This window comes from Sphingobacterium faecium, from assembly GCF_003054045.1.
Lineage (GTDB): Bacteria > Bacteroidota > Bacteroidia > Sphingobacteriales > Sphingobacteriaceae > Sphingobacterium > Sphingobacterium faecium.
This window is the reverse complement of sequence record NZ_QBKH01000003.1, coordinates 692,057-749,727: the sequence shown is the minus strand read 5'-3', so window position 1 is coordinate 749,727 and position 57,671 is coordinate 692,057. Positions and strand designations below refer to the sequence as shown.

The 57,671-nt window shown below is 37.0% G+C and carries 46 protein-coding genes (1 of these 46 cut by a window edge); 35 read left to right on the top strand and 11 right to left on the bottom strand.

The genetic code is table 11. From position 1 onward, the window contains the following. A protein-coding gene (locus C8N37_RS11305; protein ID WP_108158978.1) for a mechanosensitive ion channel family protein crosses the window boundary here: on the top strand, positions 1–1,067 show its 3' portion. Its footprint begins 256 nt before the window's first position; only the last 1,067 of its 1,323 coding nucleotides appear in the window; its start codon lies off the left edge, out of view; the stop codon is at positions 1,065–1,067. Positions 1,068–1,256: 189 nt separating this feature from the next. Here the strand turns inward: C8N37_RS11305 and glmM are convergent, their stop codons facing one another. Continuing rightward, on the bottom strand, positions 1,257–2,639 hold the full coding sequence (glmM, locus tag C8N37_RS11300) for a phosphoglucosamine mutase (protein WP_108158977.1): 1,383 nt from the start codon (positions 2,637–2,639) through the stop codon (positions 1,257–1,259). Between the two features lie 203 nt (positions 2,640–2,842). Between glmM and C8N37_RS11295 the strand changes: the two genes are divergently transcribed. Both C8N37_RS11295 and C8N37_RS11290 read left to right on the top strand, forming a co-directional pair. Beyond that, positions 2,843–3,427 carry a phosphatase PAP2 family protein gene (locus C8N37_RS11295; RefSeq protein ID WP_094772572.1) on the top strand — a complete coding sequence of 195 codons (585 nt, stop codon included), beginning with the start codon at positions 2,843–2,845 and terminating at the stop codon, positions 3,425–3,427. After that, positions 3,424–4,245: a ZIP family metal transporter gene (locus C8N37_RS11290; RefSeq protein ID WP_108158976.1), complete on the top strand. Its 822-nt coding sequence runs from the start codon at positions 3,424–3,426 to the stop codon at positions 4,243–4,245. Before C8N37_RS11295 ends, C8N37_RS11290 begins: the two co-directional genes overlap by 4 nt. Here the strand turns inward: C8N37_RS11290 and C8N37_RS11285 are convergent. Continuing rightward, positions 4,242–4,718, bottom strand: a complete 477-nt coding sequence (locus C8N37_RS11285; protein WP_094772502.1) for a MarR family winged helix-turn-helix transcriptional regulator — start codon at positions 4,716–4,718, stop codon at positions 4,242–4,244. The two genes, C8N37_RS11290 and C8N37_RS11285, sit on opposite strands and share 4 nt — an antisense overlap. Before the next feature lie 106 nt (positions 4,719–4,824). Between C8N37_RS11285 and C8N37_RS11280 the strand changes: the two genes are divergently transcribed. The 4 genes from C8N37_RS11280 to C8N37_RS11265 all read left to right on the top strand — a co-directional run bounded on the left by C8N37_RS11280 (position 4,825) and on the right by C8N37_RS11265 (position 9,046). Then, positions 4,825–5,064, top strand: coding sequence for a FeoA family protein (locus C8N37_RS11280; protein WP_094772501.1), 240 nt, complete (start codon positions 4,825–4,827; stop codon positions 5,062–5,064). Then, positions 5,065–7,164: a ferrous iron transport protein B gene (gene feoB, locus C8N37_RS11275; RefSeq protein ID WP_094772500.1), complete on the top strand. Its 2,100-nt coding sequence runs from the start codon at positions 5,065–5,067 to the stop codon at positions 7,162–7,164. Positions 7,165–7,171: 7 nt separating this feature from the next. Next, positions 7,172–7,339, top strand: coding sequence for a FeoB-associated Cys-rich membrane protein (locus C8N37_RS11270; protein WP_108158975.1), 168 nt, complete (start codon positions 7,172–7,174; stop codon positions 7,337–7,339). A gap of 279 nt (positions 7,340–7,618) precedes the next feature. Further along, positions 7,619–9,046, top strand: coding sequence for an amino acid permease (locus C8N37_RS11265; RefSeq protein WP_108158974.1), 1,428 nt, complete (start codon positions 7,619–7,621; stop codon positions 9,044–9,046). Between the two features lie 181 nt (positions 9,047–9,227). Here the strand turns inward: C8N37_RS11265 and C8N37_RS11260 are convergent, their stop codons facing one another. Next, the gene (locus C8N37_RS11260) at positions 9,228–10,085 is read right to left on the bottom strand and encodes an aminotransferase class IV (RefSeq protein ID WP_108158973.1); all 858 of its coding nucleotides are present in this window, start codon (positions 10,083–10,085) and stop codon (positions 9,228–9,230) included. Positions 10,086–10,100: 15 nt separating this feature from the next. Next, positions 10,101–11,144, bottom strand: coding sequence for an RluA family pseudouridine synthase (locus tag C8N37_RS11255; RefSeq protein WP_108158972.1), 1,044 nt, complete (start codon positions 11,142–11,144; stop codon positions 10,101–10,103). A 55-nt stretch (positions 11,145–11,199) separates the two neighbouring features. Here C8N37_RS11255 and C8N37_RS11250 point away from each other — a divergent pair, with 55 nt between their 5' ends. The 6 genes from C8N37_RS11250 to ppk1 all read left to right on the top strand — a co-directional run bounded on the left by C8N37_RS11250 (position 11,200) and on the right by ppk1 (position 22,171). Further along, positions 11,200–12,105, top strand: coding sequence for a 1-aminocyclopropane-1-carboxylate deaminase/D-cysteine desulfhydrase (locus tag C8N37_RS11250; protein WP_108158971.1), 906 nt, complete (start codon positions 11,200–11,202; stop codon positions 12,103–12,105). An 87-nt stretch (positions 12,106–12,192) separates the two neighbouring features. Beyond that, on the top strand, positions 12,193–12,756 hold the full coding sequence (locus C8N37_RS11245) for an NADPH-dependent FMN reductase (protein ID WP_108158970.1): 564 nt from the start codon (positions 12,193–12,195) through the stop codon (positions 12,754–12,756). 73 nt (positions 12,757–12,829) lie between these two features. Next, the gene (locus C8N37_RS11240) at positions 12,830–13,408 is read left to right on the top strand and encodes a DJ-1/PfpI family protein (protein WP_108158969.1); all 579 of its coding nucleotides are present in this window, start codon (positions 12,830–12,832) and stop codon (positions 13,406–13,408) included. Between the two features lie 14 nt (positions 13,409–13,422). Continuing rightward, positions 13,423–13,800 carry a hypothetical protein gene (locus tag C8N37_RS11235; protein WP_108158968.1) on the top strand — a complete coding sequence of 126 codons (378 nt, stop codon included), beginning with the start codon at positions 13,423–13,425 and terminating at the stop codon, positions 13,798–13,800. A 222-nt stretch (positions 13,801–14,022) separates the two neighbouring features. Further along, positions 14,023–19,971: an alpha-2-macroglobulin family protein gene (locus C8N37_RS11230; protein ID WP_108158967.1), complete on the top strand. Its 5,949-nt coding sequence runs from the start codon at positions 14,023–14,025 to the stop codon at positions 19,969–19,971. Positions 19,972–20,101: 130 nt separating this feature from the next. Next, the gene (gene ppk1 / locus C8N37_RS11225) at positions 20,102–22,171 is read left to right on the top strand and encodes a polyphosphate kinase 1 (protein ID WP_108158966.1); all 2,070 of its coding nucleotides are present in this window, start codon (positions 20,102–20,104) and stop codon (positions 22,169–22,171) included. A 52-nt stretch (positions 22,172–22,223) separates the two neighbouring features. Here ppk1 and guaB read toward each other — a convergent pair whose 3' ends face one another. Further along, positions 22,224–23,699, bottom strand: coding sequence for an IMP dehydrogenase (gene guaB / locus C8N37_RS11220; RefSeq protein ID WP_108158965.1), 1,476 nt, complete (start codon positions 23,697–23,699; stop codon positions 22,224–22,226). 669 nt (positions 23,700–24,368) lie between these two features. Here guaB and C8N37_RS11215 point away from each other — a divergent pair. From C8N37_RS11215 to rodA, 13 genes are all read left to right on the top strand, one after another. Then, positions 24,369–24,842: a hypothetical protein gene (locus C8N37_RS11215; RefSeq protein WP_045753874.1), complete on the top strand. Its 474-nt coding sequence runs from the start codon at positions 24,369–24,371 to the stop codon at positions 24,840–24,842. Positions 24,843–25,080: 238 nt separating this feature from the next. Continuing rightward, positions 25,081–28,047 (top strand): protein translocase subunit SecDF, encoded by a 2,967-nt coding sequence (gene secDF / locus C8N37_RS11210; protein ID WP_108158964.1) that lies wholly within the window; start codon positions 25,081–25,083, stop codon positions 28,045–28,047. 142 nt (positions 28,048–28,189) lie between these two features. Then, positions 28,190–28,630, top strand: a complete 441-nt coding sequence (locus tag C8N37_RS11205; protein ID WP_108158963.1) for a MarR family winged helix-turn-helix transcriptional regulator — start codon at positions 28,190–28,192, stop codon at positions 28,628–28,630. A 1-nt stretch (position 28,631) separates the two neighbouring features. Next, the gene (locus C8N37_RS11200) at positions 28,632–29,636 is read left to right on the top strand and encodes an NAD(P)/FAD-dependent oxidoreductase (RefSeq protein ID WP_108158962.1); all 1,005 of its coding nucleotides are present in this window, start codon (positions 28,632–28,634) and stop codon (positions 29,634–29,636) included. A gap of 2 nt (positions 29,637–29,638) precedes the next feature. Next, entirely contained in the window at positions 29,639–29,968 is a 330-nt protein-coding gene (locus tag C8N37_RS11195; RefSeq protein ID WP_108158961.1) for a 2Fe-2S iron-sulfur cluster-binding protein, read from the top strand. A gap of 266 nt (positions 29,969–30,234) precedes the next feature. Next, the gene (locus C8N37_RS11190) at positions 30,235–31,554 is read left to right on the top strand and encodes an NAD(P)/FAD-dependent oxidoreductase (RefSeq protein ID WP_108158960.1); all 1,320 of its coding nucleotides are present in this window, start codon (positions 30,235–30,237) and stop codon (positions 31,552–31,554) included. A 1-nt stretch (position 31,555) separates the two neighbouring features. Next, the gene (locus C8N37_RS11185; protein ID WP_108158959.1) at positions 31,556–33,211 is read left to right on the top strand and encodes a DNA polymerase/3'-5' exonuclease PolX; all 1,656 of its coding nucleotides are present in this window, start codon (positions 31,556–31,558) and stop codon (positions 33,209–33,211) included. Positions 33,212–33,296: 85 nt separating this feature from the next. Next, a complete protein-coding gene (locus C8N37_RS11180) occupies positions 33,297–34,955 on the top strand; it encodes a M1 family metallopeptidase (RefSeq protein WP_211322236.1) in 1,659 nt (552 codons plus the stop codon). Between the two features lie 170 nt (positions 34,956–35,125). Continuing rightward, positions 35,126–36,151, top strand: coding sequence for a rod shape-determining protein (locus C8N37_RS11175; RefSeq protein ID WP_021191193.1), 1,026 nt, complete (start codon positions 35,126–35,128; stop codon positions 36,149–36,151). An 88-nt stretch (positions 36,152–36,239) separates the two neighbouring features. Beyond that, the gene (mreC, locus tag C8N37_RS11170) at positions 36,240–37,082 is read left to right on the top strand and encodes a rod shape-determining protein MreC (protein ID WP_108158958.1); all 843 of its coding nucleotides are present in this window, start codon (positions 36,240–36,242) and stop codon (positions 37,080–37,082) included. Further along, the gene (locus C8N37_RS11165) at positions 37,075–37,590 is read left to right on the top strand and encodes a rod shape-determining protein MreD (protein ID WP_108158957.1); all 516 of its coding nucleotides are present in this window, start codon (positions 37,075–37,077) and stop codon (positions 37,588–37,590) included. Before mreC ends, C8N37_RS11165 begins: the two co-directional genes overlap by 8 nt. A 33-nt stretch (positions 37,591–37,623) precedes the next feature. Next, entirely contained in the window at positions 37,624–39,600 is a 1,977-nt protein-coding gene (gene mrdA / locus C8N37_RS11160) for a penicillin-binding protein 2 (RefSeq protein WP_108158956.1), read from the top strand. Next, positions 39,593–40,858 carry a rod shape-determining protein RodA gene (gene rodA / locus C8N37_RS11155; protein ID WP_108158955.1) on the top strand — a complete coding sequence of 422 codons (1,266 nt, stop codon included), beginning with the start codon at positions 39,593–39,595 and terminating at the stop codon, positions 40,856–40,858. Before mrdA ends, rodA begins: the two co-directional genes overlap by 8 nt. 21 nt (positions 40,859–40,879) lie before the next feature. Here the strand turns inward: rodA and C8N37_RS11150 are convergent, their stop codons facing one another. From C8N37_RS11150 to C8N37_RS11135, 4 genes are read right to left on the bottom strand one after another with little or no spacing between them, the layout of a single operon-like run. Then, positions 40,880–41,734 carry a nucleoside phosphorylase gene (locus C8N37_RS11150; protein WP_108158954.1) on the bottom strand — a complete coding sequence of 285 codons (855 nt, stop codon included), beginning with the start codon at positions 41,732–41,734 and terminating at the stop codon, positions 40,880–40,882. Next, on the bottom strand, positions 41,731–42,348 hold the full coding sequence (locus tag C8N37_RS11145) for an IMPACT family protein (protein ID WP_108158953.1): 618 nt from the start codon (positions 42,346–42,348) through the stop codon (positions 41,731–41,733). Before C8N37_RS11145 ends, C8N37_RS11150 begins: the two co-directional genes overlap by 4 nt. Further along, positions 42,345–43,208, bottom strand: coding sequence for an EamA family transporter (locus C8N37_RS11140; RefSeq protein ID WP_108158952.1), 864 nt, complete (start codon positions 43,206–43,208; stop codon positions 42,345–42,347). Before C8N37_RS11140 ends, C8N37_RS11145 begins: the two co-directional genes overlap by 4 nt. Next, positions 43,205–43,693, bottom strand: a complete 489-nt coding sequence (locus C8N37_RS11135) for a thermonuclease family protein (protein ID WP_108158951.1) — start codon at positions 43,691–43,693, stop codon at positions 43,205–43,207. Before C8N37_RS11135 ends, C8N37_RS11140 begins: the two co-directional genes overlap by 4 nt. A 549-nt stretch (positions 43,694–44,242) precedes the next feature. Here C8N37_RS11135 and C8N37_RS11130 point away from each other — a divergent pair. The 5 genes from C8N37_RS11130 (at position 44,243) to C8N37_RS11110 (ending at position 49,568) form a co-directional block, all read left to right on the top strand. Further along, on the top strand, positions 44,243–45,067 hold the full coding sequence (locus tag C8N37_RS11130) for a prephenate dehydratase (protein ID WP_108158950.1): 825 nt from the start codon (positions 44,243–44,245) through the stop codon (positions 45,065–45,067). A gap of 125 nt (positions 45,068–45,192) precedes the next feature. Continuing rightward, positions 45,193–46,299, top strand: coding sequence for a chorismate mutase (locus tag C8N37_RS11125; RefSeq protein WP_108158949.1), 1,107 nt, complete (start codon positions 45,193–45,195; stop codon positions 46,297–46,299). Continuing rightward, a complete protein-coding gene (aroA, locus tag C8N37_RS11120; RefSeq protein WP_108158948.1) occupies positions 46,299–47,546 on the top strand; it encodes a 3-phosphoshikimate 1-carboxyvinyltransferase in 1,248 nt (415 codons plus the stop codon). The genes C8N37_RS11125 and aroA overlap by 1 nt, the downstream gene beginning before the upstream one ends. Positions 47,547–47,614: 68 nt before the next feature. Further along, entirely contained in the window at positions 47,615–48,718 is a 1,104-nt protein-coding gene (aroC, locus tag C8N37_RS11115) for a chorismate synthase (RefSeq protein ID WP_108158947.1), read from the top strand. Further along, positions 48,708–49,568: an ROK family protein gene (locus C8N37_RS11110; RefSeq protein ID WP_108158946.1), complete on the top strand. Its 861-nt coding sequence runs from the start codon at positions 48,708–48,710 to the stop codon at positions 49,566–49,568. Before aroC ends, C8N37_RS11110 begins: the two co-directional genes overlap by 11 nt. A gap of 20 nt (positions 49,569–49,588) precedes the next feature. Here C8N37_RS11110 and C8N37_RS11105 read toward each other — a convergent pair whose 3' ends face one another. Further along, on the bottom strand, positions 49,589–52,003 hold the full coding sequence (locus C8N37_RS11105; protein WP_108158945.1) for an alpha-ketoacid dehydrogenase subunit alpha/beta: 2,415 nt from the start codon (positions 52,001–52,003) through the stop codon (positions 49,589–49,591). A gap of 212 nt (positions 52,004–52,215) precedes the next feature. On the opposite strand from C8N37_RS11105, the gene C8N37_RS11100 reads away from it, so the two are divergent. The 4 genes from C8N37_RS11100 to C8N37_RS11085 all read left to right on the top strand — a co-directional run bounded on the left by C8N37_RS11100 (position 52,216) and on the right by C8N37_RS11085 (position 55,494). Continuing rightward, the gene (locus tag C8N37_RS11100) at positions 52,216–53,394 is read left to right on the top strand and encodes a DEAD/DEAH box helicase (RefSeq protein ID WP_146171061.1); all 1,179 of its coding nucleotides are present in this window, start codon (positions 52,216–52,218) and stop codon (positions 53,392–53,394) included. 86 nt (positions 53,395–53,480) lie between these two features. After that, positions 53,481–54,227 (top strand): hypothetical protein, encoded by a 747-nt coding sequence (locus tag C8N37_RS11095; RefSeq protein WP_108158943.1) that lies wholly within the window; start codon positions 53,481–53,483, stop codon positions 54,225–54,227. Between the two features lie 2 nt (positions 54,228–54,229). After that, complete coding sequence (locus tag C8N37_RS11090) at positions 54,230–55,030, top strand: 3-keto-disaccharide hydrolase (RefSeq protein ID WP_108158942.1); 801 nt, start codon at positions 54,230–54,232, stop codon at positions 55,028–55,030. Positions 55,031–55,041: 11 nt separating this feature from the next. Then, a complete protein-coding gene (locus tag C8N37_RS11085; RefSeq protein WP_108158941.1) occupies positions 55,042–55,494 on the top strand; it encodes an NUDIX domain-containing protein in 453 nt (150 codons plus the stop codon). A 1,665-nt stretch (positions 55,495–57,159) separates the two neighbouring features. Here the strand turns inward: C8N37_RS11085 and rlmH are convergent. Continuing rightward, positions 57,160–57,633, bottom strand: coding sequence for a 23S rRNA (pseudouridine(1915)-N(3))-methyltransferase RlmH (gene rlmH, locus C8N37_RS11075; RefSeq protein WP_108158939.1), 474 nt, complete (start codon positions 57,631–57,633; stop codon positions 57,160–57,162). Positions 57,634–57,671 lie beyond the last annotated feature (38 nt).

Genomic DNA, 57,671 nt, shown 5'->3' with positions numbered 1-57,671 from the left:
TACAGGTTCATTTAAGCCGTTTTATTCTTGTGGTAATCTCACAACAATTGCTACCTTTTATATTTATGGGATTCCCTTCATTCACCGCTATTCTGACAAAGTTTCTAGGAATATTGATGATTTTCACTGTATACGGCATATTAAATGCACTTCTTAAGACTTCAAGGGATATATTACGTTCTTCTAAAGCATTTGTAGACAAGCCTGTTGACAGTTATCTTCAAGTGTTACAGATATTCTTAATATTTGTCGTTGGAACCCTCATTGTATCCGTAGTTACGGGAAACTCACCTTGGTCATTTCTCGTCTCGTTAGGCGCTGCATCGGCCATTTTGATGTTGGTATTCAAAGATACCATACTCGGATTCGTCGCCAGCATCCAAGTTTCAGCGAATGATTCTGTACGCGTAGGAGATTGGATTGAAATGCCAAAATATGGTGTTGATGGCGATATTTTACAAATAAATCTAAACAATGTAAGAATTCAAAATTGGGATAAAACCATTGTCACCATCCCCACTTACACCTTACTCAGCGATTCTTTCAAAAACTACAGGGGTATGCAAGAAAGTGGCGGTCGGAGGATCAAGAGATCTATCAACATCAAAATATCAACGATTCGTTATCTCAGCAATGAAGAAATCCAAGAGCTTAAAAAAATTGCACTTTTGGCTCCTTATATAGAAAAAAGGGAAAAAGAAATAAAAGAGTACAACACACAAAACAAAGTAGATCCCACAGTATTAGTAAATGGTAGAAGGATGACCAATATTGGATTATTCAGAGCGTACATTAAAGCGTATGCCGTGCAAAATCCACATATTCATCAGCAGTTGACATTATTGGTTCGTCAATTAGCTCCAAATGAGCATGGACTTCCATTAGAACTCTATATGTTTACAAAAGGAACACAATGGTCATTTTTTGAGGATACCATGTCCGATATTTTCGATCATCTATTTGCCGCAATTAAGTATTTTGACCTAGAGATTTTTGAACTGCCTGCATCAGATGATCTTCGCATACATCTAAATAATAAAGCGGTCACATCAACTTTAGCGCAATAGTATTAGTGGAGTATAGGATTCATTCATCAATTCTATTTACTGCTGATGGAGGATGAGCTGCTCGGATGGATATCTGCAGATTGTATTAAGAACATGCTCATCACATATTGCATTCCTTTTGGATTTATAAAACATCATATACAAAAAAACCTGTTTAGATAAACAGGTTTTTTTGAATTTGTTAAATTTCTATTTAATGATTTCTTCGATCTCTGCTATTATTTTTTGTGCGATTGATTCTGCTGCCTCTGCTGTTGGACCTTCAGAATAAATGCGAATAATAGGCTCAGTATTGGATTTACGCAAGTGTACCCATTCGTTCTCAAAATCGATTTTTAATCCATCAATTGTGGAGTGCTCTTCATGCTTATATTTATCTTCCATCTTCGCTAAAAGATCATCAATATCCAATTCTGGAGTTAATGTAATCTTATTTTTAGACATGAAATACTGTGGCAATTCAGCTCGGTATTCGGACACTTTTTTACCCAATTTTGCTAAGTGTGTTAAAAAGATCGCTACACCTACAAGTGAATCGCGTCCATAATGCGATGCTGGATAGATCACACCACCATTACCTTCTCCACCAATAACGGCTTGTACTTCTTTCATCTTAGTCACGACATTTACCTCGCCAACAGCAGCAGCAAAATATTGTCCACCATGTTTCACAGTGACATCACGCAACGCTCTTGTTGAAGATAAATTAGAAACTGTATTTCCTTTTGTATGTTGTAAAATATAATCCGATACAGCTACCAACGTATATTCTTCTCCAAATAAATCACCATCTTCCATCATAAATACCAAACGATCTACGTCTGGATCCACAGCAATACCCAGATCGGCACCATTTTCCAATACCGCTTTAGAAAGGTCCGTAAGATTTTCTTTCAATGGCTCTGGATTATGTTGAAATTTTCCATCAGGCTCACAATGTATTTTGTAAATAGTCTCCACACCCAATGCTTCCAATAAAGCAGGAATAAACAATCCACCAGTGCTATTAACGGCATCTACCGCAATTTTAAAATTTGCATTTTTCACAGCCTCTGCATCCACCAAATCCAATGCTAATACGTCATCAATATGTTTTTGCATATAGCTCGTATCTTTGGTAACTTGACCAAGCTCTTCAAATTCTGAAAAATCAAAGTCCAAGCTTTCACCTAAAGCTAATACTTCCTTTCCTTCTTCATCATTGATAAATTCTCCTTTTGCATTTAACAGTTTTAAAGCATTCCACTGACCAGGATTATGTGAAGCCGTTAAGATGATCCCTCCTCCTGCATTTTCTTTAGGCACAGCAATCTCTACTGTAGGAGTTGTCGATAGACCCAAATCAATCACATCTACACCAATACTCTGTAAGGTACCGATAACCAAATTACTGACCATTTCACCAGAAACTCGTGCATCACGACCGACAACAATTTTGTTGATTCCAGTTTGATTCACGATGATTTTACCATACGCTGCGGTGAATTTCACGATATCGATAGGGGTCAACCCTTCTCCAGAACGACCACCAATGGTACCTCTAATACCAGATATTGATTTAATTAAAGTCATGTTAAATTACGTTTATTCTGTAAAAATAAAACAATAGTCCTAATATTTATAATAAAGCGTTTCCTTTTCTAAAATAATTATGTTACTTTTGTTGCAACATTGTTTCTTTTACATATATATCGGCATCAAATTGAAATTATTTATACATTTGAATTCAGATCGCGAAGAACTGTTTCAAATAATTTCAATTTTAATACATGAACATGATTGACCAAATAGTACATATAGATCAAGAAATTTTTTTAGCCATCAATCAAGGATTAAGTAATCCGGTATTCGACTGGCTACTTCCTATTTTGAGAAATCCATATACTTGGGCACCTTTATACTTGTTTTTGGTGATTTTCTTCATTAAGACCTACGGTAAGACAGGCATCCTCATTGTGGTCATGACATTGGCTACCTTTGGAGCTTCAGATGCCGTATCTTCACATTTGATCAAAAAATCAATTAAACGTGTGAGGCCTTGCAATGATATTGTATTTAAACAAGAGGTCAACATCCGTGTGAGATGTGGTTCAGGTTTTAGTTTCACTTCTTCTCATGCGACCAATCATTTTGCTTTAGCCTTTTTCTGGATCGTACTGTTCAGAAGAAAATGGAAGCATGCGATGTGGCTATGTATCACATGGGCGACATTAATTTCCATATCACAGATTTACGTGGGTGTTCATTATCCATTTGATATTTTATGTGGCGCCATTTTAGGGATATTGATCGGTTTAGCAACTGGATATATCTTTAAAAAAATAAAACCAGAATTTTTTAATCCCGTAATAGCCAAATGAGCGCAATCATCTTAGTCAGTATTCTATTTTTCTCCGCATTAGCTAGTGGTTTGGCGGTCTTCTTTGTCAAAAGAAATAACACGAATTTACTTAAATTAATTCTATCTTTTAGTGGGGCTTACCTATTTGCGATCACCGTTCTGCATCTGATCCCTCACGTCTATCAAACCAGAACAACAGATGCTGAAATTTTAGGAATATACGTCTTAGGAGGTTTTTTGTTCCAACTTATCTTAGAGCAATTCTCTCAAGGAATTGAGCATGGTCATTTGCATCATGAAGAAGGACATCATCATGCTTTCCCAATGGGAATTATGATCAGTTTATGTTTACATGCGTTCTTAGAAGGGATGCCATTGGCGGCGACGCATCAAACAGAATTGGTGTTTGGTATTGCGATCCATCATATTCCAGCAGCATTTGCGTTGGGAAGTTTACTCATCAGTACACATCTTTCTAAAAGAAGTATTACGACGCTTTTAATTGTTTTTGCCGCGATGACTCCATTGGGATTCTCCTTCAGCAAAGCGATCAGTACGGGGGAAATAGGAAATATTCAACAGTATTTTGATAAAATCATGGCTGTCGTTATTGGTATATTTTTACACATATCAACTACGATATTATTTGAATCAGGATCTGCAGATCATCATAAGTTCAATAAGAAAAAAATGATCGCCGTTTTTGTTGGTGTCGCAATAGCGCTGATGAACTTTCTATTTGATGGACATGATCACAGCCATTCTTCTAGCGATCATCCACAAGAAATCAACCATGATCATGACCACAGCCATGATCATGACGACCACCTTCACTAAATAGCTTTAACTTCAGGATCTAAACTTCCTCTAAATTTATCTAAAAGTTCGTTCAATTGGATACATTCCGATTCTGAAAGGTGGTTCGGCAATATATCATTCAAAAGCATATCTTGTTCCAATTCTTCCAAGACGTTGAGTCCAGCATCTGTAATCAACAGATTGACAGCACGCTTATCTTCATTGGACTTACAGCGATCGACCAAACCTTTGATGACTAATCGGTCTATTAACCTGGAAATATCAGGCGTATTGGTCAACATTCTTGATTTAATCAAGTTATTAGTAACGGGATTCGGAAATTGCCCTCGCAATATCCGCAGTACATTAAATTGACGTAATGTAATTTGCTTCTGTTCTGCTCTCTTCTCTAAAACCGCAGTTACCCAATTACTTGTGTACAATAGGTTAACAGTGGCACGTTGCCACTCCGTACTAAATTTATTCACTTGTATGGCTTCATCAATTTTCATATTCTAAATATATCACATATTTATCATAAATGTATAAGAATTATATTAGAATCATTCTAAATCAGATTAAATTCTTATATTTGAAAATTACATATTAACAGAAATAATGCGCGATAAATCTAGTTTAGACAAGCTAAAAAAGGGACAAAGAGCTATAATAGTTGATTTGAATTCGAATGACATTCCTGCGAAATTTTATGAAATGGGATTCCTCCCGGGCACCGAAATAGAAGTCAAACATATTGCTCCATTAAATGGCCCAATCTGTCTAAATATAATTGCTAGTAACTCATTGATTGCTATCAGAAAATCTGAAGCCAAGGTAATCATTATCGATCCAAAATAAATGAACAATCCTATTATTGCACTTTTGGGGAATCCAAATGTGGGTAAAACATCCCTGTTTAATCGTATTACGAAACTCAATCAAAAAGTTGGAAACTATCCTGGTATTACTGTTGAAAAACGTGAAGGATCGTTAACCGCTAACAATAAAACCTACAAAATTATTGATCTACCGGGTACTTACACCTTATTTCCTAACTCATTGGATGAAGAGGTAGTATTCAATATCCTTGTCGATCAAAAAAATAAATTCAAGCCAAACTTGATCGTAGTCGTTGGAGAGCCCTCCAATTTAAAAAGATCGATCATTCTTTACCAACAAGCCCGAGAACTTGGCTTACCGGCCATCTTTGTCATCAACATGATCGATGAGGCAAAGACCAAAGGAATTCAGATTGATATTCCTAAACTTGAGGTATTGTTAAAAACTAAAGTTTATCAGACCAATGCCCGTACCGGCGCAGGAATCGACAAGCTGATCGCTGCTTTTGATGCTGTACCACCACTGTACATTGGCAACTTTGATATTCCAGCTGATTATGCTTTAGCTGTAGGCGAAGCGAAAAAGTTATTTCCACTGGAAAATGAGTACAGCACATGGCAATACTTGGCCAAAGGCAATGTGGAGTTTCTCTCGGATGAAAAGAATGCCGCATTAGAAGATATTAGAAAAAATCATAAGCTTACGCCACAGATACTTCAAAAACAAGAATCGGTACAACGAAATAAAAACCTGGAGCAGGCTTTGAGTACCATTGTTTCCAAAGATATAGATTCAAAAAGCGTGACCAATGGCATTGACAAAATTCTATTACACCCAATTTTAGGTTACCTGATTTTCTTTGGCGTCTTATTTTTGATCTTCCAAGGTATCTATAACTGGTCAGGTCCAGCGATGGATTTCATTGATACCCAGTTTGCGGATTTGGCGGCATACGTACAAAGTACATTACCTGCAGGACCTCTTCCTGATTTGTTATCCAATGGTATTATTAAGGGTATCGGTGGGATCGTTATTTTTGTTCCTCAAATTGTCATCCTCTACATCTTTATCTCCTTAATGGAAGAAACAGGTTATATGAGCCGTGTCGTATTCTTGATGGATCGTTGGTTAAGACCTTTTGGATTAAACGGGAAATCTGTCATTCCATTGATTTCTGGTGTTGCTTGTGCAGTACCAGCAGTCATGTCTGCACGTAATATTGAAAATAGCAAAGAACGCTTGGTAACGATGCTTGTCACTCCATTTATGACCTGTTCGGCACGACTACCCATCTATATTGTGATCATTGGATTAGTAATCCCTGATACCAAATTTTTAGGTTTCAATATTCAGGGGATGATTCTTTTTGCACTTTATATCTTAGGTATTTTGGCAGCCTTAGGATCAGCATGGCTGCTCAATAAAATCATTAAAACGAAACATAAGTCATTTTTAATTTTTGAATTACCAACTTATAAATTCCCCGATTGGAAAAATTTATTTCTGAATGTTTGGGACAAATCATCAAGTTTTGTTTTCGGTGCCGGTAAAATAATCTTAGCCATTTCGGTGATTTTATGGGCGCTCGGAAGTTTTGGTCCTGGTGATAAATTTAATAATGCGGAAGAGATCGTAAAGCAAAATAACCCTACCCTATCCGATGAAGATCTAGATCATGAGATTTCTTCTTATAAAGTGGAACACTCCTATTTAGGTTATCTGGGCATGGTAATTGAGCCTATTGTAGAACCATTGGGCTATGATTGGAAAATGGGAATTGGTTTGATATCTTCCTTTGCGGCTCGGGAGGTATTTGTTGGAACCATGGCTACAGTCTATAGTATCGGTGATGATGCAGACATTGAAGATGACGCTTCTAAAAGAACCATATTAAGTAAAATGAAAGCTGAGGTAAATAGAAATACAGGCTTGCCTGCTTATAATCTTGCATCAGGTGTTTCTTTGCTATTATTTTACGCTTTCGCAATGCAATGTATGAGTACAATTGCGATTGTAAAAAAAGAAACTGCATCGTGGAAATGGACATTGATTCAAGTAGGATTTATGACAGGCTTAGCTTATATAGCAGCTTTAATCGCCTATCAGGCATTAAAATAAAGATATTATGACAAATTTAATTATTCAATATATCATCGTTGGAGCAATTATTATTGCGGCAGTAATCTATTTTTCAAAAACCATGAGTGCTTCATTCAAAGGAAAGAAAAGTTGTGGAAAAGGTTGTGGTTGCGATATGAAGCAATCCGATATTCCAGAAAAGAATAATTCATAAAGTCAATATTTTCAGCACTTTATCGAGTGCAATATGATATTTATCCATTATCAAAAACCGTTGTACATATAACATGTCCAACGGTTTTTGCTTTCGGTATTAAATCTAGAAAACACCTATTTATATAGGTGTAAATACTAAATATAGAATCTAACATGGAGAAAATTGATCTGATCATCGGTTAACATCTATACTTCATGTCTTATTATTTCTAGATAAATACTATATTAGCTTTATCTAAATATTAGCCCGTATATTCACCTTATAAAAAACAAATAAGTGGATCAAACTCCAAAAGAAAATAACGAATTAAAAAGAGGTCTCCAAAATCGACACATTCAACTGATCGCATTAGGCGGTGCTATTGGAACGGGACTTTTCCTAGGTATTGGCAAAGCAGCTATACTCGCCGGTCCTTCTGTCATCTTAGGTTACGCATTGGCAGGTATAATCGCATTTTTCATTATGCGTCAACTTGGTGAAATGGTTGTTGAAGAACCTGTATCTGGAAGTTTCAGCTTTTTTGCCAATAAATACCTCGGTTCATTTGCAGGGTATGCTTCTGGTTGGAATTATTGGGTATTGTATATTTTGGTCAGCATGGCTGAATTAACCGCTATAGGCGTATATATCCAGTTTTGGTGGCCTGAAATACCACTCTGGACTTCTAGCCTATTCTTCTTCTTTATTATCAATGCACTCAACCTCGCATCTGTCAAGGTCTATGGAGAAGCCGAATTTTGGTTTTCTATCGTCAAAGTAATTGCAATTATTGCGATGATTGTATTCGGATCTTATCTACTGATCAGTGGTACAGGAAGCCCGCAATCGTCGATCAGTAACTTGTATAATGATGGTGGCTTTTTTCCAAAAGGATGGTTGTCACAAAATAGCAATGGTACCTATGAGGGACTATTGTCAGCAATAGCATTGATTATGTTTTCATTTGGAGGTTTAGAATTAGTCGGTATAACCGCTGCAGAGGCTGAAAATCCAGAGAAGAATATTCCAAAGGCGACCAATCAGGTGATCTATAGGATTTTGATCTTTTATGTCGGAGCACTGATTATCTTATTTTCACTATCTCCATGGCAACAGATTACTGCCGATACAAGCCCGTTTGTGACGGTATTTGACTCATTAAAAAGTTTTCAATTTTCCATATTTGGAAGAACGGTATATGCGACAAGTTTAATTGCCAATGTATTGAATTTAATTGTATTAACGGCTGCATTATCGGTTTATAATAGTAGTGTTTACAGCAATAGTAGAATGCTTTATGGTTTAGCAAGTCAAGGAAATGCACCAAAATTTTTACGTAAATTGAGTAAAAATCATGTTCCTGTCAATGCGATTCTCGTCTCCGCTTTATTTGCTGCCATCTGCGTGGTTATCAATAAAATTATGCCGCAAGATGCGCTGGAAATTTTAATGTCTTTAGTAGTATCCTCCTTAATTATCAATTGGGTGATGATTACCATCACGCATTTTTACTTTAAGAAAGATAAAATACAACGCAGTATCAAGACCAAATTTCCATCCTTCCTATTTCCGGTTAGCAATTACATCTGCATCCTATTTTTAATTGCAGTACTCGTGATTATGTGGATCACCGGTATGAAAGTCCCGGTAGAATTGATCCCCATCTGGATGGTTCTTCTATATATTTCTTATCTTTTGGTCAACAGAAATAAATCTAAAAAATAAAAAAGAAGCGTTCTATTTTTAGGAACGCTTCTTTTGTTTTGTTAGAGCTTGTTAGGTACTGCCCGGTAGATGCTATCACGATCGTAAAATCAAATACCTGTATACCCCTAAAACCATTAAGCTCCTAAAATAGCTTATACTTTAGGAGCTTAACAATTAAGACAACAGCTGTTATGTGCCGCTATTCAGCATCATTATAATTCCAGCTTTGCAATTTGTTTTGCAATATTCTGGAGATCTTATTGAAATATCTTTTTTGTTTATATCCCATCACCCACTGTACCCCCTGAACGGCATTCGTCAAGAAGATCTCTTCAGCTTCCTTCATGATCTGTGGGCTTATTTGAGCTTCTACCACTTCTATACCCTCATCTATCGCCATATCGATCACAACCCGTCTCATCACCCCTTCAATACATCCTTCAGATAGAGCAGGCGTATAGAGCGTCTTTTCATAATGTACAAATATATTTGAACTCAATGCTTCACACAGAAATCCTTCTTGGTTCAACAACAGTACATCGTCAAAACCCATCTTTTTCTTGTGGATACCTGCTAAAACATAAATTTGAGAATTTAGGGATTTAATTTTCGATAAATCACTAAATGGTTTTTTATATTCCGTATATAAATCTACGATCAAACCTACTTTCTTATCCTTTAGATTGGGTTCAGGTCTGGACACTTGAAAGACATAGGATGGTTTATTCGAGTTGGGACTGTATAGACCGCCACCATTCCGAAACACGGTCAGGCGTATACGAACAAGCTGACCGACCATATTATTTTTACGTATCAGTTCTTCAACTTTTGACCGAAAGAAAAATTCATCAAACAGATTGGCATCTTCAAGATGCAAAGCCGTCATTCCTTTTTGTAATCTTTCCACATGAAAGTTCAAGAACCTAATTTCACCATCTTTAAACAGCATCGTTTCAAACAAGCCATCGCCATAACGTACTGCTCTATTTTCGATAGAGAAAATTTCTTGTTCTTCTGGTACTATGTTACCGTTAAAATTGATATATGTTGTTGGCATCTAAGTATACGATTATTATTCCTCAGTTGGTTTTGATAAAGCTGCGTAATTGCGCCATTTCTCTAATCCTAAACGAAAATCTTCTGGCAATGGTACTTCAAATTTAACATTTTCTTTTGTAGTTGGATGTATAAATCCAATTACCTGTGCATGAAGGGCTTGACGAGGAAGAATTTTAAAACAATTGTCGACAAACTGCTTATATTTTGTAAAAACTGTTCCTTTAATAATTTTGTCTCCTCCATACATCGCATCATTAAATAAAGGATGTCCAATCGACTGCATATGCGCACGGATCTGGTGTGTTCTTCCAGTCTCCAATTGACACTCGATCAATGTCACATATCCTAAACGCTCCAATACCCGATAATGAGTCACCGACCAGCGTCCGTTGGCTTCACTATCATACATCGCCATGATACGTCTATCTTTTTGATGACGTCCTATATAGCCCGTAATAGTACCATCTTCTTTGATATCTCCCCACACTAACGCGATATATTTTCGGGTGATGCTGTGATCAAAAAATTGTTTCGCTAGGTGCGTCATCGATTTTTCATTCTTAGCGATCACCAGTAACCCTGAAGTATCTTTATCAATCCGATGCACTAAACCCGGGCGATCCGAATTGCCGGGCAACTGTGGTAATTGTTGAATATGATGCGTTAAAGCATTGACCAATGTTCCAGTATAATTATTAAAACCAGGGTGAACCACCATACCTGACTCTTTATTGACGATCAAAACATCGTTATCTTCATGAATAATATCCAATGGAATATCTTCCGGATAAACTTCAGTATCTCTTGGGGGATCGGGCAAGACTACAGTGATCACATCAAGAGGTCTCACTTTATAACTTGCCTTTACAGGCTTTTCGTTTACTAATACGGACTCCGCTTCAATAGCCGCCTGAATTTTATTTCGAGATGCATTCTCTACTCTATTCATCAGAAATTTATCAATGCGCAGTAACGCTTGTCCTTTATCTACCTCTATACGCAAATGCTCAAATAACTCTTGATCATCTTGCTCTTGTAACTCTAAATTTTCAGCCATCGTACAAAAATAACCTAATTCATACAAATTCTACTAACTTTGTACATAATAGTGTATGATATCTTTTAATTTTTATAGTCCCGAGCAGAAAATAAGCCTCCCAGACTGGCAAAAAAAGTCTGTACATGTCAGCATAAAGCGCGATGATTTGATTCATCCCTTTATATCGGGTAATAAATGGCGAAAATTAAAATTTAATATTCAGGCTGCTTTAGCACAAAATAAAAATCATTTGGTCACCTTTGGAGGTGCATGGTCTAATCATATTTTGGCCACTGCATGTGCCGGTGCCACCTTTGGTTTAAAAACAACAGCTTTCCTACGTGCCGATATTGGAATAAATAATCCAGTCCTTGCCATGTGTAGATTATTCGGAATGGAACTGATCTACACCGATCGCTCCGCTTATAAAAATAAATCGGCGCTTTTCGAGACCCATTTTCATCAAAACCCGGACGCTTATTTTATTGATGAGGGCGGCCATGGTCCCCTTGGTTCACAGGGATGCGAAGAAATTGTCTCTTCCCTCCTCGATACTTACGATCATATCTTCTGTGCTTGCGGAACAGGAACAACACTTGCTGGCATCCAACATGCCGTCTCCACATCAGGCTTGGCAACACAAGTTCATGGTATTCCGGTTTTAAAGGGCGGAGATTTTATTCAAGATGAAATTCAAAAAATACATCCCAATGCCTCCCCTGTAACCTTACATACCGATTATCATTTTGGTGGATATGCAAAAACTAAACCTGAGCTGATACAATTTATTGAACAATTTGTCTCGCGTACTGGAATCATGATTGAACCAACTTACACCGGTAAACTATTTTTCGCTCTGGATGATCTAATCGCACAAGATTACTTTAAGACAAATGCCCGCATACTGGTGATCCACACAGGAGGTTTGACCGGTTTCTTAGGAATGTATGAGCGCTTTAATCTTTATCTAGGTCAATAAATACATCATTACTGACGTTTAAAACATTAGGTTGACAATTTCCTAAAAATAATACTGTACGTTTGAACATCAAAATTTAACTATACCATGAAAATATTAGCATTTGCTGCTAGTAATAGCAAAAATTCCATTAACAAAACATTTGTTACTTCAGTTTCTAAATACTATAAAGAAGCAGATGACGTCATCGATATTTTAGATTTAAATGATTTCGAGATGCCCTTATATTCGATCGATAGGGAAATCGAATCTGGGATTCCACAGCTCGCACTTGATTTTGCTGCTAAAATTGATGAAGCCGATTTCTTACTGATATCGATAGCAGAATACAATGGTTCTTATAATGTGGGCTACAAAAATATCATTGATTGGGTTTCACGAATTTCAGGGCGTAAGACATTCAACGGCAAACCTGTTTTTTTACTCGCGACTAGTCCTGGGCCGATGGGTGGATCGACTGTATTGGCAACAGCAGTAAATAGAATTGCATGGGATGGAGCCGAAGTACTGGATTCATTTTCATTACCACAGTTTGGAAGTAACTTTGAAGCCGGTAAAGGCGTCACGAATATCGAGTATAGAAGTAAATTGGAGGCTAAAGTACGAGCAACCAAACGCGCGCTTAAAGAGAAAGCAACTCCATTAGGTTAATCAAAACTTAACAGAAAAAGTCATAGCCATCTGTGACTTTTTTTGTAACTTGGAAGTATTAAAATATAAATTTATGGCGAAGAAAATATTATTACTTGTCGGTGATTTCGTAGAAGACTACGAAGCGATGGTTCCTTTTCAGGCGATGGGTGCTGTGGGTATTGATGTCGATGCCGTTGCGCCAGATCGCAAAAAAGGAGATGTAGTACCTACTGCTGTCCATGATTTCACAGGAGATCAAACCTATAAAGAATTGCGTGGGCACAATTTTGCAATCAATAAAGATTTTGATGGTATACAATTGGAAGAATATGATGGTCTATATATCGCTGGAGGCCGTTCTGCAGAGTATATCCGTTTGAATAAACGCGTCTTAGAAATAACGAAGTATTTCTTTGATCACAATAAACCCGTGGCTGCAATCTGTCATGGTATCCAAGTATTGACGGCTGCCAAAGTACTTGAAGGCCGTACACTGACAGCCTACGTGGCAGTAGGACCGGATATTGAACTGGCTGGAGGGACATGGAAAAATATCCCTGCCGATCAAGCGATCGTTGATGGCAATTTGGTTACCTCACCCGCTTGGCCAGGTCACCAAGCTATTCTGAAAGAGTTTTACAAACTATTAGGAATTACTATATCACTATAATTACACTTAGTTTAATGAAAAAAAATAAAAGGGTATGGTTAATCATCATACCCATTCTAGCGATTTTAGCATTCATGCTCAAGGATTCCTTTACACAAAAAAGTATTGAAGATCTTCCTGGTGATTTTAAGGAAGTTGCATTTGTCAGAAATGAGCAAAATAAAGGCGGCATCATTCGCATATATGCGATTTCTGTCGGTAACCCAGCGCAAGCAGACTATCAAGCATGTATTGATCTGCTTCCCGTTAACGATTATGGAAGTTTCACAACGGCTTACTTTTTTGACAAAAATGCTCCCTATCCGACTTCCCTTACGGTAGAAGCTCCTCACTATGATGGAAAGCAGTTTCAAGCCATTCAGATCTCCAAAAAATCAGGAACAAATAAATAATAAAAAACACTTGAATTTTAATTGATAGGACTTCGTAAAGAAGCTGAAAGTTAGGAAAATGGCTCCTCATCAGAACAAATGATGAAATAACGATTAGAAATATAGAATCAAGAATAACTTGACTTGATATCCATGCAATTGTATTGTATATCTAAGTAAATTTATCTAAGTTTAAAGAGAATACAGATCGTATTCTCTTTTTTATTTTCTATAGGCTTTATCATGAGACAAATACTTATTTTCATCACTTCATTACTGTGTATATCACACTCATACGCACAAAAGAAAAATAATCTTTCTCCCCTGTGGAAACAGATCGACAGTTTGGCTGACAATCAATTTTGGAAAGAAATATCCCCCATCCTTACCAAAATAGAAGCAGAAGCAGTGAAAAAAAATTGGTATGATGAGCAAGTAAAAGCTTTCTTATATCGCCAAAAGATAAACATACAAACTTCTGATGATTCGGATATCAAGTTAAAAGTCATTCAAGAATTTGATATCAAAATAAAACAGCTTAAAAATAAAACAGCAAAAGCTATTTTAACGATTCAACAAGCACGTAATTATAGTGATTATTTCATTAATAATTATTATAGCATTAATCAACGCACGGAAGTACAAGGAGGTACGAAAGAAGATTTTACTTTTTGGACAAGCAGACAATTTGAAGACAAAATCAAATCTTTGTATAAAAATGCCTTAATAGAAAAAGACATGCTTTTGCAGGAACCAAAAGATAAATGGATGAAACTCATCGAGTCGCCAAATCCCTCCTACCTGCCTACGCTATATGATATTGCAGTCTATGATTATATCGATCTGCTACAAGAAAATCAACCCTATCAAATTTCTTTGGCTAGAAACAAGCCCGATCGAAATACCCAGATGGTGGATAGCTTATATCAAGACTTAGCCAACATCCATGAAGGGAAAAATACGGATGCTTATTTATTTAATAAATACCAATTGTTGCGTAGACAAAACGCCCAAGATTCTTCCAGATTACAGGTTCTTGAAAATTGGATCGCCACATATAAGCATACTGCACTCCAAGAAATCATGCTTGTAGATTACATCAACATCTATAAAAACAAGGCAAATATTGCTGCAGTAGATCAGCAACAACACATCGATATCTTATTAAAAAAAATAGAAACGTACTTGCCCCTTGCCGACAGTGTAAACACCAAAAATTATCTGAATTCAATTCGTGAAAATACATTTAAACCTTCTATTTTACTCGAATCTAAAACCTCTAATATTGCCAATAAAGAGGCGTTGATGAAGGTCACACATCAAAATTCCCGTAAAATTTTCTATAAAATAATACGTCCAAAAAATATGTTGGATCAAGGTCAATCTGAAATCCGAAGATCCAATGATAGTACACTATGGGACAACATCCATACGTTTACTAAAAATAATATAGTCGTAAAAGAAGGTGTTTTTGAACTTCATGATTTTAAAGATCAGGTCAGTCACGAAACAATCTTGCTTCTTCCGGCACTAGAGGCTGGTTCTTATACCATAGTATATGCTTCTACTCCCCTTGAAAACAGCTATAGTACCCAAGACTGTTACGGTTATCTAAAGGTCGATTACAGTAAATATGCGATGCTCCAAGATGATCAAGTCGTGCTCATTGTTGATCGCGAGACAGGTGCTAAGCAAGCCAATGCCTCCCTAAAGTTTTACAATCTACGCCAAGATAAATTTGATGTACAAGCAAGTGAAACCACAGACAAGGATGGTATTTTTAACAATAAAAACCAAAACAGAAACTTATTTCTAAGGATTAATGATGAACCGGTGTTCATTCCTTTCCATTCGTATTATTATCCGACAGTGGAGACAAAAGAAGACACACGTTACGATGCTAAAGTATTCACCGACCGATCCATCTATAGACCTGGTCAGATTGTCTATTTCAAAACGATTGTGTACAAGAATTACGAAAAGACGAAATACGCTACTATGCCGAGTAAACGTGTCGTAGTAGGGCTTTATGACACCAACAATCAACGTATCGAAGAAAAAACATTAGTGACCAATGATTTTGGCTCAGTAGCGGGCTCATTTGTCTTAAATACAGGTAATATCACCGGTCAATATGATATCAGAATTACAGGCGATGGGATCAATCAAAACTATAACTTTAACGTCGAAGAGTATAAACGTCCAAAATTTGAAGTTACTTTTGACGAGTTTAAAGATAAAAAATCGTTAGGGGATTCCATATCCATCACAGGAAAAGCGAAAACTTTTAGCGGAGTTCCGGTAGCCCATGCAACAGTTGCTTATTCCATCAACAAAATAGAAAATAGAATGAGACCTTACGATGTCTACGATAGAATTATAAACCGTACACTGAGTGAGATCATCCAGGTAGATACCATAAGAACGGATAAGGAAGGCAATTTTAAGATTAATTTTAAAAGTGACATTCCTTCAGATTTTGATCGCAAATTGAGGTATACGCAATCGTTCCATATCGAGGCTTCCATTATGGATGCTAATGGTGAAACCAATGAGAGTACAACGCGTTTAACGATCGGAAATATTCCCTTTACACTTTTGATAGATGCTCCAGAACAAAGTAACGCGGGTAATCTGGATTCGATCACCATCAGTGCACTCAATCTATCTGGACAAAAAGTTCCAGCAACGGGTAAATTGATACTGAAAAAAAGAATTGAAAATCCACGTCTTATCGTATCACCATCGTTTTTTATCACGCATGATTTTAGTTACTACAATAGCATACCTGAGAACGAATTTCTAGCAAAATTTCCATATGAACCTTATGGTGGCGAATATAAGAAAGAAGAAAGCTATACCGTTGTTTATGAAACGGAATTTGATCTTTCCCGATCCAATCAGATCAAACTACCCAATACCGCTAATTTTGTTGGAAAGTATAAATTGGAAGCGATCTCAATTGTCGCGGAAGATACTATCCGTAGCGAGCGTTTTATGGAAATCATCAACAATAAACTACAGTCAGATGAAAAATCACCTTTGATGGTTACCACGGACAAGGTCAATTATCAAATCTCAGATCTGGCTAAAATAATGCTTAAAACGGATTTTGATTTCCTTCACCTGAACATGACCTCATCCGAAGATGAAAAAATAGATTTTAAAGTCATTTCAAAAACGAAAACAACAATTGAGATAACGATCCCTAAAACCAACAAGAATAGCCTAGTCTTGAATTTCACAGGACTTAAAAATGGTCAGCTCTTCACCAAATCGGTTGTATTGCCTGTACAACAAGATATCCCTTCGTTGACAGTGGAAACAAAGACTTTTAGAAATAAATTATATCCGGGACAAAAAGAGACCTGGGAATTGGTGATTAAAGGAAAAAAAGGAGAACAGATTGCCTCGGAACTTTTGGTCAATATGTATGATGCATCCCTGGATAAACTTAAAGATGTGACAAGCAATGATTTTTCATTTTATCTTAACCCCAATTCTTATCCATCCTATCGAGGCTGGTCATATTACAATAATCTGAGTAGAAGTAGTTTTATCAGAAGTTATAACGATTTGAATTTCAATACGACATTGGATTACGATCGATTTAAGAATTTTGGTTTCCATATTAATAATTATGATTTTGACCGGACGAGAAGAAAGTCTTCTCCTGGATCGATCATGATCAGGGGGGCTGCTGTGGTTAACCATAAAAATCTTTTACAGGGTAAAGTAGCTGGTTTATCTAACCAAAATAGTGATATGGCGATCACGCAGAGGGCTGACCAATCTGCTGATGCAGCATCTCCTCCACTGGAAGAAATAGTAGTAGCAGGCGGACAACAGCAGATCGGTACAAATAAAGACGAGAATCCAATTCAGGTTCGAAAAAATCTACAGGAGACTGTGTTTTTCTTACCTCAACTTCGTACAGATAAAGATGGGCATGCTGTATTCAGCTTTGATTCTCCGGAAAGTTTAACACGCTGGAAGTTTATGGCAATTGCACATAGTAAAGAACTGGCTATCGGCACCTACACAGATTTTGTCGAAACACAAAAAGACCTCATGATTGTACCCAATATGCCAAGGTTCTTTAGAGAAGCGGATCAAATGACAATCAAAGCTCAAGTCAATAACTTGTCTGCTCATGACTTGAAAACATCCGTTTCACTGGAAATGTTTGATGCCATTACCATGAGTCCATTAGCCGTGAAAATCCCCGTAAAACAAATTATGGTCGCTTCTAAAGGGAGTGAAAATACCAGTTGGGAGATTACGATTCCTAAACAGGTAGAAGCGATCACCTATCGCATTGTGGCACAAGGGGGAAATTTTTCTGATGGTGAAGAGTCGACAATTCCGGTTTTAAAAAACAGCATGTTGGTCACAGAAACTCTACCTATTGCTGTCAGAGAAGGTCAGTCGAAGTCATTTGAAATGAAAAATTTACAGCAGACCTCTGCCACTGCCGAGCCGTACCGCTATACGCTGGAATTAACAAGCAATCCCATTTATCAAGCCTTATTTGCTTTACCATATGTCAATGAATACCCATATGAATCATCAGAATCCATTTTTAGTAAATTCTATCTCAACTCATTTTCTGCTCATTTGGTCAATCAACATCCTAAAATAAAGCTTGTCTTTGATCGATGGAAAGATCAGCAGCAACTGCAATCAAAATTGCGCATCAATGAAGAATTGAAAGCGATCTTGATCCAAGAAACACCTTGGTTACAAGAGGCGATTAATGAAGAAGAAACCATGAAAAATATAGCGCTTCTGTTGGATCAAAGTACGCTTAAAAACAGCTTAACCGCAGACATGACCAAACTTGCTGCATGGCAATCGACACGTGGTGGTTTTTCATGGTATCCTGGAGGCAATGAAAGTTTCCACATGTCAACCTATATTCTTACTGGGATCAACAAACTGCAAGCTAAAGGGATCATTGCTGAATTTGATTTAACAAATACCGTTAAACCAATTTTGACAAAAGGTATCGCATTTTTAGACAATGAGATTTTATATCATTGGTCTCGATACCAACAAGACAATAAGCTGAAACCAAGTATTGATCAAGGGATAGAATATTTATTGGTCAGAAGTAGCTATCCAGCTGTTGAGAAAAATACACCATTAGAAGCTGCTATTGCCTATTTTCTAAAAGAGATGGATAAGGACAAGCTCAGCTATAGTATAGCTACTCAAGCCAAAGTAGCCCTCATATTAAATCGCTACAATTTAAAAGAATCAGCCGCATTGGTCATCAAACAATTGCAACAAAAGTCGGTTGAATCGGTTGAAAAAGGAATGTACTGGAATCAAAATCAAGCTGGTTGGTCTTGGTATGAGGCTCCGATCGAAACACAAGCCCTGTTGATACAAGCGTTTGACGAAGTAAGCCAAGATAAAAAAGCCATTGAAAACATGAAGATCTGGCTCATCAAAAATAAGCAAGTACGTCACTGGAATTCAACCAAAGCAACAGTTGCTGCTGTTGATGCCTTAATCAATTATGGTGAAAACTGGCTGGATGCTCCAGAAGGATTGACGATAAAAGTAGCTGGCAAACCATTGGATGATGCTCAAATATCGAAACAAATCGGTTCTGGCTATAGGAAAGAAAGTTGGATGAAAAAAGAGATTAAACCAGCTCTTGGTCAAGTTGAGATTTCAAAAACAAGTCCTGGAATTGCATTAGGAGGTTTGTATTATCAATATTTTGAACAATTAGATCAGATACCATCGGCATCGTCAACCATTACTTTACAAAAAGAGTTGTACCTCAAAAAAATGGTACAATTGAAAGAAGTACTTGTCCCTATAACAGCTTCCACGCCGATTCAACTGGGCGATTTGGTCAAAGTTCGGATTTCGATAAAAACCGATAGAAATCTATCATTCATACATCTAAAAGATATGCGCGCATCCGGATTTGAACCCACCAATGTAACTTCGACCTATACCTATAAGCAAGGTTTTGGTTATTATGAAAGTACAAAGGATGCCGCAACCAATTTCTTTATCGACTATTTGCCACAGGGAAGCTACGTATTTGAATATGAATTAAGAGCAAATAATGCCGGTATTTTTTCAAATGGAATCACCAGCATCCAAAATCTATATGCACCAGAAATGTCATCCCATTCAACAGGAATCCAGGTTCATATAACAGATAAATAGGTCCATTAATAGTATTAAAAAGTTGTTACTACATATACATTTAACAATTATTTAATACTATTAAAATATTACATTAATTCAGTAAATTTACATTTGAGGCTAATCGTATAATAAGAAGTATTAAAAAAATATGGCGCGAAAATTCATTCCTAGAGATGTCAGCTGGTTAAGTTTTAATAGCAGAGTGCTACAAGAAGCTGCTGATGAAACAGTCCCTCTTCCTTCTAAAATCAAATTCTTAGGAATCTTTTCCAATAACCTAGACGAATTTTTCAGAGTGCGCATACCTGGCTTAAAACGCGCAATCGATATTAAAGACAAGGAAGCGAATACTTCCTTTTTTGAAGATCCACAGATCATACTCGATGAGGTCAATACCATTGTCATTAAACAACAGAAAAAATTTGATAATTTTTGGGCGTTGATACAAAAAGAAATGGCACAACAGCATGTTTACATCAAAGATGCTAGCCAACTCAACCTCAAACAGGAAGAATTTGTACGCAACTTTTACTCCGAAGAGGTCGAGTCTAACGTCACTCCATTATTGCTTGATGATAGCCGGCCTATGCCTTATCTTCGAGATAAAAGCCTTTACTTGGGCATCTCCATGCGTAAACAGGAATGGGAATATGAAACAAAATTTGCTATCATCGAAATCCCGACGACCTTAAACGGTCGTTTTGTAATCCTGCCCGCATCGGCGAAGGAAAAACATATTATTTTATTAGAAGATATCATTAAATTCAATCTCCCTTATATTTTTTCTTATTTTGGATTCGACGAGTTTCATGCGCACGTCTTTAAAATCACTAAAGATGCGGAGTTTGACTTGGATAATGACATCAACACCACACTGGCGGAAAAAATATCAAAAGGGATAAAAAATAGAAGAAAAGGCAAAACAACCCGATTTATTTTTGATAAAGAGATGGATCCAAAGCTGGTGGAGTTTTTGATCAAGAAATTACAATTAACAAAAAAAGATAATATCATAGCCGGTCAGAAAATCCATAATTTCAAACATTTTATGGACTTTCCAAATGTTTTTAAGCAGCCTAACTTACCGATCACAAATCCTGGATTTACCCATCCTCAACTGAACAAAACACAAAGAATTACGGATATCATAATCAAAAAAGATATCTTGCTTTCCTTTCCTTACCATACTTTTCGCCCGGTAATCGACCTTTTAAGAGAGGCAGCAATGGATCCCGATGTGAAGACCATCCAGATCACCGCTTATCGACTTGCTTCAAATAGTAAAATTGTCAATGCATTGATTAATGCGGCTAGGAATGGTAAAGATGTCACCGTTATGCTTGAACTTCAAGCTCGATTTGACGAAGAGAATAATCTATTTTGGAAAGAGAGACTTGAACTTGAAGGAATCCGGGTTTTAACCGGTGTTCCTAATAAAAAGGTTCATGCAAAACTTTGTATCATTAAAAAAAGAGTGGGTGCCAAAACCATTCAATATGGTTTTGTCAGTACAGGTAATATTAATGAAAAGACCGCAAAGCTATATGGTGATTACTGTTTACTAACCAGTAACAGAAGCGTCATGGCAGATATCAATAAGGTTTTTCATTTCCTAAAAAAACCAAAAAGTAATCCTGCTGAGGTCATTAAAAACTGCAATAGCCTACTCATCTGTCCTACAGATATGCGCAATGGAATCATTCATTATATCGACAAAGAGATCGAAGAAGTGAAAGCGGGTAGAAAAGCGCGTATCATATTAAAGGTAAACTCGCTTAGTGATCGTATCCTCATCAAAAAATTATATGATGCAGCAGAGGCTGGTGTACAGATTGATCTGATCGTTAGAGGTATTTACTGCGCGACTAATCAGACAAAATTTAAAAAACCAATCAACGCGATCAGTATCGTTGATGAATTTTTGGAGCATGCTCGGGTCATGTATTTCTATTCCGCTGGCAAAGAAGTGACCTATATTTCTTCAGCAGATTGGATGACGAGAAATTTGGATCATCGCATAGAGGCAGCCGTAAAAATCAACAGTAAAAAAATCAGGGATGAAATTAAAGATATGTTGCAGATCCAACTGCGCGATAATGTGAAGGCCCGTATTTTGAACAATGAACTCAATAACCGATATGTTATAAATGACAAGGAGCCTTGTCGTTCACAAATTGAAATCTATAAGTATCTCAGGAGAAAAACAGATGAAGTATAAACAAAAAAAGGTCAGCGATTGAAGTGCTGACCTTTTTTTTGTTATTTTCCTATTAGCCTCTACTGTTGTAGTTAGGAGCTTCTTTTGTAATCGAAATATTATGTGGATGAGATTCGCGCAATCCAGCACCTGTAATACGTACAAATTGAGCTTCTTGCAACTTCGAAATTGTTGCAGCTCCACAATAACCCATTGATGCTTTCAATCCGCCCATATATTGGTACACCACCTCAGCTAACGTACCTTTGTAAGGAACACGACCAACAATACCTTCTGGAACTAATTTTTTGATATCATCTTCAACATCCTGGAAGTAACGATCTTTAGATCCCTTTTCCATCGCCTCGATAGATCCCATTCCGCGGTATGACTTAAATTTACGTCCTTCATAAATGATAGTCTCTCCTGGCGCTTCTTCCACACCTGCAAATAATGATCCTGCCATGATGGTGTAGGCACCAGCAGCAATTGCTTTTGCAATATCACCAGTTTGTTTAATACCACCATCTGCGATCAATGGAACACCAGTACCTTTTAACGCCTGTGCGACTTCATAGATTGCATATAACTGAGGTACACCAACCCCAGCGATGATACGTGTTGTACAGATCGATCCAGGTCCGATACCTACTTTTACCGCGTCTGCACCGGCTTCTGCTAAAGCTGTTGCAGCTGCACCAGTAGCAATATTTCCAACGATAACCTGTAAATCTGGGAATGTAGCTTTCACCAATTTCAATTTATCGATGACCCCTTTGGAATGACCGTGAGCAGTATCAATGGTAATCACATCCACACCAGCCTTTACTAAAGCCTCTACACGATCTAATGTATCTGGAGTGACTCCTACTGCTCCACCGACTAATAAACGTCCGTGCGTATCTTTAGCAGCATTAGGATAGTGCTTATATTTTTGAATATCTTTAAAAGTAATCAAGCCTTTAAGAATACCTTCATGATTAACCACGGGAAGTTTTTCAATTTTATGATCTTGTAAGATTTCTTCTGCTCGTACTAAATCTGTACCTTCTGGAGCGGTAACTAGATTATCTTTGGTCATCAATGAGGCAATCGGCTGACTCATAACTTTTTGGAAACGTAAGTCACGATTAGTTACAATTCCAACTAATTTACCCTGAGCATCGATTACCGGAATACCACCAATTTTATGATCTTTCATAATTTTGAAGGCATCACCCACTGTTGCCGTTTCCAATAAAGTAACTGGATCTTGAATCATGCCGCTTTCTGAACGCTTTACTTTTCGTACTTCAGCTGCCTGCTCCGCAATCGTCATGTTTTTATGTAACATACCAATACCGCCCGCTTGTGCAATCGCAATCGCTAGATCAGCACCCGTCACCGTATCCATTGCCGCAGAAACTAATGGAATATTTAATTTGATTTTTTTTGTCAAGAAAGTACTTGTATCGACATCACGTGGTAAAACTTCAGAATAAGCTGGAATTAATAATACGTCGTCGTAGGTAAGTCCTTCTGCTACGAATTTTTGTGGATCTAATTGCATGGCAAATATGTATTGGGTTTTCTATTTGCCAGGCAAAATTAAGAATAATTCGTGAAAAATGAAAATTATTTTGACTAATTACATTAAAATGATTAATATAACACTAGCTTAACACAGTAAGACGAAATTCATATTGTTTAATGGAAATGATGTGGCCACTCGTCATAAAAAGGATAGCAGGCAGTAGCCAATCGACGAGCTCTTGCTCCCCTTAAATACTCAAAACCTAGCCTACAGGCTGTTGACCATATAAATACGAAGTATATTGATTGTGGTGAAGCTCCGATAACGGTGTAAAAACCGTAGTCAGCGTATACCCAGCCCCCGAGGTTGTTGCAATCTCAAACGAGATCAACATGGTATAAACGATGCGGCGAGTTTACAAATTCGTCCTGGTTATTTTTTGATATGGCGATCATTTCCAACAACTTTTTAAAAAAGAGATAATCAGATAGCTGCGTGATATACATCATTTTTACCAGCACATTGATTAAATGGAAAAGCTGATTTAACAACTCATTATCAATATATTAAATTTACCAAAGAATTTCTCTATGACCACCATATTGAGCTCTTCTCCCTATTTTATATTGTCCTAAAGGTCTATTTACAACTTTTGGCAAGCTATTTGCATACCATGTCTGAATTGAATTTTAAAAAACACATATTATGAAAAAAGTATTACTATCAATGGCTGCAGTTGCCATATTAGCATTAGGAGCACAAGAGGCTAAAGCTCAATCACCACAACGCGCGGCTATCGGTGTTGTATTTGATGGTACAGTAGGTGATTTATGGGGTGTTCAATACAAACAATCTATGGGCGGTGCAAACAATGGTCAAGCACAAATTATGTTTGATGACCATGTTGTTGCAGTTGGAGCTGATTACCAATATGCAAGACCTTTCTCAGGAACGAACGGTTTAGGTTGGTACGCAGGTATCGGTGCTCAGTTATCATTTATTGATGCTGGCGATAACCAAACTTGGGTAGCTTTACGTCCGCAATTAGGTTTGGAATTTAAAATTCCAGCAGCACCTATCGGTCTTCACGCAGATTGGAAACCAGATTGGAGATTAAATCACGGTAATGATTTTGATGCATCTACTTTTTCTTTCGGTATTAAATACACATTAAGATAGATTGAATTGCATTTTGCATAAAAAAGCCTCCCCAAAAGGGAGGCTTTTTCTGTTTAAAATAAGGCACATACCCATTCATCGCAAATTAATCGCTTTTTATCATAAGCTTAATCAAATAAAGCTTTTCATTTTACAAAATTTTTATACCTTTGGCATTCTTGGAGAATTGTAATTTTCAAACAAGAATGAGTTATCAATTATATCATATAATATCAAACTAATACACTAAAAACAGACGATGCAAGGTAAAGGGCTGATTAAATTTTTGGTGATAGCGGTATCTATAGCATGTCTATACGCCCTATCATTCACTTTTGTAACCCGCAAAGTTGAGCGTGATGCTGAGAATTATGCACAAGGAGATATGGCACGTGAGAAATCGTACCTAGACTCTATCGCTGGCGAGGTTGTTTACAATTTAGGTTTTGCAAAATACACCTATAGAGAAGCTAAAGGTCAAGAATTGGCTTTAGGACTAGATCTAAAAGGAGGTATGAACGTTACGATGGAAATCTCAATCGATGAGTTGATTCGTAACTTAGCAGAGAATCCTAAAGACGAGAAATTCAATGCAGCACTTACTGCTGCCGTTTCGAAAAGTAAAACAAGTCAAAAATCTCTAGTAAATTTATTCATTGAAGAATATAAAGCTACAGGTACTACGACTCCGCTTTCAACTTTTTTCGCGACTAAAGATAATGCATCTTTAATCAAAGCGGGGGACTCTGATAGACAATTGGAATCTTTCTTACAAAAAGAAGCTGATAATGCTATCCAAAACTCATACAAAGTACTTCGTACGCGTATTGATAAATTTGGAGTTGCTTCTCCTAACATCCAGATTCAACAAGGTACAAACCGTATTTTAATTGAATTGCCGGGTGTGAATGACGAGCAGCGTGTCCGTAAATTATTACAGGGATCGGCAAAACTCGAGTTTTACGAAACTTATGCGAATCAGGAAGTATATCCTTTGTTAGAAAACATTAACAAAACTTTATCTGCAACTTTAAAAGTAGCTCCTACAGAGGATAAAGCAGCAACAGATTCGACTAAAAAATCAGAGGATTTATTGGCTAACCTGGGTGCAAATAAAAATACAAAAGATAGCGCTACTGCAAAATTATCACAAGAAAACCCATTATTTGATGTGTTGAGACCAGCTGTTTACATGGGTGAGAATCAACAAATGGCTTTAATGCCTGGAGCAATGGTGGGTAGTGCAGAACTTAAAGATACCGCTAAAGTAAATGCTTTTTTAAACAGACCTGACGTTAAATCCATTATCCCAGGAAATTTAAGATTGTTATGGTCAGTAAAACCTGAAGCTAAAACTCCAAACATCCTTTCTTTATACGCGATCAGACCTGCGGGTGTGGATAATGGCCCAGTTTTAACGGGTGATGTGATTACCAATGCACGTGACGAATTTAATGAAAGAAATGAGCCTGTTGTTTCGATGCAAATGAACAGCGAAGGTGCTCGTGAATGGAAAAAAATTACAGCTAAAGCAGCGCAAGGTCACCAATCGATCGCTATCGTTCTTGACAATGTCGTGTATTCAGCACCTGGTGTTAATGAAGAGATCGCGGGTGGTAATTCATCCATCTCTGGTTCTTTCACAGTTGAAGATACAAAAGATTTAGCCAACGTATTGAAAGCAGGTCGTCTTCCAACAACAGCTAAAATAGTAGAAGAAGCCATCGTCGGTCCTACTTTAGGACAATCAGCGATTGATTCGGGTGTGAATTCAGCAGTTATCGGTATCGTATTGGTTCTGGTATTCATGATTGCGTATTACAATACTGCAGGTTTGGTAGCAAACATTGCTGTTCTTGTAAACGTATTCTTTATCATGGGGGTATTGGCATCATTGAATGCTGTGCTCACCCTTCCGGGTATCGCAGGTATCGTTTTGACAATGGGTACTGCGGTGGATGCCAACGTACTGATTTACGAACGTATACGTGAGGAATTAGCGGGTGGTAAATCAATCCGTCAAGCTGTTGCTGATGGCTACAAACATGCTTTACCTTCAATCTTAGATTCACAAATTACGACCTTCTTAGTTGGTTTAGTATTATTCTTCTTCGGAACAGGTCCAATTTTAGGGTTTGCAACCACATTAATGGTGGGTATTATCACCTCACTATTTACCGGTATCTTCCTGACTCGTATTATTTTTGAGTGGATGCTGGAACGTGATATGAAAATTAAAGTTTCTTTCCCTTGGTCTGCGAAAACATTGCAAAATGCCAATTTCCAATTCATCAAGAAAAGAAAAGGACTTTACATCGTTTCTATTGTTGTCGTTATCGCTTGTTTTGCATCGATCTTCATTAAAGGATTTAGTCAAGGGGTCGATTTCCAAGGTGGACGTACGTATACCATTCGTTACGACAAACCTGTAGATCTAGAAGCTGTACGTAAAAATTTAGATGATGCTTTCCAAAAAACAACTGAGGTTAAAGTATTTGGAGCTGCAAACCAACTTCGTATCACAACAACTTATCATATCGATGAGACATCTGACGAAGCAGACCAAGAAGTATTGACTAAATTGAATGAAGGATTATCTAAAGTAGATGCGAGCAACAAACATGAGATTCTTTCTTCTCAGAAAGTTGGTCCTAGTATCGCAACTGATATGAAAGCAAGATCAATTTATGCAACAATCTTTGCCTTATTAATCATTGCAGTATATATTTTAGTACGTTTCCGTAAGTGGCAATATTCAGCAGGTGCTGCAATCGCTACCGTGCATGATGCCGTCATTGTATTAGGTTTGTTCTCTATTTTAGATGGTATTGTTCCATTCTCATTAGACATTGATCAGCATTTTATTGCCGCTATTTTAACGGTATTAGGCTATTCTGTAAATGATACGGTAGTGGTATTTGACCGTATCCGTGAAGATCTAAATAAGCCAAATGCTTTAAATAAAAACTTTGGTGAAATCATCAACCACGCCATCAATACAACATTAAGCAGAACGGTTATTACATCATTGACAATTGTATTCGTATTAGCAGTATTATTTGTTTTCGGTGGTGAAGTAATCAGAGGCTTCTCTTTCGCGATCTTAATTGGTATTATTGTAGGTACATATTCCTCTATATTCTTAGCTGCACCAGCAGTATACGATTTGAGTAAAGGAGAACATTTTGAAGAAGCTCCTAAAAAAGCTGAACCGGTAACTCCTTAGTTAAAAAACAAAACGTTTAAAAAGGCTTTCAGATTTTATCTGAAAGCCTTTTTTATTTTACAATAAATTCATTAAATACTTGTTGCACTAAGTATTTAATGATTATATTTGTTGTACGAAATATTAGCATACAAATATTTAAATGCAAGACGAAAAATTCAATCGATACTCTTTCATTTTAGAAAGAACAGCAAAAAAAGTAAAACAATTTGCACAAAATTCTTTTACGGACAATGATTTTGACATCACCGTAGATCAATGGACAATTATTAAAACACTTTATGAAAATGATGATCTATTGCAAAAAGAACTCGCTGAAAAGTGTTGTAAAGATCAGCCTACCCTAACCCGTATTGTTGATTTATTAATAAAAAAAGGATTAACAGAACGTGTTGTCCATCCATCTGATCGACGGAGCATCTATCTGCACTTGACGGATGAAGGTCGAAAAAAAGTAGAAGCCTACTCTCCCATCGTCGCAAGCATCCGTATGAAAGCTTGGGAAAATTTAACTGATGAGGATTTTAGCGCCTTCACACGCATACTGGAAAAAATTTACAATAACCTAAGTAATAAAATTTAATATGATTACAACAGACATATGTATTATTGGCGCAGGACCAGTAGGTCTATTTGCTGTATTTGAAGCAGGTTTGTTAAAGATGAGATGTCATCTCATTGATGTCTTACCTCAGGTTGGTGGTCAGCTATCTGAAATCTATCCGCATAAGCCGATATACGATATCCCCGGCTACCCCACCATACGTGCACAGGATTTGATTGACAATCAAATGAAACAGATCGAACCATTCAGCCCCACTTTTACACTCGGCGAACGTGTTGAAGGCCTGGAAAAGCAAGAAGATGGTTCATATGTAGTCATTAGTTCAGAAGGAACACATATCCACTGTCAAGTTGTTGTCATATCAGGTGGTTTAGGATGTTTTGAACCACGTAAGCCAGAACTAGCTAATTTAGCTCAGTACGAAAGAAAAGGTGTTGATTATATGGTCAAAAATCCAGAGACTTATCGGGACAAGAAGATCATCATCGCCGGTGGAGGAGACTCTGCGTTGGACTGGGCGATCTACTTATCGGATATTGCGAAAGAATTGACATTAATACATCGAAGTGACTCTTTTAGAGGAGCACCAGACTCGGCAGACAAGGTCTATGAACTTGCTCAAAAAGGAGCAATCAATCTATTGCTATCCCACAATCTGGCTGATGTCCATGGCACAGATCGTTTATCGCATGTCATTGCTATCAATAAGCAAAAAGAGGAGATCAGTATGGAAGCCGATTACTTTATACCATTATTTGGCTTAACTCCAAAACTGGGACCTATTGCTGACTGGGGCTTACAGATTGATAAAAATGCGATTGAGGTCAATACGGTGGATTACTCCACCAATATCGAACGTATCTATGCCATCGGAGATATCAATACCTATCCAGGTAAATTAAAGTTGATCTTATGTGGATACCATGAAGCAGCATTGATGGCACAGAGTGCTTTCAGATTTGTATACCCAGATCAAAAACTAAGTTTCAAATATACCACTGTAAACGGTATCAATACATTTTAGTCATGGACCATATTATTGAAATAGAAATTGAAGATCGGGATGGTACCGTTCAAAAAATAGAAGTGCCGACCGATGTCAATTTATCCTTAATGGAATTGTTAAAAGCATGCGATTATGAGGTCTTAGCGACTTGTGGAGGAATGGCACTTTGTGCCACCTGCCATGTACAGGTCAAATCTGGAGGGGAGCATTTATCAGAACCACAGGATCAGGAGCTCGATATGCTGGATACTTTACCAGATGCCGACGACGATAGCCGACTGGCATGTCAGCTGAGATTGACCAATGAAAATGCAGGATTAAGTATTAAAATAAAAGGTGCTTTACAATAATAAATTATTCAAAGTGTACTTTTTACACCCAATTTTTAAAATATCCCAGCAAACAGAATTGATAAACTATGCAATTAATTCTGTTTGCAAGCGACTGATTAACAAGTAGTAATAAAATAAGCAAAATAAAAAAACAGCTTATTCACCATAAATATGACAATAAAAAGGAACTATATATAAAGATATTTTAGTTTTTTGAATGAAAAATTAAGATATTTGCAGAAGGATTACAATTTTCCGAATATTTTATATAAATTTCAAATAATATGCTAAGCAATCGTTCAGATAGAAAATTCCCAAGAGTGGTCATTATTGGTGCTGGTTTTGGTGGAATTGAAGTTGCTAAAAAGTTAAAAAATAAGGAAGTAGAAGTACTATTATTAGATAGAAATAATTTTCATACCTTCCAACCCTTAATGTATCAAGTAGCTACAGGTACATTATCTGCAGATTCGATCTCATTCCCTATCCGTAAGATGTTCAAATCTCAGGAGAATTTTAGTTTCAGAATTGCAGAAGTCAATCATATCGATGCGATCAATAAAACGGTTCAAACCAATATTGGTGATTTTGAATATGATTTTTTAGTCGTTGCGACAGGAGCTACGACCAATTTCTTTGGTAATCAGCAAATCGCAAAATATGCTTTACCGATGAAAAGCATTCAAGAAGCATTAAACATCCGTAGCTATGTGTTGCAAAATCTTGAAAAAGCAGTTCAAATTGCAAATCCAGAGGACCGTAAACCATTTTTAAACTTTGTCATTGTAGGTGGTGGACCGACAGGTGTTGAGCTTTCCGGTGCAATTGCTGAGATTAGAAATAATATTCTGGAGAAAGATTATCCGGAATTACGCAAAGAAGAAATGAACGTTTACTTGGTCGAAGGTCAAAGTAAAGTTTTAGCTAATTTGTCAGAGAAGTCTTCTGAAGATTCGGAAAAATATTTAAAAGCATTAGGCGTTAAAATATTATTAAATGTTTCTGTAACGGGCTTTGATGGTACTGCAATCTCTTTTGGTGATGGTAGCGCCATTGAAACAAAGACTGTTATTTGGGGTGCTGGAGTTGCAGGTCAATTTCCAGAAGGTTTCAAAAAAGAAAACATTCAACGTGGTAATCGTATCCAGACGGATGATCAATGTCGTGTCTTGGATATGGAAAACGTCTATGCAATCGGTGACGTATCCGCATTTATTACGGACGATCTACCTCGTGGATTGCCAGGTGTAGCTCCAGTAGCACAACAACAAGGTAAATACGTTGCTCAACACATTAGCAATGTGATGAACAACCGTTCAAATGAGAAATTCTCCTACTTCGACAAAGGTTCGATGGCGACTATTGGTCGTGCTAAAGCTGTCGTGGATATGGGTAAAATTCATTTTAATGGATTCTTCGGTTGGATCGTTTGGATGTTTGTTCACTTAATGTCTATTTTTGGTTTTAGAAACAAAGTCATTACCTTTATCAACTGGACAGTGAAATTTTTCACCAAGAACTCTGGTGTTCGATTAATCTTTTACAAGTATAATCAACCCGCTCCAGAAGTAAAAAACGATAATCAAGTCATAGAAAACAACTAAAATGGATAACAAGACAATTGCTAAAAAATTCAAATTATGTAGCCAACTAATGGAATTGCATAATGAAAATCCTTTCCGAATAAAAGCAATTGCCAGTGCATCCTTTAAGTTAGATAAACTACCCTTTCTGCTTGAAACCGCTTCTTTAGAAGAGATAAGCAGCCAACCCGGTATTGGGAAAAGCACGGCAGAAAAGGTTAAAAAATTAGCCGAAACTGGTTCATTTGATGAGCTAGATGCGATGTTAAGCATTACCCCAGAAGGAATTTTGGAAATGCTTAACATAAAAGGCTTAGGTCCAAAAAAAATACAAATTATCTGGACTGACCTGCAGATTGAAAGCGTCGGTGAGTTGCTATATGCCTGCAACGAAAATCGATTGATAGAAGCCAAAGGTTTTGGGTTGAAAACACAAGAGGATATTAAAAAATCCATTGAATTCTCCATATCCAATCAGGGCTGGTTTTTATATGCAAGGGTGCTGAAGAATGCAGATGCCGTAATTACAGCACTTGAAAATAGTTTATCTCCTACCTTAATTTCCTTTACTGGAGATTTTCGTCGGAAATGTGAAGTATTAAGTTCGGTCGATATTCTATTAAGCGCAGATAGAGATACCACATTAGCGTATCTACATGCACATTATCCTGATCATATAAATGAAGAGCTGGAATATATCTCATTCCGAGATGAACTTGGGTTTACCTTTCACCTCTACCTCTCCACAACAGCAGAATTTCACCAAAATTTAATCTTAACAACGGGTTCCAAAAAACACTTGGAATTACTTGATGAGACGCTGATAACCGCTTTAAATTCGGAAGAGGAAAATTACGCTGTTCAGGGTTTGGATTATATCGAACCTGAACTTCGAGAAGGTCTTGATGAAGTATTTTTAGCAAAAAACCATCAATTACCCAAATTGATCAATTTCGATGATCTAAAAGGTACTTTGCATAACCACTCTACCTACAGCGACGGCGTGCATACCTTAGCAGAAATGGCAAGATATACCAAGGAAGAATTAGGACTAAGTTATTTCGGAATTTGTGATCACTCCAAAACTGCTGTATATGCCAATGGTCTACCGATTGACCGTGTACAAAAACAATGGGAAGAAATCGATCAACTCAATCAACAGCTGGCGCCATTTAAAATTTTTAAAGGCATTGAGTCGGATATTTTAGCCGATGGCTCGTTAGATTATCCTGACGAGATTCTTGCAGGTTTTGATTTTGTAGTCGCTTCTGTTCACTCCAACCTCAAAATGGACGAAGACAAAGCAACTGCGCGTCTGTTAAAGGCAATAGAAAATCCCTATACGACCATTTTGGGTCATCCAACAGGACGTCTTTTATTAAGTAGATCCGGCTATCCATTGGACTATAAAAAAATAATCGATGCTTGTGCTGCTCACCAGGTGGTCATAGAGATCAACGCCAACCCTTTACGTTTGGATTTAGATTGGAGATGGCATCGTTATGCTGTAGAAAAAGGTGTTCTATTATCGATCAATCCGGATGCGCACCGTACCGAAGGTCTACTGGATATGCATTATGGTATATTTGTGGCAAGAAAAGGCGGATTAAGTGCTAAAAACTGTCTTAATAGCTTAACGTTAGCAGAAATCGAAAGCTATTTTAGTAAAAAAAGATAACTGAACTCTTCTTCTAGAAAGCAATGCTATTTTTTTAACTAGGTAAATTCTCTTATATTTAACGCTTATATCAATATCAAAAGCGTTGAAAAATCTAAGCTATTTAGTCGTATTTCTGTTTTTATTTCCTTGTCTTGTCAACGGACAATTGTTATCAAACAAAACTGAATTTTCTCGTAAAGATTCTTTAAGAGGCCAATTGACTCCTTTAAGGACCTGCTACGATGTCACCTATTATCACCTCGATGTTGATGTCAATATTCCAACACGAAGCATTTCTGGAAGTAATCTGATCAAATTTAAAACCCTACAGGATTTCAATCGCATGCAGATTGATTTGTTTGATAATATGGCCATTGATCAAATTCTCTACAAGGGTAAAAAGCTAAAGTATACCAGAGAATTTAATGCGGTTTTTATCGATTTTCCAACGCACATCAAAACCAATACGTTAGATTCTATCCTCGTATATTTTTCAGGTACACCCCATCAAGCCAATCGTGCCCCTTGGGATGGCGGTTTTGATTGGAAGAAAGACAGTAATAACAAGCCTTGGGTAGCGAGTGCAAACCAAGGTATTGGAGCAAGTCTATGGTGGCCCAATAAAGATCATCAGTCTGATGAACCAGATAGCGTACTCATATCCGTAACAGTCCCTAAAGGACTCATGAATGTGTCAAACGGACGACTTAGAAATATCGAAAATATAGGAAGTAAAAAATCTAAATTCAACTGGTTTGTTTCCAACCCGATTAACAATTACAATATTGCCCTCAATATTGGCGACTACGTTCATTTTCAAGATAGCTTTGATGGTGAAAAGGGAAAATTGGATATCGATTATTATGTATTACGGGAAAATATAGATCGAGCAAAACCGCATTTCGAAGCCAATGTAAAACCGATGTTAAAAGCTTTTGAATATTGGTTCGGTCCCTACCCTTTCTATGAAGATAGTTTCAAGCTGATCGAAACATCACACCTCGGCATGGAGCACCAAAGTGGTATTGCTTATGGCAACCGATTTTTGAATGGCTATCTTGGCGGAGATGGTTCGGGTACAGGATGGGGATTGAAATGGGATTTTATCATTATACACGAAGCCGGACACGAATGGTTTGGCAATAATATCACTGCAGCTGATATTGCTGACATGTGGATCCATGAAAGTTTCACCAATTACTCTGAAGCACTTTATATCGATTATTACTTTGGCAAAAAGGCGGGGCAAGAATATATTTATGGCAATCGACGCGCCATTCAAAATGATAAACCTATTCAAGGTCGGTATCATGTCAATAACGAAGGATCCGGAGACATGTACAACAAAGGTGGTGTCCTACACAACATGATTAGAACAATCATCGCTGATGATGAAAAATGGCGCTCGATATTGCGGGGATTAAATGCTAAGTTTTATCACCAACAGGTTAATTATGATGACATTGTGCATTATATCAATCAAGAATCGGGTATAAATTTCAGTTCTATTTTTGAACAATATGTCAAGACAACAGCTATTCCCATCTTAAGTATTACGGAGTCAAAAGATGGAAAAATACATGCTAAATGGAAAAATACAGTTGCAAATTTTCAAATGCCCATCCCTATCGGGACCTCAGATAATACTTTAAAAGCAATTAATATCACCAATGACGACCAAACATTAAATATTCCCAATCTAACAAAAGAAAATGTAAAGATTGACACTTTTAATTACTACATTGACGTACAGAAAAATTAATTTCGAAGTAAAAACATAAGAAAATGCCTTATTAAACGTTTACTTGTTATCATCTTACAGCTCCACAAAAGAGTTCTAAATTATCAATAAAAAAAATCAAGACTTACTTCAAAAACTAATAATTTTTAGTAGGTTTGCATATTCATAAAAAGTAGCTTAAAATACAGCAAATGGGTTTATTTAACTGGTTTACACAAGAAGTTGCCATCGATTTAGGTACAGCAAATACCCTTATCATCTATAATGACAAAGTAGTAGTTGACGAACCTTCAATTGTGGCCTTTGATCGTACGACAAACAAAGTAATTGCAATCGGACGTCAGGCAATGCAAATGGAGGGAAAGACACACGATAATATAAAAACAGTACGTCCTCTTCGTGATGGTGTTATTGCAGATTTTACTGCCGCAGAGCATTTGATCCGCGGAATGGTAAAATTGGTTAATAATGGGAAAAGTTGGTTTTTTCCTTCTTTAAGAATGGTGGTTTGTATCCCTTCAGGAATTACTGAAGTCGAGAAGCGTGCGGTACGTGATTCTGCAGAAATTGCAGGAGCAAAAGAAGTATATCTGATCCACGAGCCGATGGCTGCCGCAGTAGGTATCGGAATTGATGTGGAAGAGCCTATGGGTAACATGATTATTGATATCGGTGGTGGAACAACAGAAATCGCCGTGATCGCACTTTCCGGTATTGTTTGTGACCAATCAATCCGTGTTGCGGGAGATAACTTCGATTCTGATATCGTACAGTATATCCGTAGACAGCACAACATCATGATCGGTGAACGTACAGCAGAAAAAATTAAAATCGAAGTGGGAGCTGCTCTTCCTGAATTGCAAGATCCACCTGAGGATTTCGCCGTTCAAGGTCGTGATTTGATGACAGGTATCCCAAAACAAATTACCGTTTCCTATACAGAAATTGCACATTGTTTAGATAAATCCATTTCAAAAATTGAAGAAGCAATTTTGAAAGCTCTAGAAATCACCCCTCCAGAATTGTCCGCTGATATTTACCAAACAGGTATTTACCTGACAGGTGGTGGAGCGCTTTTAAGAGGATTAGATCGCAGAATTCAAGCCAAAACAAAATTACCAGTTCATATTGCAGAAGATCCTCTTCGTGCAGTAGTTCGCGGTACAGGCATCGCATTAAAGAATATTGGAAGATTTAAATTCTTAATGCAATCATAATTGCCTCAACATAAAATTTTATATGCGATATAGTTGATTTTTCACTATATCGCTTCTTTATTAAATAGCAAAGTAATAATTATTAACAATGAGAAACCTCTGGTTATTTCTTAGACGTTATAACGCATTTTTTTGGTTTATCCTATTTTTTGGATTTTCAATGTTTCTGGTTGTTACTAACAATTCCTTCCAACGTGCTAGTGCTTTAAATTCTTCCAATAGCGTAATTGGTCATATTTATGAAAAAGTAAATTCTTGGAAAAGCTATCTATCACTGACCGAAACCAATGATCAATTGGTGAAAGAAAATGCAAGTTTAAGAACTCAGCTGGAGAATTACTTAACGACAGATACTGTTGCCATGGCTAAGAGCCCTGTTATTGACAGTAGCGAGTTTGGCCGATATGAATTTATCATTGCAAGTGTCACGAATAATAGTATTCATCAAAAAAGCAATTACCTCACCTTAAACAAGGGTTCGCTAGCGGGTATCGAAAAAGGGATGGGTGTTCTTGCTCCTAATGGCGTAGTCGGCATTGTGCTCAATGTGACCCCGCACTTTTCAACAGTACAGTCACTCCTTCATCCGGACACCAAAATCTCCGTAACATTAGCCAACACCGATGTATTTGGTTCTTTGGTCTGGGGAAGTAATGTAGATTATCGTTTTGCAATGGTGAAAGAAATTCCAAACCATGTAAAAGTGAAAACAGCAGAAAAAGTATATACTTCGGGTTATTCGGGACACTTTCCAAAAGGCATTCTGGTAGGAGCTGTAGTTGAGACAGGTATATCCTCCGGAGATTCATTTCTGGATTTACGCATCCTGTTAAGTACGAATTTTTCAAACTTGCACCATGTTTATGTTGTGAAAGATCTATTTTCAAAAGAATTAAAACAATTAGAAGAAACGAATCAGGATAATGGCTAGAATATTACTATTTAATATCATTCGATTTTTGGTACTTATTGCCATGCAAGTATTTTTATTCAAAAATATTGGCTATTATAATCTGGCAAGCCCTTTCCCTTATATTCTATTTATCTTTTTGCTTCCAACTGGAATATCCAATTTTCTATTATTTACAATTGCATTTTTAACGGGTCTGACGGTTGATGTATTTTACGATACATTGGGAGTGAATGCCGCAGCTTGTGTGACATTGGCAGCATATCGTGTTTTCTTCATGAAAATTACAATTGAAAATGATATGGATACGTTCATTACTCCCATATTAGGTGAAATGAATTTTAAATGGTTCCTATCCTACACCTTTTTTGGAACACTGATTCACCACTTTGTTCTGGTTTTATTAGAAACATTTAGTTTCAAACAGTTTCAATACACATTAGCAACTATTGGTTTAAGTTGTATCTTTACAATGGCTATTCTGCTCATTTTCAGTTTTCTTTTCTATAAAAGAAAGAGTAGAATTTAAGGATTCCATGGCTAAAAAAAGGATAAAGAGTCTATGAACAGTTTTTTCGCACGTAAATTTGTCATTCAAGGCATTATTATTAGTATTGCTTTATTAATAATAGCTAGACTATTTTATCTACAGATCATTGACGATTCTTACATTCATTCGGCCAATAGCAATGTCATGCGTAAGGTTGTTGTCTACCCGGCGCGCGGAGTCATTTTAGACCGTACAGGGCAAGTCTTGGTGCAAAATGAACCCGTATATGACTTAATGGTTACACCAAGGGAGGCGAAAGATATTGATACAGCTTTACTTTGTCAACTCATCGAAATTGATAAAGAGGGTTTTATTAAACGCATGGATAAAGCCAGAGCCCACTCCCCTTATCGTGCTTCTATATTTGAAAAACAATTGTCTTCCCGTACGTATGCGCATTTGCAAGAATATCTCTATCGCTTCAGAGGATTTTATGTGCAAAATAGAACTGTCCGTAGCTATCCTGATAGTATTGCTGCACAGTTTTTGGGTTATGTCAATGAAGTAACAGAAAAAGATATTGAAAGATCAAACGGTTTCTACCGTCCTGGAGATTATATAGGAAGAAGTGGTGTCGAGCGTTCTTATGAAGACCTATTAAGGGGAAAAAGAGGCGTCAAAAATCTGATGGTCGATGCGCTCAATAGACCCAAAGGCGTATTTATGGAAGGACGCTATGATACTTTGGCAGTTTCTGGGGAAGGTCTAGTATCTTCTTTAGATAAGGAACTTCAGATCTTGGGTGAAAAACTGATGAAAAATAAATTGGGATCCATTGTTGCCATCGAACCTTCAACGGGTGAAGTACTTGCGTATGTCAGCAGTCCAAGTTATAACCCGAATGACATGGTAGGTCGTGAAACAGGCAATAATTACATGAAATTATTAAACGATGAAAGTAAACCTTTATTTAATCGTCCTATTCAGGCATCCTACCCTCCTGGGTCCGTATTTAAAGTCGTCGCAGCCCTAACTGCACAACAAGCTGGCGTGATTGATGAAAACACCACGTTCTTTTGTCCTCACGGTTATAGCTATGGCGGCGGAAGAGGTTTTATGCGTTGTACCCATTACCATGGAGCGACTTCTTTGATCAGATCCATACAAGTGTCTTGTAATACCTATTATGGGTATACCTACGCTAAAATGATAGATTCCAGAGGTCTATCAGGACCAAAGGCTTATGATCTTTGGTACGAAGCCATTTCTAAATTTGGTATCGGTCATCGCTTAGGCATTGATTTACCGGGAGAAAACGCAGGTTTGTTATATAAATCTGATCATTTCACTAAAAGCTACAGAAATGACAAATGGCGTTCGGCATTTAATATATCCCTATCCATCGGCCAAGGTGAAATGGGTGTCACGCCCCTACAAATGGCAAATATCATGGCTATTGTAGCGAATAGAGGATTTTATTACCGCCCGCATCTTATTAAAGCTATTGGGGATAAAAAGATCGTCAAAAAAGAATTTACAGAAAAAATATCCGCCGGTGTAGATGCTAAATATTATACGCCAGTAATCGAAGGATTGAGCAGAGCTGTCAACATGGGCGAAGGAACTGCTTTTGCCAATCGAATTGCAGGCCTTGAAATGTGTGGAAAAACGGGTACAGCACAAAACCCACATGGTAAAGATCACGCTGTATTTTTTGCATTTGCTCCACGTGATAATCCTAAAATTGCCATTGCGGTTTTTGTTGAAAATGCAGGTTATGGTGGTGTATGGGCAGGTCCTATCGCCAGTATGATGGTTGAAAAATATATCAAGGATACCATCACGATGCCCAAACATATACAAGACCGTATCTACAATGCTAATTTTATGCCTGCTCCAAAAGTAGATCCGAAAAAAACAGAGTTAAAAAAAGCAACGGATTCAACTAAATCCAAAAAAGATACTACAAAAAGTGTCAACCGCATTGCTGCAATAACAACAAGAGAGACAATTGTTCATCATAGTGCCGTAAATAGAAGTCATGAATAACCAAAAAAACAGTTTTTTCGGAAAAATAGACTGGTTAACCATTTCACTCTGGTTGGCTTTATGTTTGATCGGTTGGTTCAATATTCATGCAGCGGTATATGATCCAGAAAATCCAGGCTTGTTTAATATGGCGACCAACTATGGAAAGCAATCCATGTATATTGCTTCTGCATTGATCATTGGTATTACCATATTAATTATAGACGCTAAGTTTTTCAGTTCTGCATCTCCTGTTATTTATGCAGTTGTTGTTTTATTATTAATTGCCGTATTGGTCATCGGTCGAAATGTTGGTGGAAATCAAGCATGGATCCCTATCGGGAGTTTTAGGCTTCAGCCCTCCGAATTTGGAAAACTGGCGACCTGTCTTCTGCTAGCCAATTATTTGAGTTCTCAGAGTAATAAAAATCCAAATATGCATACGTTAGCCATTGGTGCTGGTATTGTATTATTTCCGGTATTTCTGGTTATGCTCCAGCCCGATACAGGTTCTGCCCTAGCCTTCTTTTCCCTTATCTTTGTATTCTATCGAGAAGGTTATGTCAATAACAGTTTACTTATTTTTGGAGGCCTGTGTATTGTCTTGTTTGTCATGGCGCTCTTGGTCAATGCCTGGATCTTAATTGGCATACTCGCTGTACTAGCAGGATTCTTTATGTGGACTTTTAGAAAGAAGCGTAAACATTTAATCAATATCGGAATTATTTTTGCTGCTTCTGCGGTATTTATATTGTCGGTGGATCTAGTTTACAATCATGTTTTACAGTCACATCAAAGAAATCGTATTGATATCATCCTTGGAAAAATGGATGATCCAAGAGGACAAGGGTATAATTTAAACCAATCCAAGATTGCGATCGGCTCCGGTCAGTTTTGGGGAAAAGGTTATCTTCAAGGTACACAAACTAAATATAACTTCGTTCCCGAGCAAAGTACAGATTTTATTTTCTGTACTGTAGGTGAAGAATGGGGATTTGTAGGTTCTATATTTCTGATTGGCATTTATCTGACGTTGTTACTCCGCATTATTCATATTGCAGAAAGGCAACGTTCTGCCTTTGCCCGAATTTATGCTTATGGAGTAGCTTCCATCCTCTTTTTCCACTTTTTTATCAATATCGGCATGACCATCGGGATCGTTCCGGTTATTGGTATCCCTTTACCGTTTATCAGCTATGGGGGATCTTCCTTATGGAGTTTCACCATTTTGCTGTTCATCATGCTGAAATTTGATTCCAATAGAAAAGGAGTGGTTTAAAACCACTCCTTTTCTATGAGATTAAAAGCGTTCCAAGACCAATTTTATGGCTCGATCGATCACTTTCTCTGGTTCAGAACTAAAATGCCCCGCTACTCGGCTCGCTAAAATGGCATTAATGGATAAGGCATGATGTCCAAACATACGCGACAAAGCATAGATTCCTGCGGTCTCCATTTCTAAGTTTGTAATCCGTAAATCTTCAGATTGGAATGTATTTGCCAATTGGATTAAATTGGGAAAGGTATTTTCCGAACGTACATTCCTACCCTGAGGCGCATAAAACCCGGGAGCAGTCATGGTTACTCCTTGAGGTAAGTCATATGCATATTGCGCTAATAAAGCAGCACTGGCTTCCGCAACATAAGGTTTTAGGTATAAGTTAGGAAAAGCATCCCATATTGCCTTTTCTAATTTTCTTTCTGCACTTGAATAGGGTTTGATATAATATTGCATAAGCGCATCGAAACCTACTCCAAATGAAGATGCCAAAATTGTTCCCATCTCAATATCGGACTGAACGGCACCAGAAGTCCCGATACGAATAATATTTAAACTGGTCAATTTTGATTTCAATCCTTTGGAAACAAAATCAATATTAACCAAGGCATCAAGCTCATTAAAGACAATATCAATATTATCGGTCCCTATTCCTGTCGAAATCACCGAAATCCGTTGTTGACCAATATATCCTGTATGCGTAATAAACTCTCGCTTCCCTTTTTGCAGTTCAATACGGTCAAAATATTGAGATACTTTTGCCACACGATCGGGATCCCCCACCGTAATAATCGTATCAGCAATATCTTCTGGCATCAAATTTAGGTGGTAAATACTACCATCTTTGTTCAATATTAATTCTGAATCATTTATCATATCGTCCTCAAGTAAGAAAGTGTACAATTTTCAATTTTATCAAAACGCGAAACGACCGAATTAACCTGCATTTTTCGCACTTCCACTTCCATATAACAGGTATTATCAAAAACTTGTTTACTGATATCGATATTTTCTTCCTTGACTACACGCATCACATCATTCATCGCTAAATAATCAAATTCAATCTTATAAATATCATTGACTGTTTTTTCCACAATTTCTGCCATGGACAAAACTTCCTGTGTTGCCGTTTTATAGGCATTAATCAAGCCTGGTACGCCTAAGAGCGTTCCTCCAAAATAACGGACTACTACCACTATAAGGTTCGTTACATCCTGTGATAGGAGCACATTTAAAATAGGTCTGCCTGCTGTGCCAGAAGGTTCCCCATCATCATTCAATCGAAATACCGTACGATCCGGACTCATCCGGTATGCCCAGCAATGGTGACGTGCTTTTGGATGTAGCGCTTTCAATTCCACAATGATTTCCTTGAGCTGCTCTTCATGGGTAAACGGATAAGCATAGGCAATAAATTTACTTCCCTTATCTCGAAATATTCCCTCTGCACTTTTTTCAATAGTACGATATGTATCTTCAAATAAACTCACAAATATGTTATAATTAAAACCGATATAATAGCAAGTGTCAAACCAATTTTATTGATGACACTTAGCCTTTCCTTAAATAATAAAACACCAACGACAGCTCCTACTGAAATCACGCCAATATTCATACCTGTAAAAACAATAGAAGGGTTTTCTGGAATTGCGCGATGTGCTTTCATATAAAATAAAATATTACCAAAGTTGAAAAAACCCAATACAATCCCTAAACCCAAGGATTTAACAGAAAATGCTTGCTTTTCAACTCCCAAAAAATAAATCATAAATAGAAAGGCCACCAACATGGCGATTAAAAACACAACAAACATGGCTGTAATATAAGGCACAGATTGATGTAGCGCAATTTGTTTAAAAAGAATATCGATGACACCCATGCCAACAAAAACAATTAAAGGATAGGCTATACTCCCCACTTTATTCTTTTTCTTTATAGTTCCCTTTTGCCAGCCAATGGAACATACGATAGCCGCTAAACCAACCAAAATACCGATTCCTTTATTCCACGAAATGACTTCAGAAAAAAGGATAAAAGATGCCACTAAGGGAATGAACAAAGACAAGCGCTGTGCGATCTCCGTTTTCACCAATCCTGTATACTGAATGGTCAGTGCTATAAAAATAAAAAGAGTAGGTAATAAAATGGCTAGAGGGATATACAAGTGCCAAGGCATCTGCTCCACTTGAATATCTCCGAGCTTGGGCTGCAACACGAAGTAAGTCAATATTGCTGCTACCGGATAGTTCCAAACAATAATTTGCTTTGTACTGATCTGCTGAAGTTTTGCATATTTGAGTAGTACGGCAACAGTAACACTACAGAGCACGCTTAAAAGGACAAAAATCATAAATTTTTATATTTCCAAAGACCCGTTTCATTTATTCTGGCCTTTTGTTCCAATTTTACGAAATATTCCGCATATTTCACATTAGGCGGTACAGTATACGTTACCGCATAACCTTTTCTCAGCAAATCAGCATTGACAAATCTTCGATTGACATACACATAGGCAAGCAATCTGCCGTATCGATCCTTTTTACCAACATCAAAAATCAATTGAACATTTTTTTGATCAATTAATTTTTTGAGATATGCTTTTGATTCTTGTCCATAATAACCAACCGGCTTTTTGCTTGTTTTACGTGTTTCGGGGGCATCTATACCAATCAAGCGAACTTTAACATCTTTACGGTGCTGATCGACAATGACAAAAGTATCGCCATCAATAACTCTTTTCACTTTAAAATAGAGGGGATCTTCTTTATATCCAGCTATTGCGCGGCTATTTGAAAAGATAAATAATAAGGAATGAACGATTATGAGCTTAAACATGTTTGTATAAATTGCGATATATAGGAGACAAAAATACGAATTATTACAGCAATTCATGACTTAAAATAGATACATTAACGTTAAAAATAGAGCTACTTTTATATTAAAAATGAATAAAAAATATACTAAAAATAACAATAAAAAAGCACTAAAATAATAGAATTAAATAGCAATAAATAACCCTTAAAAATATAAAAACTTATTTTAATAACATTTAAAGGAATTTTATTACAAAATAAAGATTTGAAAATAACATCAAAAAATAATCGAAAATAATAGAAAATAATAGAAATTTTTACTGATAAAAATGATTAAAAAAAATAGTTTAAAAATATTTATTTTTTCTCTTGCATTATTAAAAAACATACGTATATTTGGAACATCGAAACGAACAAATAATGAAAATGACGACTACATATTTTTTTAATTACTTTTATTTTAAACAATAAGAGCTGGAACGAATTTGTAATCATCACAAGATATTAAAAAGCAAAAGTTCCGGTCAACAATCGGAACTTTTGCTTTTTCTAAGAACATATAAAACAGACAATGGGTTTAAAAATTGCAATACAGGGAGTAAAAGCTTCCTTTCATGAGGAAGCATCACTGAAGTATTTTGGTGAAGACATCGAAACGATAGAATGCGATACTTTCAAAAAAACCTGCGAATTATTAAAGCAGAAAAAAGTTGATTATGTTGTCATGGCCATTGAAAATTCAATCGCAGGAAGCATATTGCCCAATTATAATCTTTTAAGAGATTATAAATTCAATATTGTTGGTGAAATTGCATTGAGTATTCACCAAAATTTATTGGCTCTTCCCGGAGTTAAACTTGCTGATATAAAATTTATCGAGTCACATCAAATGGCTATTCGTCAATGCGAAGAGTTCTTACAAGAATTACCTGATGTAAAGATTTCTGAAAGCTCGGATACTGCGGCTTCTGCAGCTAAAGTAGCCAATCAAAAATTGACCGATACAGCTGCTATTGCAGGTACTCTTGCAGCAAAAACATATGGTCTTAATATATTAGAAGCAAAGATTGAAACCAACAAAAAAAATAGTACTAGATTTTTAGTCTTATCAAATGATGTCGAAGAACAAGAGAATGCCAATAAAGCTTCTTTATCCTTTCAGACGGGCAATTCAGTAGGTTCACTAGCAACAATTCTGCAATGCTTTGCCGACCAAAATATTAATCTGAGCAAGATTCAGTCGATGCCTGTTATCGGAAAAAGAAATGAATATGATTTTTTCGTTGATGTAGAATGGAAAAAGCAGTCGGATTATGATGCCGCTATTCGTAAAGTATTAAAACATAGTATCAATTTTAATATTATGGGCGAATATGTCAAAAATGACCGCATTTAAGTTGTCATAAATAAAAAGTAAAACTCAAAATAGAAATGAAACCATCATGATCTAAAGCTCTCGAAAAGCAATGCATTATGATCATGATCGCGTCATAACCACTCAAAAATAAAAATTATATAATAATGAAAAACACATTAGATATCGTCCCTTTAAAATCTTGGTTAGATACAGGAGACAAGCCTTTAATTATCGCAGGACCTTGTAGTGCTGAAACAGAAGATCAATTGGTATCAACAGCACATTTATTAGCAAATACGGGTAAAGTCAACATCTTACGTGCTGGTATATGGAAACCACGTACTCGTCCAGGAGAATTTGAAGGTATTGGTTCTATTGGTTTAGAATGGTTGAAAAGAGCAAAAGCTGAAACAGGCTTATTGACTGCTACAGAAGTAGCAACGGCGAAGCACGTAGAAGAAGCTTTAGCTGCTGGTGTAGATGTACTTTGGATCGGAGCACGTTCTACAGCAAACCCTTTTACAGTTCAAGAAATCGCTGATGCATTAGTTGGAGTTGATATCCCTGTTTTTGTTAAAAATCCAGTAAACCCTGATTTATCCTTATGGATTGGTGCTTTAGAGCGTATAAACCGTGCTGGAATTAAAAAATTAGGCGCTATCCATAGAGGTTTCTCTTCTTACGAAAAATCTGCTTTCCGTAACGAACCGATGTGGGATCTTGCCATTCAATTAAAATCTTTATGTCCAGATTTACCGATTATCAATGATCCAAGTCATATCTGTGGTAACCGCGAATTGTTGCCATACATTTCTCAAAAAGCCATGGATATGGATTTACAAGGTTTGATTATTGAATCACATATCGATCCTTCAGTTGCATGGACTGATGCTAAACAACAGGTGACACCAGCTGCACTTGCTGATTTAATCGATCATTTAAACTTACGTAAAGCAGATTCAGACAATCCAGCTTTCGAAGATAAATTGGCCGAGTTACGTAGCAATATTGATAAATTAGATGATCTAATCATTCAGAAAATTGGTGAACGTATGAAAATCGCTGAGAAAATCGGTGAATACAAACGTGACAACAATGTAACGATTCTACAAGTAAATCGTTGGGATGAGATCATTCAAAAACGTACCCAACTTGCTGAAGCATTAACTTTGAGTAATGATTTTGCAGTAAAATTCTTAGAATTGGTTCACAATGAATCGATTCGTAAGCAAAATGCAATCATGAATACTCAACCTACTGCGGAGGCATAATGAGTCAACAGGTGATTACACTTACTCACCCATCTAAAAGTATTAATGGTACGGTTCAACTTACTGGTTCAAAATCAGAAAGTAACCGTGCCCTTATTATTCAAGCGTTGGGAAAAGGGAAAGTACAAATAGAAAATCTTTCGCAAGCTTTTGATACCGTCACTCTAAAAGAGGCTCTTCAACTCGCTGCCCAAGCCCAATCTGGAGTAACCCACATCGATATTGGACCTGCGGGAACTGCGATGCGTTTCTTGACAGCTTACCTAAATTTGATCAAAGGAAATTTCATTTTAACAGGTTCCGAACGCATGCAGCAAAGGCCTATTGGAATTTTAGTAGATGCGTTGAAAACTATTGGTGCTGATGTTCATTATGAAGCAAAATCAGGCTTCCCTCCTCTTAAAATAGAAGGTGGTATGATTCAGGGAAAAGATAAAATTTCAATTAAGGGCAATATCAGCAGTCAATACCTATCGGCATTACTCCTTATCGCCGCATCTTTGAAAAAAGGTTTGACGCTAGAAATTGAAGGGGAACTGACTTCAAGGCCTTATGTGACGATGACCTTAAATATGCTCAAAGAAGTTGGTATTCAAAACGAATGGCTCAACAATACGATTCATATCCCACATCAGGAAACAAAAGAGGCAACCATATATGTCGAACCTGATTGGAGTGCAGCATCTTATTGGTATGCGATAGTCGCACTTTCTAATTCCGGTTCTATTACCCTTCCTGGACTCAAAAAAAACAGTTTACAAGGTGATATCGCCATCGTAGAAATCATGAGCCACTTTGGGGTCGCATCAGCATTTGAACAAGATGGTTTACACCTCACCAAAATAAGTGAACCTTCGGGAAAGACATTTTTCGATATGAAAGAATGTCCAGATTTGGCTCAAACGGTAGTTGTTGTCGCGGCAGCATTACGCCGTGATATCTCTTTGACAGGTCTTGAAACCTTAAAAATCAAAGAGACAGATCGCATTTTAGCCTTAAAAACTGAAATTGCTAAATTTGGCGCAAAATTAATCGAAGATGGCACGACCTATCACATCAAAACGGATGCAGTCTTCGAACCCACAGCTGTTTCTTTTGCGACCTATGAAGATCATAGAATGGCAATGGCATTTGCCCCTCTAGCATTAATTTTCAAAAATATTAATATTGAGGAGCCACAAGTTGTAGAAAAATCTTATCCAGATTTTTGGAAACATTTAGCTGAGCATAAATTTATCATTACTTAGCAAAAAAAACCGCAATAATGCTCCTATTATTGCGGTTTTACCTATATTTATAGAAATTATATTAAATCATGGCAGGAAATTCATTTGGCGATTTATTTAGAATAAGCACGTTTGGGGAATCTCACGGAAAAGCGATTGGTGTTATTTTAGATGGTTGCCCTCCAAATATCGCTATTGATGAGGAGTTTATACAATCAGAACTGGATAAACGCAAGCCTGGTCAATCCAAAATAACAACTCAAAGAAAAGAAAGTGATACCGCTCAAATTCTTTCAGGTGTATTTGAAGGAAAGTCAACAGGAACACCCATTGCCATACTCATTCCTAATGAAGATCAACGATCGAAAGATTACTCGCATATAAAAGATATTTTTAGACCCTCACACGCAGATTACACTTACCATATGAAATATGGGCATCGTGACTATCGTGGTGGAGGACGTTCTTCAGCAAGAGAAACTGCTGCTCGGGTAGCGGCAGGTGCCATTGCGAAATCTTTCTTAAAGCAGCATGGAATTGAAATTTTTGCACACGTGTCTGGTGTTGGTAAAATTGAATCTCCAAATGTAGATACAAAAGACTTAACCGTACTGTTAGATTTGAGAGAGTCTAATATAGCGCGATGCGCCGATCCTGCAACAGCAAAGGAAATGATTGAATTTATCGATACTGTTCGAAAATCGGGTGATACGGTAGGTGGCCGCATCTCCACGATTATCAGAAATGTGCCCGTTGGATTGGGAGAACCGGTATTTGATAAATTACATGCTGACCTCGCCAAAGCGATGATGAGCATCAATGCCGTACACGGTTTTGAATATGGATCTGGTTTTGCTGGTTCAGAATTATTAGGATCACAACATAACGATCTTTTTATTTCTGATGAGCATGATATTAATCAGACTAAAACGCATACTAATTTCTCCGGAGGAATACAGGGTGGTATTTCAAATGGGATGGATATCACATTTAAAACAGCATTCAAGCCTGTTGCGACGATCATGAGAGACCAACAAACCATAGACTCTAATGGTAATGAAGCTACAGTACAAGGCAAAGGAAGACATGATCCTTGTGTCGTCTCACGTGCCGTTATTATTGTTGAAGCAATGGCTGCATTAGTTATTGCTGATCATTTATTAAAACAATCTAGTTACAAAAATGTCAGATAAAAGTGAATTCATTTTAGGAGTGGATATTGGTGGTACGCATATTAGTGCCGCTATAGTGAATAAATTAGATTGGAAAATTATTTCGGAAAACGTGGTCAGAAACCACGTTTTTTCGCAAGAAAATGCTAAATCGATTTTCCTTACGTGGGCAAACACAATCAACAGTTGTGTAGCAGCAGCTGGTTCAAAAGTCAAACATATTGGTATTGCCATGCCAGGACCTTTTGATTATGAAAATGGGGTTTCTATGATGACCGGACAAAGCAAATACGATGAGCTATATAAGGTGAATGTCAAGACACCTTTATCAACGTTAACCGGAATACCAGAACAGAACATTCACTTTATCAACGATGCCGCAGCATTTCTACAAGGGGAAGTTTTTGCTCAACATCTCCATACAAAAGAAAGAGTATTGGGTATCACGTTAGGAACAGGTCTTGGTTCAGCCGTTTGGAATAAGGGTGAAAAATCATTTGATGCCGATCTTTGGAACACCCCTTATCAAGGTTTAATCTTTGAAGAGTTCTTAGTCACGAGATGGTTTATAAGACGATTTAAAGAGCTTACCAATATCGAAGTAACCGGATTAAAACAAATCATCAATGAGCATCAAGAAGAACCTGCATTCAGTACCATCTGTGATGAATACAGTAATCACCTGATTGCTTTCCTTGATTTCTTCAGCAAGAAATATAACTGCAACGACTTTGTCATCGGAGGAAATATTGCCAAGGCATTACCCCTATTGTTAAATCAAAAGAAAAAAGAAATTGAAGTATTCCATATAAAAACAGCTATTCTAGGTGAAGAAGCTGCTATTATAGGGGCTGCTGCACAGTTTTCATAAATCTCAATATCCCACACTGATTAAAACAGTGCGGGATATTGATCTGGATTACCTTCATTCATCATTTCAAATACCACTTCTACGATATCATCGCTAGAAGGTTTAGTAAAATAATCTCCATCGGAACCATACGGAGGACGATGTGCTTGAGCACTTAACGTACGAGGCTGACTGTCTAATAAATAGTAGCCATTTTGCTCTTCCAAGATCTGTTGCATTATAAACGCCGACGCACCTCCAGGTACATCCTCATCTACTACCAATAATTTATTCGTCTTTTTTAAAGATTCTGCACTCAAATGCGCTCTATCGAAAGGCTGTAAAGTTTGTGCATCAATGATTTCAACACTGATCCCCAGTCTATCCAATTCCATAGCTGCTTCTTCCACCACGCGTAAAGTAGATCCATAAGATACGATGGTGATATCATGGCCTGTTCGAATACACTCGGCATAACCGATGGGTACCGTAAAATCACCGATATTATGAGGTAAACGTTCTTTTAATCGGTAGCCATTTAAACACTCGATCACCAATGCGGGTTCATCCGATCTAAATAAGGTATTGTACATCCCTGCTGCTTGAGTCATATTGCGTGGCACACAGATATGCAGACCTCTCAATGTTCCCAAGATCATGGACATCGGTGATCCCGAATGCCAGATACCTTCCAAACGATGACCACGTGTACGAATGATCACAGGTGCTTTTTGACCACCAAACGTACGGTAACTTAAGCTCGCGAGATCATCACTCGCTACCGTAATCCCGTATAGCAGGTAATCTAAATACTGAATCTCAGCAATAGGTTTAAGACCTCTAATAGCCAATCCTATTCCTTTCCCAATAATCGAATTCTCCCGAATTCCGGTATCAAATACCCGATGTTCACCAAATTTTTCTTGTAGACCAGCAAAACCTTGGTTCACATCGCCAATTTTACCCACATCCTCACCAAATGCGATTAATCGTTCATCACGAAGAAAATTTTCTTCAAAACAAATGTTTAGAATCTCCCGTCCATCGATGATCTTGGCGTCGTCCGAATAAACCGGTTCGACCACTTCAACGTGGTCCGGTCCCTGATGACCAGTGGTAAACAATTTTGAGTTATATCTTTTTTCATTGACTTGCTGCTGTTGTTTATACCAAGTCAATAAATCCGACTTACCATCAATAGCTTTACCTTTTAATTCACGGATCACCTTACGCACAGTACTGTACACTTCTTTTAAAGAAGGTTCGGTTAAAGACTGTAATTGCTTGAGCGGCAATTCTACGGCTTCATCATCGATTTGACTCAATAAAGCTATTGCTTGAGAAGCATCTACGGCCAACGCCTTATTATAATCTGACCATGCTCGACGCTGTTCTTTACGCACAAAGTCTTTCGCTTCTTCTTCGATGGTTTTTATTTGTTCTGCTGTTGCAATATCAGAATCGATCAACCATTTTTGCATTTTAACAATACAATCGTGTTCCAATTCCCAATCCAGACGTTCTTTTGATTTATAGCGTTCATGAGAACCCGAAGAAGAGTGCCCCTGTGGTTGCGTCAATTCGATCACATGGACAATACAAGGGGTATGATTTTCCCGAGCATATTTTGCTGCACGTTCATAGGTTTGGCAAAGTCCAGGATAATCCCAGCCCTTTACTTTAAATATTTCAAAACCATTGGATCCATTTTCTTTTTGAAATCCTTTTAATATTTCAGATATATCACCTTTGGTCGTTTGTACCTCATTAGGAACCGAAATTCCATACCCATCATCCCATATCGAAATAACGACGGGTATTTGCTTGACTCCTACCGCATTTACGACTTCAAAGAATACACCTTCAGAAGTGGAAGCATTTCCGATAGAACAAAACACCACTTCATTTCCTCCATTTGAAAAATACTTCAAATAAGATAAATTCGGATTTTCCCGATATAATTTAGAAGCCAACCCAAGCCCTAAGATACGCGCCATCTGACCACCGGTCGTAGAAATATCAGAGAAGGTGTTTTTTTGCTGTGTCTGATCCAGCCAATTACCATCTTCATCGATTACGCGAACTGAAAAATGACAATTCATTTGACGGCCAGCAGAAGAAGGATCCTTCTCGACATCTGGATGTGCATACAATTGAGAGAAAAACTGGTAGATAGTGGTCATCCCACTTGCAAAAGCGAGTGTCTGATCTCTATAATACCCCGAGCGCCAATCCCCTTTTTGAAAGACTTTAGAGACGGCTATCTGTGCCAGCTCTTTGCCATCTCCAAAAATTCCGAATTTTGCTTTCCCTGTTAAGACTTCCTTACGCCCCAATAGACTAACATATCTGCTCTCTACTGCAACCCTATAATCTTCAACAATGATCTTTCTAAAGTCATCAAAACTTAGTTTCGAACTTAAATCACTGCCTTGGTCTAATGTGGTTTCCAACATATTATATTTTCAGTTTCCAACAAATTTAATAAAAATAATATTCTAAAATAATCATTATTAACTTTAATAAAAAATTGAAGATATCTATTTATACCATATAAATATTTGTATTAACGAATTAGCGCCTACAATTCGCTTGTAGTTACTCCTCTAAAGATTTTTAATAATTTAATCTCGAAATCATATCTTTGATAAAAACAACGTATAAAAAATTGAAATTTCAAGATCTTCACATTCACTCTAGTCTATTATCCATTTTAGCGCAGTTGGATTTCTTCAATCTGACTCCCATTCAAGAGCTTGCCATCCCGCAAATATTAGATAAAAAAGATCTCATTTGTATTGCCCCAACCGGAACCGGAAAAACGGAAGCTTTTACGATACCGATCTTACATCGATACTATACGCAAGAGGCATCGCTGAAAGATCAAACCTTAATTTTAAATCCTACACGAGAACTAGCACTTCAGACACAAGCAAGAATAGCTGCTCTTACGCAAGGAAATCATATCGCAACAATTTCAATTTGTGGTGGTCAATCCTATGATCAGCAAATCGAAGCGCTATCACAGTATCCTACCCTGATTATAGCTACTCCAGGTCGTCTGCTCGATCTGTTTGCTCAGGGCATCTTTTCCTTTCATTCCATCAAAACTCTTGTTATTGATGAATTTGATCACATGCTCGAACTCGGGTTTATGAAAGAAGTCAATCAAATTCTTCAGGAGTTGCCCCATGAACGTCAAAACCTTTTTTTCTCAGCGACACTTCCAAATGATATTTTACGTATCGCAAATAAAACACTCAGAAATCCACTTAAAATTGAGATCAAAAAAGAAATAACAAATACAACTATTGAGGAACGAGTATTTTATGTAGATAAAACCAATAAAAAAAAGTTAATCAACTATTTAATTGAGTTAAATCCAGAGGAGCAAATATTGATTTTCAGTCGCACCACTCATGGCGTAGATCGAATCGTGCAGGATTTAAGAAAAGAAGGTATTCTAGTGGAGGGGCTATACGGAGACAAGTCACAAAAGAATAGAATGCAAGTATTAAGTACCTTCAAAGCCAATCAAATTCAGATCTTGGTGTCCACCGATCTGCTTGCAAGAGGAGTGGATATTGAAAATCTCCCGTTGGTGATTAACTACGAAGTTCCAGACCAGGATACGCTATACTTACATCGTATTGGACGAACTGGTCGAAATATGGTTTCAGGTAAAGCTTATACTTTTTGTGATGCAGAAGATAATCATAAATGGATTCAACTTCAATTATCATTAAATAGACAAATAAGAATAGACGATCAACATCCTTACGTATTAAGCTGGGAACAAATGATTTCAACCAGTGAATTGAAAAAGGGAAATAGACGAAAAAAATAGGAAATTCAAATTGTTAAGCATTCCTTATACCCCATTCCTAATAAATTGTCTATTTTTACTCACCATTACAAGGATTCAAATTTAATATGAGCACGATACATTTATTTAACGACAGTGAAGATTCCAACGAAAATCTATTGGGAAACCTGTCAAAGACGATTAACATTAACTCTTTACTAGAAGTTCCTTTTCAAGAGCGTGATGAAAAATGGGTAGCGGAGTTCTTAGAGAACATTGATGAAGCAACCTTTCAATTGGCAGAATCAGAATTGATTATTGGGCCCGATGGCTATCCTTACTTTCAATTGGAAAATGCACCTAAAGATCAAAATTTTCAAGCATTTGTCATCAAACATAAACTAAAAAGCTTCCTGTTGAAAAAAGGAATGGGACTAGCCATCAATACCCATCAAGAGCAACCCGATTGGATCTTCACTTACGGCGATCTTGTCAATTACTCCTTAAATCAAGAATTTTATACAGATGAGTCTATTTTCTCTCAAAAAACCGAAGAACCTCATATTGATAAAGATGAAAAAATCTTAGTCGGTCAACCATCGGATACGATTCTTCCCCAGGACTTACGTCATAACCTCAGGGAATACTTAGTCAATATGGGGGTAAAAGAGCCTAAGGTAATGCTGATTGCTAGAAATTATGAAGATGAAAATTTGGTGAGCCAAGATTTAGTATTCAATATTACGCCTGATATGTTTCAAACCGAACAAGATTTTAAACAGATTATGTCGTCTATATCTTGGTTTTTACCGAGACATTACTCCTATATGGGGATCGATGAGCATACTGTAGAAAATGGTTTTATGCCTTTATAACAATGAAATTAAAACATATATTACCCATTGGACTCTGCATGTTCGCCGCTGCCTGTACGACACAATCGGGTCCTGCTAAGCAGCATAACAACGAATGGATCAGTTTATTTAATGGCAAAAATCTGGATAACTGGACAGTCAAAATCCATCATCATGAGGTCGGTGAAAACTTTGCCCAAACTTTTCGTGTAAAAGACAAGGTCATCCAAGTCAATTATGATGGTTATGGCGACTTCAATGAACAGTATGGTCATCTTTATTACAATACACCCTACTCCCATTATCATGTCAAGTTGGAATATAGATTTTACGGCGATTTGCAAAAAGGAGCACCCTCTTATACCTTGCGCAACAGTGGTCTGATGTTTCACTCACAAGATCCAAAGACTATGCCCAAAGAGCAGGATTGGCCAATATCGGTCGAAATGCAATTTCTAGGAGGGCTAAGTGACGGCCAACCAAGGCCAACAGGCAATATGTGTTCCCCAGGAACAGATATTGTGTATAAAGGCAAAAAATTGGAGTCACATTGCCTCGATTCTTCATCTAAAACATATGATGGAGATCAATGGGTAAAGGCTGAATTAATTGTCCTTGGTGATTCGTTGATTACCCACATCATCAATGGCGATACCGTACTTCAATATAGCGAACCGACCATAGGAGGTGGAGTGGCAAACCGATACGACCCCAGAATAAAAATTGACGGTAAAAAGTTAAAGCAAGGCTTTATTGCATTACAAAGTGAAGGTCAACCTGTCGAGTTTAGAAATATTTACCTGAAAGATTTATCAAAAAAATAAAACAATAGCGCATGTTTCCTTTTAATGTAAGAGTATACGGAATTTTGATCAATGATAATAATGAAGTCCTCATCAGCGATGAGAAAACTGAAAATGTATCTTTTACCAAATTTCCCGGCGGAGGTTTAGAATATGGAGAAGGATTACTTGATGCTTTAAAAAGAGAGTATCAAGAAGAGTGTAACTTTGACATTGAAGTCATATCACATATTTATACGACCGATTTTTACGAAAAATCAAGTTTCAATGAAAGTCAAATTATATCCATTTACTATTTAATTAAGAATACCAGCCCTATCGCGATCCGAACGACAAGCCAAGAATTTGATTTTGAAGGACAGGAATATGAAGACGGTAAAGCACAATCGTTCCGTTGGGTAAAAATCGATGATTTACAAGAAATGAGCCTAACTTTTAAAACCGATCAGGTCGCCTGGAATGTTTTTTATAGAGATAAAAAATAAATTTGCATTTTTAAAAAAATTCATTAAATTTACGTTGACCAACAAGAGAAACATCTTTTGTAAAAGAAACCGAATACGTTTATTTTTTTTTAAAGATTACTCATCATGTGAAAGCATGACGTTTTGGTATAATCAAATTTGCAAATTCCTAGTTCTATAGGTTTTTTAATAGTTAGTGTGATTTTATGGCGATACTCCCAGTATCGCCTATTTTTTTATAAATAGAATTAAATTAAGGGCTTAGAGATAAGCTCAGTTAAAAAGACTAAAAAATGCTATTTTATAAAATCCTAATATGGCCCATATTCTCCTTATCCGAAAATATATTGAAATACTTGGAAATGGCACTTTGCGTATGATAAAACATGACAAGTTAAATAGTTTCTGTTTGACCATTCAGCCAATTTAGTTGCACAAACAATACCACTTTTCAAATCGAATCCACCGCTTAAATTTTCTAGCCCCAATCGGTCAATTTCGCCTTATTCCGGAACTGCAGAAAGGATATCTTAAATTTCATACCTGACCACAGTCCATTGATTTAGACATCATCAATACCGCTCATCTTTTTATTTCACAAGTATTTTAAGCGATTTACGAGATGATCATTACAAAAACACCCTAGTGTGTAATAAATAAAATTTAAGAGCTTAAAACCTCTTATTTCAAATGAAGCACCTTTGAGGTAAAGATCAAGCATAGATGAAGCATAGATAAAGCGTTGATAGTGCATAGATAGTGTATCAATGGGTACCGTTTTACGCACTATCTATGCTTTATCACTACTTAGCATATGCACTACGCATGCTTGATCTATACCTGAACAACGATACTCCTATGCTTGCCTTGTATCCCCTCTTGACCTTCAGCCAAGCTACTAACCTGAGTAGCTATTTGGTACCTTCTTAGTAGCTTTCCCGTACACTCTTGGTACCGTATTGGTACACTCCCCGTGAATAACCCGTACACTAACGGTACACTCTTGGCCCATTTGAAAGCTCTATTTTGGTTCAAAATCAACAGCAAAAATGCAAAGGCTATTTGCATCTCATTCGTACCTTGTTCGTACCTTGTTTTAAACTTTCTTATCCCTGCACCGCAGTTGCACAGTCCCTGCACCGTCCTTTTCCTGGGTCAGGGACGGGAAATAGGCGGTGCAGAAGCGGTGTATAGACGGCTTTCGGTAAAACAGTGGCCGAATCTGGTCAGGAGCAAATAAGGATCTGCTCCAACTTGAGCCAGCTTTCGGCAGTCATTGCGTTTTCATGATCCCCGCTCCTAGCGCAACTAAAATGACAGCCACAAAAAACTAGAAAATGGGCTATAGAATTTAGGAAGAAAAATAAGGATAGTTGTTGATGCAATTTGTGATCATGATCGAATCTATTTGAGTATATGGTACGCTTATTTAATCGTCACCAATAATGGGATAACCATCAAATAAAAAAAGTTCTAAATATACATCTAGAACTTTTTTATAAAAACGGTATTCACCTATATGCTATGTGAAATAAGCCAATAGCAATACGAGGATGATGCCGACAACAATAATAATTTTTGTGATACGGGAATTACTATCATCGCTTTTAAAGTTATAATCTCTTTTACTTGGTAACATATTAACTCCTTTCTTTAGTAGATGCTCTAATTAAATAAATTCCATAATTATTCATGATGATATGGCTCACCTTTTAATATTGAAAATGCGCGATACGTCTGCTCAACAAAAAACAAACGGATCATCTGATGTGAAAATGTCATTTTTGACAATGATATTTTCTGATTTGCACGCTGATAGATCTGATCATCGAAACCATAAGGTCCACCTATGATAAAAATAAGATGCTGCGTACTCTGAACCATGTGCTTTTCCAGATAGGATGCAAATTCCAAAGAACGATAGTCCTTTCCAAACTCATCCAGCAAGACCACCGTATCATGTGAAGTGATATACTTCTGCAAAAGCTGTGCTTCTTTCTCTTTCTGCTGCTCTTGAGTCAAATTTTTGCTATTCTTGATATCAGGAATAACAACTAAATTAAAGGTAATATAAAACTTTAATCGTTTCAAATATTTTTCAATACCTTCAATCAAATATTTTTCATCTGTTTTCCCAATGCACAGCAAAGTTATTTTCATAAATCATCCTCTTTCTACAAAAATGACTTATTTTTTGA

What these genes read in the sequence shown, in the direction of transcription:
- glmM (WP_108158977.1), bottom strand. Translation starts at nt 2,639, where the DNA reads ATGACTTTAATTAAATCAATATCTGGTATTAGAGGTACCATTGGTGGT.
- C8N37_RS11295 (WP_094772572.1), top strand. Translation starts at nt 2,843, where the DNA reads ATGATTGACCAAATAGTACATATAGATCAAGAAATTTTTTTAGCCATC.
- C8N37_RS11290 (WP_108158976.1), top strand. Translation starts at nt 3,424, where the DNA reads ATGAGCGCAATCATCTTAGTCAGTATTCTATTTTTCTCCGCATTAGCT.
- C8N37_RS11285 (WP_094772502.1), bottom strand. Translation starts at nt 4,718, where the DNA reads ATGAAAATTGATGAAGCCATACAAGTGAATAAATTTAGTACGGAGTGG.
- C8N37_RS11280 (WP_094772501.1), top strand. Translation starts at nt 4,825, where the DNA reads ATGCGCGATAAATCTAGTTTAGACAAGCTAAAAAAGGGACAAAGAGCT.
- feoB (WP_094772500.1), top strand. Translation starts at nt 5,065, where the DNA reads ATGAACAATCCTATTATTGCACTTTTGGGGAATCCAAATGTGGGTAAA.
- C8N37_RS11270 (WP_108158975.1), top strand. Translation starts at nt 7,172, where the DNA reads ATGACAAATTTAATTATTCAATATATCATCGTTGGAGCAATTATTATT.
- C8N37_RS11260 (WP_108158973.1), bottom strand. Translation starts at nt 10,085, where the DNA reads ATGCCAACAACATATATCAATTTTAACGGTAACATAGTACCAGAAGAA.
- C8N37_RS11255 (WP_108158972.1), bottom strand. Translation starts at nt 11,144, where the DNA reads ATGGCTGAAAATTTAGAGTTACAAGAGCAAGATGATCAAGAGTTATTT.
- C8N37_RS11250 (WP_108158971.1), top strand. Translation starts at nt 11,200, where the DNA reads ATGATATCTTTTAATTTTTATAGTCCCGAGCAGAAAATAAGCCTCCCA.
- C8N37_RS11245 (WP_108158970.1), top strand. Translation starts at nt 12,193, where the DNA reads ATGAAAATATTAGCATTTGCTGCTAGTAATAGCAAAAATTCCATTAAC.
- C8N37_RS11240 (WP_108158969.1), top strand. Translation starts at nt 12,830, where the DNA reads ATGGCGAAGAAAATATTATTACTTGTCGGTGATTTCGTAGAAGACTAC.
- C8N37_RS11235 (WP_108158968.1), top strand. Translation starts at nt 13,423, where the DNA reads ATGAAAAAAAATAAAAGGGTATGGTTAATCATCATACCCATTCTAGCG.
- C8N37_RS11230 (WP_108158967.1), top strand. Translation starts at nt 14,023, where the DNA reads ATGAGACAAATACTTATTTTCATCACTTCATTACTGTGTATATCACAC.
- ppk1 (WP_108158966.1), top strand. Translation starts at nt 20,102, where the DNA reads ATGGCGCGAAAATTCATTCCTAGAGATGTCAGCTGGTTAAGTTTTAAT.
- guaB (WP_108158965.1), bottom strand. Translation starts at nt 23,699, where the DNA reads ATGCAATTAGATCCACAAAAATTCGTAGCAGAAGGACTTACCTACGAC.
- C8N37_RS11215 (WP_045753874.1), top strand. Translation starts at nt 24,369, where the DNA reads ATGAAAAAAGTATTACTATCAATGGCTGCAGTTGCCATATTAGCATTA.
- secDF (WP_108158964.1), top strand. Translation starts at nt 25,081, where the DNA reads ATGCAAGGTAAAGGGCTGATTAAATTTTTGGTGATAGCGGTATCTATA.
- C8N37_RS11205 (WP_108158963.1), top strand. Translation starts at nt 28,190, where the DNA reads ATGCAAGACGAAAAATTCAATCGATACTCTTTCATTTTAGAAAGAACA.
- C8N37_RS11200 (WP_108158962.1), top strand. Translation starts at nt 28,632, where the DNA reads ATGATTACAACAGACATATGTATTATTGGCGCAGGACCAGTAGGTCTA.
- C8N37_RS11195 (WP_108158961.1), top strand. Translation starts at nt 29,639, where the DNA reads ATGGACCATATTATTGAAATAGAAATTGAAGATCGGGATGGTACCGTT.
- C8N37_RS11190 (WP_108158960.1), top strand. Translation starts at nt 30,235, where the DNA reads ATGCTAAGCAATCGTTCAGATAGAAAATTCCCAAGAGTGGTCATTATT.
- C8N37_RS11185 (WP_108158959.1), top strand. Translation starts at nt 31,556, where the DNA reads ATGGATAACAAGACAATTGCTAAAAAATTCAAATTATGTAGCCAACTA.
- C8N37_RS11175 (WP_021191193.1), top strand. Translation starts at nt 35,126, where the DNA reads ATGGGTTTATTTAACTGGTTTACACAAGAAGTTGCCATCGATTTAGGT.
- mreC (WP_108158958.1), top strand. Translation starts at nt 36,240, where the DNA reads ATGAGAAACCTCTGGTTATTTCTTAGACGTTATAACGCATTTTTTTGG.
- C8N37_RS11165 (WP_108158957.1), top strand. Translation starts at nt 37,075, where the DNA reads ATGGCTAGAATATTACTATTTAATATCATTCGATTTTTGGTACTTATT.
- mrdA (WP_108158956.1), top strand. Translation starts at nt 37,624, where the DNA reads ATGAACAGTTTTTTCGCACGTAAATTTGTCATTCAAGGCATTATTATT.
- rodA (WP_108158955.1), top strand. Translation starts at nt 39,593, where the DNA reads ATGAATAACCAAAAAAACAGTTTTTTCGGAAAAATAGACTGGTTAACC.
- C8N37_RS11150 (WP_108158954.1), bottom strand. Translation starts at nt 41,734, where the DNA reads ATGATAAATGATTCAGAATTAATATTGAACAAAGATGGTAGTATTTAC.
- C8N37_RS11140 (WP_108158952.1), bottom strand. Translation starts at nt 43,208, where the DNA reads ATGATTTTTGTCCTTTTAAGCGTGCTCTGTAGTGTTACTGTTGCCGTA.
- C8N37_RS11135 (WP_108158951.1), bottom strand. Translation starts at nt 43,693, where the DNA reads ATGTTTAAGCTCATAATCGTTCATTCCTTATTATTTATCTTTTCAAAT.
- C8N37_RS11130 (WP_108158950.1), top strand. Translation starts at nt 44,243, where the DNA reads ATGGGTTTAAAAATTGCAATACAGGGAGTAAAAGCTTCCTTTCATGAG.
- C8N37_RS11125 (WP_108158949.1), top strand. Translation starts at nt 45,193, where the DNA reads ATGAAAAACACATTAGATATCGTCCCTTTAAAATCTTGGTTAGATACA.
- aroA (WP_108158948.1), top strand. Translation starts at nt 46,299, where the DNA reads ATGAGTCAACAGGTGATTACACTTACTCACCCATCTAAAAGTATTAAT.
- aroC (WP_108158947.1), top strand. Translation starts at nt 47,615, where the DNA reads ATGGCAGGAAATTCATTTGGCGATTTATTTAGAATAAGCACGTTTGGG.
- C8N37_RS11110 (WP_108158946.1), top strand. Translation starts at nt 48,708, where the DNA reads ATGTCAGATAAAAGTGAATTCATTTTAGGAGTGGATATTGGTGGTACG.
- C8N37_RS11105 (WP_108158945.1), bottom strand. Translation starts at nt 52,003, where the DNA reads ATGTTGGAAACCACATTAGACCAAGGCAGTGATTTAAGTTCGAAACTA.
- C8N37_RS11095 (WP_108158943.1), top strand. Translation starts at nt 53,481, where the DNA reads ATGAGCACGATACATTTATTTAACGACAGTGAAGATTCCAACGAAAAT.
- C8N37_RS11090 (WP_108158942.1), top strand. Translation starts at nt 54,230, where the DNA reads ATGAAATTAAAACATATATTACCCATTGGACTCTGCATGTTCGCCGCT.
- C8N37_RS11085 (WP_108158941.1), top strand. Translation starts at nt 55,042, where the DNA reads ATGTTTCCTTTTAATGTAAGAGTATACGGAATTTTGATCAATGATAAT.
- rlmH (WP_108158939.1), bottom strand. Translation starts at nt 57,633, where the DNA reads ATGAAAATAACTTTGCTGTGCATTGGGAAAACAGATGAAAAATATTTG.